This is a genomic window from Paraburkholderia fungorum, from assembly GCF_900099835.1.
Lineage (GTDB): Bacteria > Pseudomonadota > Gammaproteobacteria > Burkholderiales > Burkholderiaceae > Paraburkholderia > Paraburkholderia fungorum_A.
In genome coordinates, this window is record NZ_FNKP01000002.1 from 2,184,881 (window position 1) to 2,238,723 (window position 53,843).

Sequence of the window (53,843 nt, forward strand, 5' to 3'; positions counted from 1 at the left end):
GCTATCGACGAATTGAAATCGGCAGTTCGCGGCCAACTGCTGCTTCCCGACGACCCGAACTTCGCTGCCGCGCGCAGCATCTGGAACGCGATGATCGACCGACATCCGGCGATGATCCTGCGTTGCGCGGGTGCGGCGGACGTGCGCCGCGGCATCGCGTTCGCGCGCGACCACGATCTGCCGCTCGCGATTCGCGGCGGCGGTCACAACATCGGCGGCAGCGCGTTGTGCGACGACGGTCTCGTACTCGATCTGTCGTCGATGAAATCCGTGCGTATCGACCCGGCCGCGCGGCGCGCCTACGTCGAACCGGGCGCGACGCTCCACGACTTCGACCACGAAGCGCAGGCGTTCGGACTCGCCACCCCGCTCGGCATCAACTCGACGACAGGCGTCGCGGGCCTGACGCTCGGCGGCGGCTTCGGCTGGCTCAGCCGCAAATACGGCATGACGGTGGACAACCTGATCTCGGCCAACATCGTCACTGCCGACGGCGAATTGCTCCACGCCAGCGCCGATTCGCACGAAGACCTGTTCTGGGCGATTCGCGGCGGCGGCGGCAATTTCGGCGTCGTCACGCTATTCGAGTTCGGGCTGCATCCGGTGGGGCCGCTCGTTTATGGCGGCCTCGTCGTGCTGCCGATCGATCAGGCGAAGGACGCGCTCGTCAAATATCGCGCGGCGACCGCCGGCATGCCGGAAGAACTCAGCGTCTGGGCCGTGCTGAGACTCGCGCCGCCGCTGCCGTTCCTGCCGCCCGAGGTGCATGGCAAACCGGTGATCGTGTTCGCAACGTGCTATTGCGGCCCGGTCGAAAACGGGCCGTCGCTGCTGGAAGCCGTGCGTGGTTTCGGCACGCCGGTCGGCGAACATCTCGGGCCGATGCCGTATGTGATGTGGCAACAGGCGTTCGATCCGTTGCTCACGCCCGGCGCGCGCAATTACTGGAAATCGCACAATCTCGCCGCCATCGACGACGGCCTGATCGACGCGCTGCTTCACTCGATCGGCGAGTTGCCGTCCGCGCAATGCGAGATTTTTTTCGGCCAGATTGGCGGCCAGACGCAGCGCGTGCCGGTCGACGGGACCGCGTACCCGAGTCGCGACACGCAGTACGCGATGAACGTGCACGGCCGCTGGGACGACGCAGCCGACGACGAACGCTGCATCGCGTGGGCCCGCGCATTTTCCGACGCCGCCGCGCCATTCGCGCTGGGCAGCGTGTACGTGAACTTCATGACGCAGGAGGAAACCAGCCGGATCGCCGAAGCTTATGGGCCGAACTACGAACGGCTTGTCGCTGTAAAAAGCCGCTACGATCCGTACAACCTTTTCCGTCATAACCAGAACATTCGTCCGGCTGCGTAGTCCTATGCGACAGGGAAAATCGGTGCCGAAAGCCCGCAGGATCTTTGTGGGGACGGGTCTGGGTGCGCCGTCCCTGCTCGGGCGGTGGTGTCAGGCACGCTAAATGCTGAATCGTTTTCGCCGCCGGGCGCATTACCGTAACCGGCGTCGGGGCAAGTCAGCGTGCAGCTACGCAACCGCAACACCTTGCGGCGCGTGATTGGCAGGTAGACCACGAGCCGATAAGAGTCACGCAACAGGCTGGCAACGAACCCAGCCATCAAGCGAAAAAAGCAGCTTTCATAACGCAAAAGGAAAAGGAAAAACCATCATGCGCAGACGACAATTCATCATGACCGGCAGCGCTGCTTTGGCCACCGTGGGCCTGAGCCTCGCCGGTTGCACGACGACGTCGCCATCTTCGAGCGCCTCGCCTTCGGCCAACGCAGGCAAGCGCGACACGATCAACGCAGGGGTCGATTCGACGCTCGCGCGCCTCTATGAAAACGTCGGCGGATCGCGCGAACTGGTCGCCAAGGCACGCGGCGTTCTGGTGTTCCCGTCCGTGATCTCGGCAGGCTTCTGGGTCGGCGGCCAGTACGGCGAAGGCGCGCTGCGCGTGGGTGGCCACACGACCGGTTACTACAGCACCGTGGCCGGTTCGTTCGGCCTGCAGATCGGCGCGCAATCGAAGGCGCTGGTGTTCCTGTTCATGACCCAGGAAGCGCTCAACGGCTTCATGAGCAGCCAGGGCTGGGCGGCCGGCGCGGATGCGACCGTCGCCGTGCTGAAGGTCGGCGCGAACGGCGCCGTGGATACGTCCACCGCCACCAGCCCCGTCGAAGCATTCGTGCTGACGAACGGCGGCCTGATGGCCGGCGTGTCGCTGGAAGGCACGAAGGTCTCGCGGCTCGTCATCTAAAGAGCGCTCAAAGCTCAGTCGCATTGAACGTCACGTAGCCGCTCCGGCGGCTGCGTGGCGTTTTCACTTCGCCGTCACCCTGCCTCGTGGCCGGCTCGCCCGCGTCGCAGGTCTCGACGGGCACCCTGCTGTAAAATCCCCCTCTTTTGTCATCTTCCGGCCGTGCCGCCGAACCGTTATTTCTGGCCCGGCCGCTGGACTCATTCCGTGCGGACTCCGCACCCCGCGTCGCTCTCACCTTGCGCCCGCCCACGCCCCACTTGTCGAAGATGAACACCGCTAGTCCTTCCCACGCCTGGCTTGCCCGGCTGCCCGGCATCAAAAGCAATGTCCTCGCGGGGCTGACCTCGTCGTTTGCACTCGTGCCCGAATGCATCGCCTTCGCGCTGGTCGCCCACCTCAATCCGCTGATGGGCCTTTACGGCGCATTCTTCATCTGCACGATCACGGCCTTGTTCGGCGGACGCCCCGGCATGATTTCCGGCGCCGCCGGTTCGATGGCGGTGGTGATCGTCGCTCTCGTCGTGCAGCACGGCGCGCAGTATCTGCTCGCCACGGTGATCCTCAGCGGCATCCTGATGGTGCTGTTCGGCGCGTTGCGCCTGGGCAAACTGATCCGCATGGTCCCGCATCCGGTCATGCTGGGTTTCGTCAACGGACTCGCGATCGTGATCGCGACCGCGCAGCTGGCGCACTTCAAACAGAGCACGCCGCAAGGCGAACAATGGCTGCACGGCAGCGCGTTGCTGATGATGGGCGGCCTCGTCGCGCTGACCATGGCGATCGTCTATCTGCTGCCGCGGCTCACACGCGCCGCTCCGCCCGCGCTGGTCGCGATCGTCGGTGTAGGTGTGTTCACGCAACTGCTGCATCTGCCGACACGCACGCTCGGCGACATGGCGCACATCGCAGGCGGCCTGCCCGCGCCGAGCCTGCCCGCCGTGCCGCTGACGCTCGACACGCTGTATATCGTGCTGCCCTATGCAGTGCTGATGGCGATCGTCGGCCTGCTCGAAACGCTGCTCACCTTCAATCTGACCGACGAGATCACCGAGACGCGCGGTCAGCCGAATCGCGAGTGCCTCGCGCTGGGCGCGGCCAATATCGCGTCGGGCCTGTTCGGCGGAATGGGCGGTTGCGCGATGATCGGCCAGACCATGATCAACCTGAATTCGGGTGGCCGGTCGCGGCTGTCGGGCATTGTCAGCGGCGTGATGATCCTGATGTACATCCTGTTCCTGTCGCCGCTGATCGAGCGGATTCCGCTCGCCGCGCTGGTCGGCGTGATGTTCGTGGTCGCGCAGCAGACCTTCGCGTGGGGCTCGCTGCGCGTGCTGGGCAAGGTGCCGCGTAACGACGCGCTGGTGATCGTGGCGGTCACCGTCATCACGGTGTTTTCCGATCTGGCGATTGCGGTGATGTGCGGCATCGTGATTGCAGCGCTCAATTTTGCGTGGCAGCACGCGCGCGAAATTCACGCGCACGTCGAAGACCGCTCCGGCGACAAAACCTACGTGCCGCGCGGCACGCTGTTTTTTGCATCGACTACCCGGTTTCACGAACTGTTCGACCCGCTCGACGACCCCGAGCAGGTCACCGTCGATTGCAGTCATTTGCTGCTGGCGGATCATTCCGCGCTCGCGGCGTTGCAGGGTCTGGTCGAGCGCTACCGTAAAGCCGGCAAGCAGTTGCGGATGAAAAATCTGTCGGAGCGCAATCAGCGGCTGTTGAGCCGCGCCGGAATCGGGCTGGCCTGAGGGCGGGCAGCCTGCTTTTACGTCCGTGTGGTCGGCTGCCGTTTCAAACACGCCGCCAGAATTCCGCCCGCATGTAAGTAAAATTTGCGCACTTTATGCAAACATTGATCAAAGGTAAATCTTCCCTGTAACCATTCTTTTTGATTACATTAGATGTTCCGCGCGCATTTCCACTGGAGAACACCTGTGACAAGACGCGTATCCCTGGACGACGAAACCGAGTTCGCGATCTGGAAACGCCGCGCTTCACCCGCTGCGTCGCAATCGCGACGCATTCTGATCGGCCATCGCGACAAGGCGATTGGCGAATCGCTGGTGCTTCTGCTGTCGCTGAAGGGATACGACGCAATCTATGCCGCCGACCTGATCAAGGTGCAGTCTTTCCTGAAGTGGTGGAAGCCGCATGCGGTCCTGCTCGATACGCGGCTCGATTCCGTCGCGAACTATCAGTTCGCACGCGGCGTACGCGCGGAGCGATCCAACGCCGACATGCTGCTACTGGCCATGAGCAATATCTGGCCGCTCGACCAGATTGCTCATCTGCGGGAAGCCGGTTTTGACGGGCACTGCCGCCGACCCTGCTCACTCTGGCGGGTAGTGGACATTCTGGAAGGTTACTTCGCCCCGGCCTGAGCGGCGTAAAACTCATCGTTGCCGCTCGATAAGCCGATAAAGCGGCCGGTCGCGATCGACGCAAAACGCTCCGGCTGCTTCATCCGCGCCGATAGTTCGCGCCTGGTCTCACTGCGGCGGCAACGTCAGCGAGGCGACTTCGCAGCGCGGCCATTGCCGCAGCACATCCGGCGCGAGCAGCAGCTTGGCCGCCCGCACCCCCGCTCCCATGACGATCTGAGCCCGCTCCATCACAGCGGCATCGACGAGAATGCGCCAGTCGGCCGGCAAGCCGAACGCAGTGATGCCGCCGAATTCCATGCCGCTGAGTTCCACCGCCGCTTCCTTTTTCGCGAACGACAGCCGCTGCGCGCCGAGCGCCGCCTTCACCGCGCCGTTGATGTCGAGCCGCAACGAGCCCAATGAGACCAGCGCCGCGTAATGTTCGGCGCCCTCTTTCTTATAGCGGACCACGATCGTGTTCGCGCAGTCTTCCAGGCCGAAACCGTAACGTGCGCTGAATTCTGCGGTGTCCGATGCGTCGTCGGTGACGGCGAAAACCGTCACGCCCTCCGCCGGCAATTGCGCCACGACGTGCGCGGGCAAATGCGCGTTCAACTGATCTGCGGCGATGACGTCCAACTGCTTGACGAGTTCGTGCGAGTGCATAGTGTGCGAGTCAGGAAATGAGGTGAATGAGCAGGCCATCAGGCGGTTCTTCCGCATTCTAGCGGGACGCTTAACCTGATGCGTGCCGCGAACCAGGACGCTCACGCGACGCCATTTCGCCGCGCACCCGCCACGCGTTCGCCACGATTCCGCCACGCCCGCCAGCTTGTATAGTGACAGGCACAAGGTTTGCGAAAGCTGAAAGGGAGTGCAAAGCCTGGGCGGCTTCATCGGCCAACGGCATCGCCGAAGCTGACCGGCTTGCAGGTGACGGTTCGCAAACAGCCCATCCGCGGCAGCATCACATCGAGAAACACGATCATGGATATCGACACCCTTTCCGCCGAAAATCTCCAGCAGACCGCCCGCAATCAGGCCAACTGGGCGATGGGCGCATTCAGGCAGTTCGGCGAAAACCGCTGCGCGGCAATGGCCGCCAGCATCGCGTTCTATGCGGCGTTTTCGCTCGCGCCGACGCTCGTCATGGTGATCGCGGTGGCCGGCTGGTTCTTCGGCGCCGAAGCAGCGCGCGGCGAGTTGTACAGCCACATCAACGGCCTGCTCGGCGATCAGGCGGCTGCGGGCGTTCAGACCATCGTCGAAAACGCGCATCACAGCGGCAGCGCCGGCGGCATCGCGGCGATCATCTCGTTCTCGATGCTGGCGATAGGCGCGTCGGCCACGTTTTCGTCGCTCAACAGCGCGCTCAATCTGGTCTGGCCCAACACGGGTCCGCGTACGTCGAGCGTAATTGCACTGGTGCGGGTACGCCTGATCTCGTTCGGACTCGTGCTCGGCGTCGCGTTCCTGCTGATCGTGTCGCTGGTGCTCGATACCGCCATCACGTTCATCGGCAAATGGCTCTGGGGCAATTCGCCATATGTGGTGATCGGCAACCTGTTGCAACTGGGCGTCGGCTTGCTGGTACTGGCATTCGCGTTCGCCGGGCTGCTCAAGTTTCTGCCGGATGCCACGGTGCGCTGGCGCGATGCGCTGGTCGGCGGGATTGTCGCGGCCGTGCTGTTTTCAGCGGGCAAGAAACTGTTTGCGCTCTATCTCGCGCACGCCGGCATGGCCAGTTCGTTCGGTGCAGCCGGTTCGCTCGCGGTTCTGCTGATGTGGCTGTATTTCTCGGCGGCGGTGCTGCTGCTCGGCGCGGAATTTTCGGCGGCACGCGGACGTATGCACGATCCGCGCGGCGGCTGGGGTATGCAGGAAGAATCGCCGCCGGGAAGCCGGGCGATGCTGGCTTCGGTGCTGGCGGCGTCGACGGTATCAGCCGATGCTGTGTCAGACCGCGAGTCACGCGTAACGCATGAAGCGGCCTCCGGCTCCGGCTCGACTGCTGCGCCGTCTGCCCGCGCTGCGGCGGGCGGACTCGCGCGCACACTTTCCGCTGCCGCGCCAGCTACGTTTTTCCGCAAACAGGCCCGGAAGAATCTTGCGACACGCGCGACCGCGCTTAAGGTCGGCCGCAGTGTTCTGCTGGCGGAAGCGCAGGCCACCCGCATCGCCGCCGTTACCTTGCTTGAAACGAGCCGAAAGGCGGCAGCGGCCGATCGCTTCGTCAGGCGCAATCCATGGACCTCCGTGGCGCTTGCCGCTGCCGCTGGTCTGGCAGCCGCCACGTTTGCGCGTCGCAACATCGGTGAGGCCGACAGCACGCGAGATCAGTAAGCGCTCGGGCCACCAGTAAACAGAGGCTGCGGTGCGCAGCCCTGTGGGTCGCGCGTGCACACAAAGAGTCGAACATGTCTAGCTGGATAGTCGCGTAACACACCCACCGTTTTTACAATTCCGCTACGCAGCGAGACGCTCATTTAGACATCCCAACCATGTGAAGGACGTCGAGCGACGCGTCGAAGTCAAGGCGCCGACATCATCACTGTCAACAAAACAACAATAATGCCGCGTCAACGAATAAATATTGCTAAAACAGAAATAATCGTTAACACGCTTTAAATACAAGGCTTTGCGCTCGTTGTCTGTTTTTGGAGACAGTCTTTTTTTTCCTGTTCTTGCCGATCAGGTCGGTGCGCTATTCTCCTTTTCGCAACAACGAAACTAATCATCGCGTGGAGAAATGATGAAACGAATCGCACTGTCTACCGTCTCGCTGGCGCTTCTAGGCGTCACCGGCGTGGCCCATGCTCAAAGCAGCGTTACCCTGTATGGCTTGATCGACGAATCGGTCCAATACGTGAACAATGCCACCCCGCAAGGCGGCAGCGTGGTCAAGCTGTATCAAGGCAACCTGCAAGGTAGCCGTTGGGGCTTGAAAGGCACGGAAGACCTCGGCGGTGGCCTGAAGGCGATCTTCCAGTTGGAAAATGGCTTTGACGTCAATAACGGTTCGATGAACGGCGGCCTGCTGTTCGGTCGTCAAGCGTACGTCGGCCTCACGTCGGACTCGTTCGGTACGACAACGTTGGGTCGCCAGTACGACCCGATCGTCGACCTGGTTCAGCCGCTGACGGGCGACAACTACTTCGGCAGCACGTTCGCTACGCCGGGTGACGTCGACAACAACGACAACAGCTTCCGCGTCAACAACGCGATCAAATACGTTTCGCCGGTGTTCTCGGGCTTCCAGTTCGAAGGTATGTACGCACTGGGCGGCGCCGCAGGTTCGACGGGTTCGGGCCAGACGTGGGCAGGCGCAGCAACCTATGCAACGGGTCCGTTCAGCATCGCTGCCGGCTACCTCCGCGCAGACAACAACAACACGACAGCCCTCCGCGACGGCTGGACCAGCACGGCAGGCGGCACGTTCGACTCGTCGTTCGCGGCCAATGCAGGCATCAACGCAGCTTATGCGACCGCAAAGTCGATCGGCATCGCTTCGGCGGCTGTTCAGTACGTGGTCGGCCCGATCACGGGTAACCTGAGCTACAGCAACGCGCAATACAAGCCGGACGCAGCATCGACCTTCGGTTCGACGCAGAAGTTCAACGTCGGCCGCGCATACCTTGGCTATCAGGTAACGCCGGCAGCCTTGCTGGGCCTGGGCTACGCGTACACGAAGGGCACTGGCGACGCATCGGCGACGTATAACCAGGTGTCGCTGGGCGCGGACTACTCGCTGTCCAAGCGCACTGACTTCTACGCTGTTGGCGCATGGCAACATGCAAGCGGCGAACAGCGCGTGCCTGGCGTGGGCGGCGGTCTGGTTGGCGCAACGGCCTCGATCGGTTCGTACGGCAATCAGTCGTCCACCGACAACCAGATCATGGTTAGCGTCGGCATCCGTCACAAGTTCTAAATGGACTTGCTACGCAGCTGAAAAGCTCGCGTAGTAAAAAACCAGCCAGAGGCATTGCCGATGGCTGGTTTTTTTTCGTCCTGCGATTCTGCGTTATTGCCGACAGCCGCAAAAGAAAAAGGCCGCCTGCAAACCCGTTATCGGACTTGCAGGCGGCCTTGATCTGGAAGACGCAGGGTGCCCGGCACAACCCGCAGCACCCCAGACACCCCCTATCGCCGCTGCGACTTCCCTTTCTCCGCCTGCGCCAGTGTCTGCGCAGGCTTCACATCGTGCTCATGCTCGATGCCATCGGCGCCCACCGGCGCGCGATACAGCACCAGCGCCCGCTCTCTTTGCAACACCGGCACGCTCGGCGAATCCTGCCAGTCCGGGTCGGGAATCTCACCGAATACCTGACGCAGGCGCTCACCCCACGTGCGGTGAATCATTTCGAAGTACGCGTTGTCGTGATCGATCGACACGAAACGCGTGACGCGCAGGGTGTCTTTCTCGTACACCAGCAGATCGAGCGGCAAGCCGACCGACAGGTTCGAGCGCAGCGTCGAGTCCATCGAGATCAATGCGCATTTGGCGGCTTCGTCGAGCGGCGTGGACGGCGTCAATACCCGGTCGATGATCGGCTTGCCGTATTTGGCCTCGCCGATCTGGAAATACGGATTCACCGACGACGACTCGATGAAATTTCCCGCCGCGTAGATCATGAACAGGCGCGGCCGGTTGCCCGCAATCTGTCCGCCGAGAATGAAGCTGCAATTGAAGTCGACGCCGAACTCCTGCAACGCCTCCGCTTCCCGCTGATGCACGCAACGCACCGCGCGGCCGATCACCCGCGCCGCGTCGGCCATGGTGGGCGCGCTCCAGAGCGTGGGCTGGGACGGGTCGGCGGGCTCGGACAACTCGTGCAGCACGGCTTGCGTGAGCGACAGGTTGCCGGCGCCCATCAGCACCAGCATGCGCTCGCCCGGCAACTCGAACACCGACATCTTGCGCGCGGTGCTGATGTGATCGACGCCCGCATTGGTGCGGGTGTCCGACAGGAATACGAGCCCGTCGTCGACGGCCATGCCGACACAATATGTCATTTTCTCTACCTGGCTGTCTCCATGTGTCTCACATAGAGTCAAAATGTTATTTCAAATCAAGGCAATGAAACTCTGGGCGTCTCCTTGTGAATCCGCGCAGCGCACTATTTTATGGTAGCCCAGGTGGTAGCTAGCGACTCTATAATGGCTCATCCCCGAACCACCAGCTACCACCATGCCACGCATCTTCCATGCGCTAGATGACGTTCAGATCCGTCACTGGATTGCACAAAAAAATCCCGTCGCCAAAGCTGATGGCGACGGGTTGACGTTCACCCTTTCCGCTAATGGTACTGCAACTTGGGTGCTGCGCTATAGCAGAGGCGAGCGCAGACGCGAACTCACGCTCGGCAACTACCCCGACCTGACGCTAGCAGCAGCTCGGAAGCAGGCGCGCATGCATCGGGTGGCCATCGATAGTGGCGAAGACCCGGCGGCCGACAAGAAGACGGAGAAGGCGCGCACAGCTACCGCAATGACTGTCAGTCAATTATGCGACGAATTCGCCCAGAAGGTTCTTACGCCGCCGCTGGCAGCCGGAACTATCGAAGAACACACACGGAACATAGATACCTTCCTTCGACCCAAGCTGGGCTCGCTTGAGGTAAGGAGGGTGCGGCCATCCGATATCGTTTTCATGCTCGAGAACGCCGACCGATCCTGGCAGGTAACAAAAAAGCTGCTAACTACCACAAAGCAACTGTTTAGTCGTGGCGTCGGCAAGAGGCTGATTGACGTCAATCCAGCCTATGGAATCGAACTTGAAGCCATCCTGGGGAAAGCGCCAGCCGTCCGGAAACGCATCATGCTCGCAAAGAATGAACTCGGAACGATACTGCCGGACATCGACAGCAAGATCGGCCGGGAGAATGGCTTGATGTTGCGAATTCTTCTGGCGACTTGCGTGCGCACCAGCGAACTCGTCAAGGCGGAAAAGAGCCTTATCGATCGTGACCGAGGAATCTGGATAGTTCCAGACGAGAACACGAAGACCCGGATGGGATTTCTCGTCCCGTTGGCGCCTCCGGTCGTCGCATGGATTAATGAGCTATGGGCGCTATCCGGGGACTCGGATTGGCTGCTGCCGACCCGCCATGCCGGCCGCCGCGCCAAGCACGGCGACACTCACATTGGGCGAAAGACGTTACTGGACTCACTGAATAATGCATTCGAAGCGGGTCGCCTGAAAATACGTCGTTTCACGCCTCACGATACCCGCAGTACGGCCAAGGGGCACATGCGCAACATGGGCGTATCGCGCGAGATCAGTGAACTTGCCTTGAGCCACAAGATGCGAGGGATGGAGGGGATTTATGATGTGCGCGAGGACATTCCTGAGCGCCGTGAAGCGCTCAATATCTGGGCCCAATTCGTCTCTGAATGCTGCGAACGCGAACCCACTCCCCCCACCCTTGCGCATGTCTAATCCGCCTGATTAAGCTGCTTCAAGCAGGCGATCCATAAAATTCCTCACGCTGTCAGCGGTAATGCCGCTGGCCGTGCCGATCTTCACCAGTTTGAGATCGCCTCGCGAGACAAGCCGGTAGATGGTAGCTCGCGATACACTCAGTTTTTCCATGGTGACGCTGATTTTGTAGATGAGGGGATCGTTCTTCACTTTACGCTCCAAGATTCTCTCGTGGTCTCAATTACCCGTTGTACTGCCGCTTCCATCACTGCGCGTGCTCCCTCGCAATTTCAACCTCTGAAGCCTGCGCCTCAGCAATCACCATCCGTGACTCATCCACATAAGCGCCCCACCGGCTAACTATCTCGCGGGCGCGAGCGACGTCGCAGTCGAGGCATTTGCTTCCCCACGAGATACCGTGGCTGCATTGGTCGTTCATGTCACATCCTTATGCCGACTCGGCATGTTGTAGACACGCGCGGAGTAGTTACTAAGATCGATCTCTTCGCCGTGTTCGAATATGCCGCTGCGCTCGCACTCCCGAGCACACCACTTGTTCATGTAGTCAGGCCCGAACGGCTTACCATGACCGCCCTCCCAAACGCCCGGATTGCTCGGTGCTTCGCCAAGCTCATGGTCGGCAAGAAAGGCGTAGTCATCTGGCTCGTCTGGGTCGAAGTCGACCTTGGGTCGATTATTTATCCCCCATGCCTTATTGCACTGGCCGTCGCATGCCAACGTGACGCGTCGGTCGAACCATAGGATTTGCTTTTGGTGGATCATCACGCCCTCCTCGCTGCAGTCGGCTCTCTCACCACCCGAATCCCATCTGGCAACGCTACGGCCACTTTCCCCGCAGTGTCGTCGGCCATCATCTGCGCGAATGACGTGCATAGGCCGGCGATGAGTTGGGCTGTCGGTTGACGGGCTCGCGTGTAGGCGTAGGCCTGTTCCATAAAGGTGCGGCGGTTTAGGATGTGGTTCATGCGTGATCCTTCATTGCTTCGAGCGCCTTCGCAATCTTTGGGTGAATCTCGATCGTGTCGGCGTCTGGGTCAAGAAGTTCATTGCGCGGGTCAAGCACGACTGACATTCCGAAAACGACGCGAAACAGACTTGTCTGACTGGTCGCATCCAGCAACATGCCAACTACCTTCTGGCACTGCTCGGCGTCGTCGCGGTCGAAAAATTCAAGGTCTTCGCTATCATCGTTGGACGGCATATAGCGCTTGTCCAAATCTTCAAGGATGCGACATACGGTCAGCGCGGCTTCGATATCTGCATCTGATGCACGGGCCATTTTCATGCCGCCACCTCCTCAAACGCAAACTGCTCGTTATCCACCAACCACTGAATCGCCTCCCGATCCATATCGGTCGGAACATATCCGACGCGCGGCTTGATGAATCCGCCGGGCCAGCGGAAGTTGCCCTTGATCCAGTCGAGGGCGGATTCGAAGGTCCATGTGTTCATCTGATTCTCCGGTATTCGTTGTGCTGCTGCGGTCATGCTAGGATTCGGAAAAAATTTCACTCAGGGTTCTTATGCGTCGGATCACACCAGCTTGGGCAGCTATCTTTCTTGCGGCGATAGCGCTTTTCGTTGCCGCTTGGATGTGGAGATACTCTCCTTCGCCTCGCAACGAGTTCGCTGTATGGGATCGATGGAATCACGTCCTTTGTTCTGTCGGACCGGTCGCCGAAAATCATAGGCTCAGTTGCTCAACCGGCGACGGCCAGTAACGCGAATCACGCCTCCTGCGCCGGCTGATCACCTCCGCTTGCTGGCCGCTCGGCAGCTATATCCGCGGGCGTCGTCGGCGGTACCATCCAATGCGTGGGAGGTTGATGATGCACCGGGTGGACGCCACTCCAGCCCGCTACGCCTCGATGGCTATGCCGATGCGAAAAGTCGATGCCGCCATCGGAAAATGCGATCAGAACCAATTGACCATCTTTCGGAAGACCGTCTTCGACGCTGATCCAATTGGCCTGCGGGGATGCGTCGCGGTACTTCATCGCGAAACAGTTGCCGCAGATACCAGGATCGTGCGCAGTGATTCCATCGCCGCAGGCTTGGCAGTCTGGCGCCGTGGCTTGCGGGGATGCGGCGCGGGCTAGAGCTTGGTGAATGAGGCGCACAACGTAACGAAGCGTCGCGTCACTATCGCCGTTGCCCGCTCGCGCATCGCCGTAGACCCTCAGTGCGTAAGCGATGTCATCAGGAATGATCGCCCGCTCACCGTCCAGCACCACGGCGGATTGCTCGGGTTTGCCGATGAACGAGAGAAGGTGCTCGGCGCAGTTGCGCACGACCTGCGCGAAATCTTCGATGCCGTCGATACCGCTCAGGCTGTTGTGGCCGATGGTCAGAATGTCCTGAGCGTTCACATTGACCGTGACCGACCAGCCCTGAATGTCGTTCGGGTCAGGCCGCTCGCCAGCTTTCACCGGCTCGCGCGCCGTAGCCGCGACAGCTTTCCACTGGTCGGCCAATATCCGAATCTCTTGCGCGGCCAGATCGGCGGCGTATTGGGCGCGAGGCTCTTCGCTGAACCGTTCGGCAACTGCATCGCAAATCTTCGCCGCCTCATCGAGCGCAGCGAATGCAAACTGGTGTCGAGTTGGCGCGGGCTGGGTGGGTTGAGGGGCGGTGTAGACAATGCGGCGAAACGCGCCATCGGTTGCGTCATACAGGCTTCGCGGGCCATCGCTCCAGCCGCCTTCGATCGGGTCGAGTACCTGATAGATCGTCTCGCCCGATTGCGCTGGCGCGGCAATTTGCGGCGTCCGATAGAGCGGCACACTTCGAAATTGGCTCTGCGTTCGCTGAATTCCTGGCGTACGGTCTGGGCCGGCGGTTTCATCGTCGGGCAGCATGCTATCCAGTTCGAAGCCGTTCACGTACGCGGCAGGTTTGCTTGCAGATAGCAGGGCGATTTGCGCAACCATCCGCTCGATAGTGTCTGCGGCATCGTTATCGATATTGCCCCACCCGAAGTGGCCTTCTTTGGCGATTTGCGCGGCCTGCTTTCTTAGGGAATCGATAATATTTTTTGCGTCGGTCATCATCGCTCCGAGCTGGTTAGAGGTGGTCATGGGTTCAGTTCCTTCTCGGCCTGTGCAAGCGCTGCGTTCAATTCGGTCATGGTTTCGTGAGAACCGCCTTTGTCCGGATGGTGACGCGACGCCAGAACCCGGTAAGCGGCGCGGACCAGAGACATATCCCGAGCATCTGCAGCTACGCCGAGCACCTCGCGCCACGTACGCACCGTGGTCGGCGACGGCAGTGCCGTGAAGCCAGTAAATGCCGCTTTCATCATGTCGCCGGTGCCCCAGCGGGCGATGCCACGCAACGCATCGATGGTCTTTACGATGGCGTGCATGTTGTGCTCGACCCGATCCCACCGATCGCACGCAAAGCTCATTTGCTCGCCGTCGAGCGTGAAGTACACAGCGACACCCTCGTCGTCGATCTTGCGATAGCTGGCGTAGGGCAACCCGTCCTGGCGAAGTGGCACATTCGTCGAGATCACCAGATTTCGGCCGCCGAGCCGTTTGACTTCTGCCAGCAGGTTGTCGCGTGCCACTGCGAACGATGTGGTGAAGTTGGCACGCGCCCGGCGATGTGCAGCAGTTCTCGGGCGTCCAGCAGGCCACTGGAGCGGGTATGAGGTCGTCACGATTTTTTCTCCGCGTCCGATTGAGCGGTAGCGGCGAGAGCGCGGATGTCGTTCGCGCAGCCCGCAGCGGCGCAAGCCTGCCCGCGGCAATCGTCTTTCACATACCAGTCCTCACGCTCGTCACAGAGCTTTGCCGCCTCTTCCAGAATCGCGTTGCGGTCGGGAGTGGGAGCGACGGGTGCGGCGATAACAGCGCGCATCTTCGTGAGCAGACTAGCTGCCCGCTGCCGGTTCGCTGCGTCGGCGTATGCAAGCATTCGGATTATCGAATCGATGTCGCGCCAGTCGCTATCGTTTGCAAGCGGTGTCGGCGCTTGCGCTACATCGGAAGTAAGAGCGGCGCGGCGGTTCCATGCGGCAGCGAGCAATTCACATTGACCCGGCATTTGTGGCACGGTCGGCGCATGGCAATCGTCCATGATGCAATCGGAATCGTGATGTGCGACGATGCGCCACCAATCTCGAGCGACTTTGTGCATCGTTGCCGACGCGCCGCAAAACGGGCATGGCTTCAGCGTCACTGCTTCAGTATTAGATTCGGTCATGATTATTTGGGCGGTAAGGGGTTAGGCGGTTAGGACATGCATTCGCACGGCTTGGCGTCGAAGATCGGCCGTACCGCAATGATCTTTTTCGCTTGAGCCCAGAAACGCTGTGGCTGGATGTGTTCGGTCGCCGGAATGCCGGCCGCCTTCATGCGCGCGAAACGGTCTTCCATGTCTTCGAGATAGACGGCGCCAGTTTCGTCGTGGTGAATCGAATAGCCGATCTCGTCCTCGGCCCACTTTCCCTTCAGCCAGATGTCGGGCCGCGTGCAGTACACGACGTACCAGTGCTGCCATCCAGCCTTGAGGCACCCGACGCAGTTCGCGTGCTTGAATACGCCATATGTGTTCGGCAGGGAAACGCCGATTTCCATGGTACTGACGATCGTACGGTCCGCCCACAGGGCAACGGGATAGTCCGTCTTCCAGCCCATTGCGCCCATGATCGAAGAACGTCGCTGGATGCGTCCGGCTTCGTTGGAGTCGAACCCGTAGTAGCAGACCGTGTTTTCCGGGTTGGCGTTGGCCGCCATCCACTTCATGAACGGCTCAGTCTTCAGCACGCTGGTGCAGAACTCCTGACCGCCGTCCACCTTGAACGCCTTCTTCGCGACAGTCACGTCGAACTGGTCGAGCTGCGCGTTTGCGTAGCTTGCATACGTCACTGGCAGGCCGAGATGGTCAGCGACCTCTCGCTTGAACCGCTTGATGTCGGCGTCTTCAGTCCAGAACGGCAGATCGTGGTTCAGCAAGACGATCTCGTCGCCAGCGAACCGGCGAGCGACCTCGATCGCTACAAGCCCTGAACTGTGGCCGCCGGAATAGCAGACAACTCGTTTCATATCGTCTCTCTCAGTCAATCGCAGAAAAAGCGTTTATCTGTGGGGCGTCAGAACGGCAGATCATCGTCAGGATCGCCGGTCAGTCCGGGTTCGCTATCTGGTTCCGCATGCACCCGAGGGACCGCCTTCACGCGGATGCAGATCAGGTCTTTGCCTTCGAGGTCGTAGCAGTCGCTCAGATCAACGAAAGCCTTGTATCTGGCCTTGCTGCGCGTGCTGGCGCTCACAGTGAACACTGCCGGGCTATCCCAGTCATCCCACCTGTCGCGCGGCAGCAGACACTTCCATTCGCGCAGCGCGGGGGCGTCGATGATGTCGCCGTAGACGACCTTGTCGACGGGGTGATAACGGCGCTCTTCCTCGCTCTTGTCGCCGTCGATGACCACGCAGAGGTAATGACCATCTGCGCCCACGATCACACCGGTTTCGCCGTAACACGTGACCTGACGACCGCGCTCAGCGGGCACGCCGTAGTGTTTGCGGATGTAGTCGAAGCTCATATTCGTCTCGCGTTCAGGTTTATTTGTGATACAGATATCTGCCGTTTATTCGTCTGGCAGATATCACTTTCCACGGTATGTTTTGGTCAATGCCTTGTTGACTGCGTGGCCCCGTTGGCGGATAGCATTGGCCAACTGAGCGCGGTCGTGGTGGCTGCTCGGTGCTTGATTGAGCAAACCGAAATAGCTGTTTGATACCGCTAGGAAATCATCAGGTGACACTCGGCTCACACGGCGTACCGCCTCAGTAACCGTTCGTCGCCGAGTTGACCGCGACCACGGCTTGATGACGTGGCCAACAAAGTCAATTCCGCGATCGACTGGCTGCAGAATCGTTTTCTTCGGATTCAGGCGAACGCCGAGCCGAGTTGGAAGGAATTCGGTGACGTCCGCGAGGATCTCGTTGAGCCGCTTTGGCGACTCGTGCAGAAATATGAAATCGTCCACATAACGGATGTAGTACTTCGCTCCGAGGACGTGCTTGGCGCGCTGGTCGAGCACATCGAGGAAAACATTGGCGAAAAACTGGCTCGATAGATTGCCGATCGGCAAACCCCGATTCGCGGTCTGTTCCATCAAGCGCTTGTGAGGCGGAACCTTCGCCAGCAGCCTCTGATTCCCGCGGAACTCGAAGTCTTCCCGTGGATCGTGCATCAGCACGGTTTCTGTCAGCGATGCCCAGAATGGCTCTGATACCTTCGCCAGTAAGAGACCTCGCAGAATGTCCTTGTCTATCGAGACAAAGAAATTCGCCAGATCGCACTTCAGGTAAAACGCAGGGCGAGACCAGTTCTGCGTAATGCTCCTGATCTTCGATTCGAGACGTTTTGCTGCATACAGCGTCCCGCGACCGGTGATGCAGGCACATGAATCGGCAATGAATGATCTTTCGAACTGCGGGCCGATGTGGTTGTAGAGCAGGTGATGCACGATGCGATCGCGAAACTCTGCCGCCCATACTTCGCGCGGCTTCGGCCTCGTGATCACAAAGCATATGGAGCGCCCCGGCGCATAGCTTCCGTCGACAAGTTCGTCGTAGAGGCCACGAAGGTTGCGCTCGAGATGCACTTCGAACGCCAATGCACTGTTGCTGTTCCGTTTCGTGCGCCGACAGTCGAAATAGGCTTCGACCAACTCGGCGAATGAAAAGGGTTTTCGATCTGCGGACGACACGGGCACGACAGTGGTTGTTCTTGTCGTTGTTGTTCTGGTTGCCGTTGTTGAAGTTCTGATACCAGGCCCAGCCGCATGTGTCGTGCTATCTACGTTTTCCGTCCGATTGCTCGGCTGGGAAACTGCGCTGGACCTGTCCGCATGCTCGCGGCTGGTTTCCATGGTGCGCATGTCGGTGGCCTCGTGAGCCAGCGGCACGACCAGATTGAAATATCGCTCAGTCATGAAGGCCTTGACTTCCATGAAGCGGGCGACGTGCGGAATTGCGCCATCCGTTAGCCTGTTTGCCGATGCTGGTGGTTAGCTCGACCGCTGCTGCATACGCCTTCTTGGAGATCAACCGCTTGTCCATCGCCAGCCGGACGAGAAGGTTGATAACCTCAAGCCGCTCAAGCAACTCCATCAGATGTGGCGCCTTGTCCTGAGCGACGTTCGCTCTGAACACCAACACCGTTATCTCAATGCACTCGAGGTTGATCTTCTCGCCGATCGAACGCTTGAAATCGCGCTGCATGTTCTTGACCAGATCGGTGACCACATCCAGCAGGTCATACGCTACTTTGTAAATCGGCAAACTCGTATGGATGGCCATGAAATCTAATTATTAAATTATTCAATAACTAATCTGCGGACGACACGGGCACGACAGTGGAAGTCCTTGTCGCCGTGGCTCTGGTGGCCGTAGTTGAAGTCCTGATACCAGGCCCAGCCGCTATTCGTTTCGTGCTGCTGCCCCGACCAATACCAGGCCGATTGAAACTCGCCCTTCAGGTTGGCAAAGAGCAGAGACTGTTCGCGCCGGTTCGGTAATTCGCCGCCCTGCTCCGCGGCCCACTTTCCAGCGTCCGCCCAATCGACTGTCTCGGCCTCGCCGGGAAGAAGAATGACGTGATGGCCTGGTGATCCGTCCTCGCCAATAATCACGCCCGCGTATTTCTCGCCCGGCGCCAAGGAAATTTCAGCCGCCTCAATCTGGATGATCGACGTAGCTGCTTGTCGCTCGAATTCAGCGATCATTTTCGAAACCTTCATTTGTTCGGCCTTGATAGCCTCAAGCGTCACCGTCATGTCATGCGCTCCTGAAAATTACTGAATGATTAAATGGGCAATCTGCGGACGACACGGGCACGACAGTGGCCGACCTTGGCGTTGAGGATCTGGTAGCCGTTGCTGAAGTTCTGAAACCAGGCCCAGCCGCTCTCACGGTGGTGCGTCTCGTTGCTCCAGTACCAATCCTTCTGGAACAGATCGCGGAATCCGGCCCAAAGCATCGCCTGCTCTACCCGCGTCGGGAGACCGCCACCGATGCTTTTCGCCCACGCGAGCTGGTCATCGAACGTCGCATCGTCGCTATCGCCTGGCAGCAGAACTACGTGATAAAAATCACCGTTCTTGTCGCCGATCGCGCCGACGTACACTTCGCCCTCTGCGAGCGGCGGAATCTGAAGTTGTTGCATGATTTTCCTTGTCGAAAAAATGGCCCTCGTAGTAGAGGGCCGAACACACTCCAAGCGTAGGGACCAATTACGCCTGGGAGTTGATGCGAGGGGGCGCACCACTACACCGCGTATTCAGGGAGATTCACGCCTGGTTGGCTTCATCCCTTGCGGTGAGTGGTGCGTGAGGGTTAAGCGGCTTGCTGGCGAAGCTGCTTCTCGTACTGGGCAACAAGCATGGCGAATTGCCAGAGGTCTTTCTCCATCGCCTCGATAAAATTGTCGTCGCGCTGAACTTCGACCATCGTGAATTGCTTGCCGACTGGCGAAAGCGCCGGACAGTACAATCCGATATGCCACCACTTGCGACCGGTCAGCCAGAGACAGCCCTGCGCCTGCTCAAGCACCTCGGTGAAGTCGTTATCCAGCAGGATCGCGCGCAGTTTGTCAGGAGCGACGAAGCACTTGTATTCGCTGCCGCCATCTTCATTGATAAGCCCGTCTGCGCTCGCTCCAAACAGTCCGTCATCGGTCGTCACGAACCCCGCTCGCTTCACGAAAAGGCCAGTTTTCGCTTCATGTTCCATGCGAGCCTCGGGCTCCAGATCATGCCCCCGGCGCATACTCCAAGTCTCGAATCCCTCATCCAGTGGCTCGCCGCTGATGCGTTCAATCGCCAAACGGAACGCGTAATCCTTGGCTGCGTCTGAATAGTCCCCGACCTTTTCGCCGTTCAGCGCTCGGTTAATAATGTCCGACTTGGGCGTTACCTTGTATCCGGCGGCTTCGGCGGCAGCCTTCTCGGGCGTTCCCGCAAGTCGCAGCGCAACGAATTGCTTCTGGCGGTCGTCGAGATCTCCGACTTTCTTTCGAGCGGTTGCAAACATGCTCGCCGTGATGCAACCGGCTCTGCTTTGCAGCCATTCCCGCGATCCTTGCGCACATTCGATGATTTTCACGACTGGCCTCCTTCGGCTGCAAGTTGACGCTGAAACTCGGCTTCCATCTCCGCGTCGTCGACACCGGGTTCGCGCGGCGGCAGATCGGTCGGCTTTGCCGGGAGTGCCTTGCTCTTCGCCGCCATCGCTGTCTTGAACGCATCGGATGCTGCGGCGTCTTTGGCGGCGTTGATCTCTTTGACCGCCCGCTTCCAGAGCGTGTCGAACTGGTCTCGCGTTGTTACCGCGTTTGCCTCGGCCACCAACTTGATTCCCAGCGCGCTCAGCACCGGCTCACCTGGCTCGTCGTCGTGCCGGTACTCTTCTGGCAAGTCTTCGATGTCTTGCGTGAAGATGTCAGACGCAGCGGTGACGTTCAGCGTCATGGCAATCTTGGCGCGCTTACAGGCCATCTTGAGGATGGTGTTCGCCTGGTCGGCAGACTCGGTGCGAATCTGCTGTTTCTTCTCGACCTTGTTGTTCCACTTGGCGAACTTCAAACGGCGTAGGTTTTCGGGTGTGACTTCGAATTCCTCCGCGCAGATAGCGCCGCGCCACTTGTACTTTTCCTCGTGGGATGAGCACTCCCCCATCCCCTCACCTAGCACGACGCCAGTTACCTGATGGATGCCGACGCATCGCACTCGAAAGCGGGCCATACCGTCAACAGTCAGGTCTTCGATCTCGTACTTATCCGCGACGCGGAAGGTCACGCAGAGAACTTCTGCGCCCGGCTTGTACAGCGACGGCTTCTTCGTGCCGGGAATCACGCCGTAATGTGTTTCGCTCTTCATGATGGAGCGCATCACTTCCTGCACGAGATTCACGCGCTGGCGAATCTCCATCGCGGAAAACTGATGCACCTCACCTGCAACGATGCCGGCGCTCTCGCGCCGTGGCATTTCGATTACTTCGTTCATGCTGCTTTCTCCATCTGATCTGCGTATGCCATGTCGAACGTCGCAATCCAGCCCAACGCGACCTCTGGCGTGACCTTGAATTGCTCGGCCAATACGCGGATGATTTCCGACTCGCCCGGGCCGTTCAGTTCAAACTGAACGCGCTCGCGGCGCTTCTGTTCTGCGACGGCCGCATCCTTCTCAGCCTGAATCCGGGCCGCTTCGGCTGCTTGCTCGTCTGCAATGCGCTCCCGCTCGGCCAATTCGGCACGCTGCTGCTCAATCGCTTCACGTTCTGCGGCGATTCGTGCTTGTTCCGCCTCATGAGCCAATTGCGCAGTCAGCATCTCGCCCAGCTTCGTGACTGCGGCAAGCTTCGCCACCTCAGCCTCACCAGCGAATTCCTGGTGAGTCTCAAGCGTGATCTCGACCGCCTCCAGACTCTCGATTGCTGCGGCAATCGTCTCGGATGACTTGCCGACCAGCGTTGAGGGGATAGCTTGGGTTTCGGCGATGCGCTTGCGGATGGCGTCGACGCGGGCTTTTTCTGCTGCGGCTTTGGCCGCTTTCTCTGCGGCTTCGGCCTCGTCCCATGCATCCCTAAGCGTAATCAGGCGCTGCTCCTCTGGCTCGATAATCGCGACAAGAGCGTCCTCTTCAGAGATAACGGCCTTGCTGAACTTGGTGGCTTCGTCTCGGGCGTCCTTGCCGACCTTTCTAATGTCGGTGCGTCGAGTTCGCAGGGCCATTGCTGCAGCGTGGCATTGTTCCCGCGCAGCTTTGTTCTTAATCTCTGCGATAGTCGATGACTGCGCGACGAGTTCGCGGAGCTTGACCTTGTTTTCGACCGATCCGAGTGCGATTGCTGCGCGCTCCGGAATCGTCAGTTCTTTAGACTCGCTCACGCGGCCTCCTTGTATCTGGGTGCGCCCTTGTATTGGGGCTGAGGTTGCCGAAGCGGCGGCCGGATCGCATTCCCGAGAAGCACATTCCAGTGCTCGGCGATATTCCGGACGACCGGCCCGGCGTCGTTATCGATCTGCCCTCGCTCGGGCGCTTCGCTAAGCGGCTCGACAACTGAGCATGGAACAGCGACCGTGCTATGTCCGCTGTTGTAGTAGCCGAGGTCAGCTAGAACTGCAGCTTCTGAATACTTGCCAGACCAGGACAGCGGGTAGGAATAGCCGGCGTCGTTCGGGCGCCAGAATGTGATGTACAGATGCTCCCGCCGCGTGTGCTTCAGGCTAACGATGTAGAAGTCGGTCATGGTTCCATCCTTAGATATTCATTAGGGTTCGGAACCTCGCTCACCATTCTCAGAAACCGTTCCGCCTCCTGACTTGTGCGGAAGTAGTCTGAATCGCGCGAGCCGGGTCCAGTGAACCCATCTTCATCTGTGTGTAGCGTTCCGACGTAGTAGCCGGCCGCCGATCGCAAGACCCGAAGCTCGGTGTAGCTATCCTTGTCAGGCACGCAATCGAGATTCGTGACCATCGGCGATTTCATCGCGCACTCCCATACGGCACCGTCCGACGCTGAACGCGATTCGCCGGGTGCAGCAAGTACTTCGTTCCCAGTGCCTCAATCGCACGCTCGCGCCGCTCGTCCATACTGTCGACGTACTCGCTCATTTCCCGGAGCGTCTGCTTGCGTTGTGCTTCGTTGTAATCGGTCATGTCAGACTCCCAATGCCGCTTTAACAGTCAGCGCAGCAATACAAACCAGTGCGCCAGCGAGTGATGCAAATCTCACCTTGTCGTAGATAGGATCAAGGCGCTGCATTCGTTGTTCGTCGGCGAGGGCGGCGTAGGCAGCGTCGCTAATGCAAACCTTCGCGTCTTCGGTTTCGAAGTAGGTGGAACTCATGACATGTCCTTTGCTCTGGCGAAGTCGATGCACGCTCGCACTAAAATCGCTCGATCGCTTCCGATCAACACGCCGTCGCCCACTTCGTCCACGCCGAAGCTTTTGGTGACCCGGTAACGCGTTCCGCGCCACGAGAACTCGACAGAATCCTGCGAGATATCAAAATCCCGCATCTGATCTGGATATGGAATCGCGCGAATCAGCAATTCGACGATCTTGTTCATGACTGGCTCCCGGTGGCCTTCGCGATTGCGGCGTCGATGTCATCCATCACGCCGTAAATTGGGTCATCGCTCGGCACTGCATCGCACGGGACTAGGCCGACATAGCGGCGCGCTTTGATCAATAGATCGAGCAGTTCTGGCGCGGCTTGAAAGAGCATCGCGACGGCTTCCGCCTCCTTTGGAGAGCATCCCGGACCCGCCTGCACATTCGCATAGACACGGTTGCAGAACTGCTCCTCGCCTTTCCGCCATCCGTAATGCTGCAGAGCAAAGACGGTAGTTCCGACTCGCTCATACGGTCCTGCCGTGTGCTTGATCTCGCTCATCCCGCACTCCTCATCTCATCGAACAACCTCACGCGCACTGGCACAGCCCGGTCATCATCCCGGTTGTGCTTCCAGTCGCTGAATCCGGCCTCCCAGTCATCGTTGGGGTCGTATTCCGGTTCGTCGTCTTGCTCCGGTTCGGGGCGAAACAGTTCCCAAACCGCTTGATTTGCTCGTTTTCCCACGGCGATCTCCTGTAGGAGTGCGATTTAATATGGTTGGAACCCTGGCGGATTGCAGCGTCTCGCACTGGAATTCGTCAGAGCGGTCCGTCTCGTGGACCAGCCGGATGCATCACGCACTTCTTTACTAGCGACGAGGCACAGCCCTTATCTCACCGGAGGGAGCCACACCAAGCATTTTCTTGAAGCCAGGAGGGAGTTTCAGAAACGAGGCACCTGTAACGCTGCATCTGCCGATGTTTCAAGGCCACCTTCGGCTGGGCGCTGTGTTCATAGTCCGAATTCCACGGACCCCGGCGATAGAAAAAACTACAGCGGCCGTCGCTTAGTCATTCAATCCAACGGCCCAATCACCTTGGCGCGGAAGCGGAGCCACGCGAGCCAGTCGTCTTGCCGCTCTCGATCGCTAAGAACGCCATTGATCAGGTTGCCGAGGTACGCCCAATATTCACGATCATTGGTGGTGTATTCGCGCATGGCTGCTCCTAGTTGAACCGGATCGTCGCGCCCTTCATCCAGCCTGAGCAGACAACGCCCTCGGTGAATTGCCCTTTCGGGCCGCGCGCTTCGAATCCGGTTGAAAACGTATCGTGCTTGTCGCATCCGAAGAACGAATAGCCCGTCAGTTTGATGTCGGTGAAGCCCGACGCTTCCAGCGCTTTGCGAGCCGCTGTTTCGTCGGTGCAGCCGGCCATCGCGCAAAGCGCAAGAATTAGTGCGATCTTTTTCACTCCACCCCCAATTGTTTATCCGACTCACTTCCCCGATGCGTACAGCTCCATGCAATTGCCGCAGCACAGACTAGTGAGGCGGCTAGAATCCAGTAGAGGTGGGGGTTCATGTCATTCCTCGATCTCGATGGGGACAGCGACGACAAGTGACCGCTCGCCTTTTGCTGCTTCCTCGGCTTTTTCAGCCGTATTCCATGTTGTGTACGACCCAATGCGGGAAAGGCTTTCGTGCGGGTACAGGTTCACGAATACCGTGCGCTTCTTCGGGGCCATACGCAGGCGCTCTTCGACATTGCTAATGGCTCGCGCATCGCCATCGGGCCATTCAATGATTGGTCGACCCTTTTTCGTTTCTCCAATTACCCAAGCATCCGAATACCACGGACTTGATTTGTCGGATCGGATTAGGATCGGATCGCCAGCAAGGGCGCGTTGCAAATTGAATGGTTTCATCTTCAGCACCAGCAGATATCATCGAGACGCACTAGGTGGCTCTCAATCACCCTACCCGTCCGGGTTTTTGCTTCAGACCGGTAGACCCATCCTTGATGGGGCAATTTGGCAAGCGCCGCTATCAAGCGGTGGACTGCGCGTTGGGCGGGCATCACACGCTTGTACCTGCAATGAGTTGCTCGATCCGATCTGCCACATCTATTGCAGTTGTGAATTCCCCGTATGACGGATAACACTCGTCATAAAATAGATACTCAGCATCTTCTCGCCCCAGTCCGAAAAAGCCCCTAACTGCATCCCACGATTCCTCACCCTCAAATTCGGGAACTCGATCCATAGAATTCCAGCGCAGACCTTGATCTATCAGGGGCTGATAGAAACATGCATGGCCAACTGCACAGGCCGTTGTTCCGCAGTTCCACGTTCTCAGGTGAAACTTCGGTTCTGCGTCCACCGGCAGCCCGCGCAGCATCGTCACCATCTGCTCAAGTCGCTCTCGATGCATATCCCTCTCCAAATAAGTTGTACTGACGGCTTGTTAGGTGCCGATGCGGATGAAGACGTTGGTTACGTCGACGCGGTTAAAGAGCCAAACAAAGCGACGTAGTCGGTATAGCGCACGAAGTCGCCGCTATCGTGGTCGGGATAGACGCCGCCACCTTCACCGCTGCTTTCGCTGAAGCGCTCCACATAAGGCAGATCAACAGATTCGCGTGCCGCCCCTTGCGCCTTCACCAACGCCCGCGACAGCCAGCGAATTCGATCCTTGACCGCTGTCATCCAGACGATCGGCATGTGCTGGCCCGGCTTCGGATTCAGCATGTCGTCGATCGACAGCTTTGCGTCGTAGTTCATGAACGCGCCGTTGGCCAACTCGTCGTCGGTCAGGTTGCCGAGCGTCAGTGCAGCGCGCTCACAGTCGTAATGGCTGCCGTGGGGATCTGCTTCGCCATTCGTGCGCCACGCCGCGGCAGGTGTCGTCGCTGAAAGCAGCTCATGCGCAAACCGGATTTCCTGCTCGGTTGCTTCCGTGCCGTAGACCTTCACGGCGATCTCGCGAATCTTCTCTTCAGTCATCATCAATCCCCTAATGTGATCTAGATGTTTTAGGAATGGGGCTGGTACTGATCTCCAGCATCAAGAGGTTAGCTAGTCGCCACCGTTTCCGGCGCCCGTAGGCAGAGTGACAACCCCGGCGGTGCGCATCAGTCTGCGCATTCCCATCCCAAAAACATCCAGTGGTTTAGCTTTCATGGAATCGGGCCGGCGCTGATCTCCGGCACAACCTGTAGCAATGTCGTCGGGCGCCCTACTGTAGCGACGGCGCATCAGCCTGCGCATTCCGATTCCATCAAAGCTAGTTGGTTGGCTCGGGCTTCCACCGAGCCGCCAGCCTGGGATATCGCGGCTGTCTACCCCTCAGATCCGGCCTGGCGGTCGCGGCTTCGGGCGCTTTTGGTAGTGCGTCAGCACTCAAGAGAACGCACGTCGCTTTGTCAGGGAGTTTCCTACTGGTGTTTCCGGTCTCATTAAGCCGCGCCATTTCTAACAGGGCTCTCGGATCTGAATCTAGGCGCTATCAGGCGCTGTCTCACCGAGTCGACCGGCCTTACGCCGGATTACTTTGACAGGGAGCGAAATGCGTTCGCTTCAGTGCTGCTACACACGCCGGCCGCTGCAACACCCTTTTGATCGGCTCAGGGTCCGGCGTGTTTTGATCTTCTCGTGACATTCGCCGCTTCCTTCATCTGGTAGCCAACATCGGCCTAGCGCAGAGATTCTGGCGTCACGTAACGGTCGATTTGATCAGACCGTGCGGCTAGTCCCGAAGGAGGCCGCAGAATTCGATTGTTAAAGAGCTTTGCCTGACCAGGCGACGCTATGCGCCTGTGTTCCTCTACTGCGGTAAATCACGGTCTCGTCAGTGAGCGCGTTACGCTCAGACCGGCTGCGTTCTCCGCGACCGGTTTCGACCTTTATCTCTATCCAATTCCGTTTTCGGCGTCACTCCGATGTGCGTACCGGGTGACGCACCAGTTAGCCGTAATCCAACTTTGCCAACCGGCTTGGCGCTCGCTGCGAGCGAAGCGCCCTTACTTGGTTAAGCTGCCACTTTCGAAGTACGCACACTTCGATTAGAGGCAGCAGGAATAAAATCAGCATCCCTTCCCCTCTCCCGCTATGCGGTTGGTTTGAGATTTAGGCGGCAGCCTTGGCTTCTTCCGTCGACCCGCCACAGAACGGGCAGAAGTTGAAGAACATGCTGATTTCCTTCCCCTTCGCGCCTTTGAAGCCCGGCCTGTCGGCTTTGATTGCGTACGGCAGATACGGCCGTTCGCTCACGCCACTGCCAAACACGATCGCGACGTTTTTCGCCTCAACCTTCGCGGCAACGCCGAGCTGCTTCGAATAATGCTCAGCAAGTCGAGCCTCGTTGTCGCGTACGCAGTTGCAAGACATATCGCTCTCCAGTGAGTCTGTCGGTCTAAGATTTAGTGGCTGGCAACAAGCATCAAGCCAAAACGGTCAACCCCAAGTCGGTACAGCTCATCGTCCTGACCGTAGATCCGATCCGCGAAAACGCAAATGCCTTCGTGATCAAACGCCTCGATGCGAAACGCGTACTGCGTTACGCGCACTGCTGACGCCGGCAAGGTGCGGCCCGTATGCTTCAGAATCGCCGCCTTAACTCGATCAATCTTTTTTGCTTGTGCTGCCACGACCGCGGCATCGTCTGCCTCAAGAGCCTCGACCGCGCTGAACATGCCGAAGTTGTCCAACACGTAGCCGATCATGTCGCCGCCAGTCGGCAGCTCGGCTTTAAGCCAGGAGCCATCGAGGAACGTGATCTTGCAGATTTCGGTTTGCATAGCGCTCTCCAATGTGACGTTGTTGGTGCGGGGTGGTGCTGCTTGGTATGGACTCTATTAAACACCATGTTTAAACACGTGTCAAACACGATGTTTCATTTCGCTCAAGAAATTTGTAACAGAGGAGGGGTATGTGGACTAAGCTTGTAAACACGTGTTTAGGAGGCGGCCATGAAACCCTTCGACGTGATCACGATCTTCGAGCGCCTGAATGTGGAGGGTCGCGCGGGCATACCGATTGATGAGGCGTGCGCTGGCTTCGCCGGCTGGCTAGCCGATCGATGGGAGAGTTTTGAGGGTGACGACCTGGCGCTACTGACGTCAGTAGGCGCTACGCTGTGGCGGGAGGGGTTTGCGCAGAGGCAGAAATGAAAAAGCCCAGCTCGGGGCTGGGCTTCGTTGCTATTTGCTAAGAATCACCGCGTAGAAGTCTTTTTGTGAACATGACGGCCTCGGACCTCGAAGGCTCCAAACTCTCCAGCCCGCCCCCCCTTTTGCGTCTTGATCATGGTGTCTTGGACTTTCACCGCAGCATGGAAAGCGCCTACGAGAGGTGCGAAGTATAGGCGCGGCGTTTCCCTTGCCGCATCAACAAATACCTTCAATGCATCTTTCATTCCGACATCTCCCTATATGCAACTTTGAACGCACTGAACAAAAAGAACAGGAGTGAAATCACGTCAAAGCCAAAAAGTACATACTCTAAAGCACTGAGACCTATCACCAAGTTCGGGTCCAAACCCCATTCCGCAAGCAGATGAACGAACCTTCCCAACAGAAAAGCTACAAGGCCGATGATTACGAACAGTGCCGCAGCTGCAGTTGCGTGTCCGGCAAATGCCAAGACCGCCTTATACAATGGTGTTTTCCCGGACATTGGTGTGCGCTACTGCGCCTTCAATTTGTTTGACGTATCCGGCCGCCCAAGCTTGGCCAAACCGTTATTAACATGTGTGAATTGTACACACATACAAGGTATTCGGCTGTTAAGTTCGACAACCTATTCGGCGTGGGAGTTCGGCAACGAACCAAGGAAAGATTCGGAAGTAACTTCCCACAATGATTGGACGAATCAACCGGCCGTCTATGGATGGACTAAAGCAAGCTATCGGTCCAGACGATAGACCGACATTCATTTGGACAGCCTGCCCTCGCGTACGCGGACATCCAGCACGGTCTTGTTGTCCTGCCCGAGGTCACACTCATATATGACTGGCGTGTAAGCGCCAAATCCGTTCTGAAACTCGGCTTTGTCGCCCACATAGGTGATGATCCCGTCCTTCTTGTTCGACCAGCGGAAGCGGCTGAACTTGGTTTCGAAGGTGCCATCAGTCCACTTCACGCTATGTTTCGCCAGCCGCTCAATGTCGTCCTGGCAGTACACGCCGGCTGCGACAACGCCTTTGTCGCCCAAGCATTGAAGGTCGTCGGCATTGCATTTTTCGGCGGCGACCGGTGTTGGGCTCTCAGCGGCTTTGGGAGCATCACCTTTGCCGCTACTCATCAGGCTCGAAGCCACCCAGAGCATCAGTCCTACAACTACGATGCCAGCCACCAGCTCGGCCGGCTTCGATGTCTTTTTGACTGGCGCGCCGCACTTGACGCACGCCTTCGACTTATTGCTTATCTCCGTGCCGCATTCTCGGCACTTGAAGAGAGCCATGATCTAACCCCGTTTTTTGTATTTTTTCAACTGACAACCTGCTTCAGTTACCGCCCGCCAACCCCGATCCTGATCGGTAGATAACTTCTCCAGCGATATGAAGTCCCTCGAGCTGGCTGGCGAGAATTATCTTGTCTGGATATTCCGGGTTGTACGAATGGAGCCGCAAAGCCCCCTCCGGCTCCTTGAAGATCTGTTTAACCAATGGCTCATCCTCAAAGGTGACAGCATAAATCAGGCCATCTTTCACCCGAGTTTTCGCCGTACAAATCATCATCATGTCTCGATTGAACAAATAGGGCTCCATGCTCCGGCCATGAACCTGAGCCAATTTGCAATCTTGCGGACGGACGCCCAGCGCTTTGAAAAACCCAATATCAAAAGGCAGCGCTTTCTTTTGTCGTACTTCCCATTGAATCAAACCGTTCCCCGCTGAGTAACGATAGTCATAACGGTCGATCCAAACCCGATCTGCGTCGGGCTCGAGGTCTTCCGGCTTCTCCCATGTGACTAAGTTACCGCTGCCCGCAGGCAGCAATTTATCGATTACACGCTGCGTTTGCTCGCTGATCGACTCATCCTGTTTGCCAGAAACATGCAAACGAGATGCATCGATCATCTCCCCCTCGCCGGTCTGTAGCCAAACCGCGCTACATCCTATTAGTCGCTGGGCATCCAGCATTCCCTCTTTGGAAACCCCGCGCGACAGCCAGTTCGTGATTTTTTGAGGCGAGACGCCGAGCAGGCGTGCGACATCAGAAGGGCCGACCGCACCCTTCAAAACCCTGGCGGCCTCCAGCAGCCGCTCTCCGCTCGCTTGCTTCGATTTATCTTTCATGCGCCGAATCTTTGCATAAGTAAACAAAATGTTGTTACACGTAGCGTTTGACAACGGGATAAACATGGTGTTTAATTGATACACCATGATTAAACACACCGAACTCCACCCCGACAGCAAGATCATTGACGATCTTGGCGGCCCCTCCAAGCTCGCTGAGCTGTTGGGTTACGACAAAACATCGGGCGGTGTGCAGCGCATCCAGAACTGGAAGCGACGTGGCATACCTTCCAGCGTCAAGATCGCCCGTCCCGATCTTTTCATGACTGATCTGATCGACCGCATCAAGTCCATAGACGATGCCCAGAACAACCCGGGCGGACGGCGGGCAAAACGTAATACGCAGAAGTAGGTAGTTAGGTTTCAAATTTTCCTCAAGGGGGCTTCGGTCCCCTCTATTTGGCACTTATAGCCTCTCGTAACGCGTCACGTAACCACATCGTATTTTTAAAAGGGAGCTTCAAATGCAAACGCACTACTTGCCTCATGAGGAAACAAATCAAGCCTTAGCGGCCGAGCCGCGCGGGTTCACTCCTTCGCCCGCGCGATTCCTTCCGAAGGAGGAAGTCGCCGCCTGCGTAACTTATCGTGATGCCGTTCGCCTCTGCTGGAAACATCGGAACCCGCGCGGCATGACGCAAAGAACGTTGGCCGAGCATCTGGATATCCCGGCGTCCCACTTGTCGAGCATGTTGAACGAAGAGCCAGTCGACGAGAACGGGAAGGCCCGCCAGGATCTTCCGGCGCGACTGATCGACGAGACGCAGCGCGTTGCAGGGAACCGGGGCATTTCGCAATGGCTGATGCGCCAAGCCCGGTTAACGATTATGGAAGAAGTAATCAACTCACAGGGGAATCTATGACATGACAGAAGACGAGGCGCTCCAGATTAGCCGAAAGGCTGCACAGGACGCCCGGAAGCGGGTGGGGGTTGACGATAGGGAGGCACTCGATAAGGAGTTCGAGTCGAAACAGGAGTCTGATCCGAGGGTAGCCGAAGCTCTATTGGCTACAGGACTGCTGGGTCTGCAGTCAAAGCAGGAAACGAAACACTGAAGTACGCGCCGGTCTCAGGGCCGGCGCCACCCCTAGCCCATTAGTTGTACTGAATCCTTGTGAGGTTAAACATGAAAGCATTGATTGTCGGAGGCACGGTTGTTCTGCTGTTCGCAGTTGTTCTGTGCAGCGTCGGCACGTTGATTCTGGCGCACTGACCATGAACGCGCCGACGCCTATCCACTCGGACCCGCTTCTGGCGGAGGTATTCGAGCTGCTGCATCCCATGGAACTTTGCCAGAGCCGCGAGCCGTTTCAGTGGATGGCGAGCGACGCATTGCGCAAGTTGAGCGCCTATGAGGCCCAAAGCCGCGCCAAGACGCTTGATCGACTGATGAAGGGTAACTAATGGATTGGTTCCGCTGGTGGCATGGCACGGTAACAGACCCGAAATTTCAATGGGTCTCGCGCCGTTGCGGGCAAGACGTCGCCACGGTGATTGCAGTCTGGGCCTGTCTGCTTGAATGCGCGAGTAATGCAACGCAATGCAACGCAGATGCAACGCGAGGCAACGTTGCATCGTTTGACTGCAACGATTACGACGTTTTGTTGGGTCTTGACGATGGTGTTGTGAAGAAAGTTTGTGAAGCGATGGTCGAGAAAAAGCTGGTCGTTGACGGTCGAATTGCGGGTTGGGATGGACGTCAGCCAAAGCGCGAAGATTCCGGCAATCCCAATACTGGCGCGCTTAGCAGTACTGAGCGCAGTCGTTTGCATCGTGAAAAATTGAAACGTGAAGCAACGACTGGGGACGAAATGCAACGCGATGCAACGCAAGGCAACGACAGAGAAGATAAGAGTAGAGAAGAAACAAACCAATCATCTACTGACGTAGATGAAGCGATCGACGATGTCGGATCGCCCTCTGGCGACAGGATTGCAAATTGTCCTCACCAGAAGCTGATCGAGTTGTATGCAAAGCATTTGCCTGAGTTGCCCTACCCGGCAATTTGGGAGGGAAAGAAAGCGCAGGCAATGCGAGCGAGATGGCGGTGGGTTCTGACAGCCGAGAAACGAGACGGCAGTCGGCACGCCACGGATGAGGCGAGTGCCGTCGCCTGGTTTGAGAGGTTCTTCTCCTACGTCGCCAAAAGCGATTTCCTGACGGGGCGGAACGACAAGTTTATGAACTGCGACCTGGGTTGGCTGATGAAGGCCGACAACTTCAACAAGGTCATGCAAGGGAACTACGAGAACAAGGCTCCGAAATGAATGCACCGGACAAATTCATCGAAGCGGCGCGTGAAGTGCCGGCATCCGTCGAAGCAGAGCAATCCGTGCTTGGCGCGCTGATGGTCGACAACGATTCGATCGACCGCATTGGCGACCTGAAGGAATCGCACTTCTATCGCTACGACCATCGGATGATTTTCGAGCACATCTCGAAGCTGATCGTCGCCGGCCGTACCGCCGACATGATCACGGTATTCGAGGCCCTGGGTAACTCCGGGAAGGCTGACCAAGTTGGCGGCCTTGCTTACCTCAACACGTTGGTGCAAAACACGCCTGGCAGCGCAGGGATCGCCCGGTGGGCAGACATCGTGATCGATCGATGGAAGTTGCGCGGCTTGCTGTCGGCCTCGGATGAAGTCGCTGAAATGGTCTTCAACCGCGCTGGCAAGTCGGTTTCAGAAATCATCAGCGAGGCTCAGGCCAAGTTCGAGCCGCTGGCGGAAGCCAAGTCGTTCGAGCCGAAAATGCCGGGGCCGATCCTGACGGAAATCGTGACGGAGATTGACGAGCGCTACCACGGCGCCCCGCTCTCGGTCACTTCGACAGGCTTCGCGGATATGGACGCCAAGCTCGGCGGCGGCCTGCGCGGTTCCGAACTGGTCATCGTCGCCGGTCGACCATCGATGGGCAAGACTGCCTTCTCCATGAACATCGCCGGGAACGTTGCGCAGGACGGCGGCACGGTGCTGGTGTTCTCGCTCGAAATGTCGGGCAAGGCGCTGCACCAACGGAACATCGCCCGCATCGGTGGCATCCCTCTTGGACACGTTCTGGACGGCAAGAAAATCACTGAGAGCGACTGGCCGCGCCTTACTCACGCCGTATCAGTCATGTCGGAAATGATGCTGCTGGTAGACGACACGTCTGGCCTGTCCATGGCGGAAATCGCGAGTCGCAGCCGTACCGTGAAGCGCCGCTATGGTCTGAAGATGATCGTCGTTGACTACATCGGTCTGATGACGGGCGGCACCGAAGAGCGGCAAGACTTGAAGATCGGCGGCTATTCCGCTGGCCTCAAAGGTCTGGCAAAGCAGCTCGACATCCCAGTGGTTGCCCTCGCCCAGCTGAACCGTGGCGTCGAACAACGCCCGAACAAGCGACCGACCATGGGCGATCTACGCGACTCTGGGGCTATCGAGCAAGACGCCGACATCATCCTGATGCTCTACCGCGACGAGGTCTACAACCCGGACTCTCCCGATCGCGGCACAGCGGAAATCATTGTTGGTAAGCAGCGAAACGGAGAGACAGGCCCAGTCCGTCTCGCATTCATTGGCGAACACCAAAAGTTCGCAGACATGGCACCGGGATACGTGTCCGCACCGCGCACGACGCCCGAAAAAACTCGCCGGGGGTTCGAATGAGTCGCAGTCAAAAGCCAAGAAAGAAATACAACCCGACGCGCTTTATCGAGCGTATCGCTGCTAACGCCGAAAAGCGTCGTGACGCTAATCCGCTGACCGATGACCAGCAGCGCGATCTGGGCCTCGCCTACCACATCGCTTTCGAAAACATGCTTAAGCGTGGCAACGAAGAAGATTGGTACATCCTCGCGTCGACCATGAATGTTGCGCTGGTGTTGGCAGAAAAGGGATATGGCGAAGAGTTCATTCCTGAAGTCAAGGCCGCGATGGAAGCAATGATGGACGCGAAATACCGTGCTGATCGGACTGGCCGCTGGGCGTTCGATGGCGCAGGTATCCAGGCGATGCGTGTTGCTCTCGAGTTGCACGACCAGCAGTGCGCAATGGCCACGCGTGCGGAAATCAAGGTCGTACTGCAGGCGATTATCAAGCGGGCCAACGAAGGCCACATGTATGCCGCTGAGCAATGTCACCTGGAGGCAGCATGAAGACCTGGACCGACGAACAGAACGAGCTGCTGCGCCGTTTGTGGCCGACAGGCAAAAGTCTGAAGCCTTATCTGGATCAATTCGGCGATAGGCCCTACAACACCGTGATTTCGCACGCTCATAAGGTTCTCGGCTTGGGTTCCCGTCCGAAATCCGCGCGCGGTGTGCCTGGTTACGCGTGGGAAATGATCAAGGCTGAACTCAAGAAATCCGATGGGACGGCGCCTGAATTGATCCAGCGCACAGGACTTACAACGGCTCCTGTATGCGCCCTGATCAAGAAGGCAAACCCAGGGCCAAAAGGCGAAATCCACATCATTGACTGGCGTAAGCGGCTTCGAACTGGTGGATCGCCGGTCGCTATTTATACCCTCGGCCCCGGAAATAACGCTCCAAAGCCAGAGCCGTACACGACATCGGAAAAGTGGCAACGGAAGGTTCGTCGACGCAAAGCGAAGGCCGATCCGTTTGCCGCCGCAGCAGGGCTCGTTCAAGCGCCTGTGATGCCGAAAGGACGTATCTATCACCACCTTTGGGACGACCACGAACGGGAGGCCGCATGACCACTCCATGGAAAAGCTGTGCAGAGCCGCCAGAGAAAGACGGTTACTACGAGGTCGAACGGCTATTCAAAGACGGTGGCCAGCTCTGGCCGCCAGAGCCGATCAGGTGGTCTGGTCAATGGGAAGTGAATAAGGGCAGCGACATCATGCCGTACGACAGGTACAGGCCTATTGGAGTGGGAGACGGGGAATGAAAAACGCATTCGTACATCGCTATACACAGAACACCGCCGGGCGTGACTTCGCTGTCGGCGACATCCACGGCATGTTCCGGCTGCTGCAAATCGAGCTAGACAACATGGGCTTCGATGCCTCGCGCGATCGACTGTTCAGCGTCGGTGATCTGGTCGACCGCGGCCCTGATTCCGAGTTGTGCCTCGAATGGATCTCGAAACCGTGGTTTCACGCGGTGCAGGGCAACCACGAGGATATGGCAATTCGCTATGTGAATCCAGGCCACCGTGACGCCGCTCACTACGCAATGAATGGAGGTGCTTGGCTGATCGGCAAGACGCCGGCAGAACAGGCGGAATTCGCGCTCGAACTGGCTGCCCTTCCCTACGCGATCGAAGTTGAGACGGCAGACGGAATGATCGGCATCGTCCATGCTGACGTCGCTGGCGAAACGTGGGCTGAGATGGTCGACAAGTTCGCGGCCGTCACCAGCAACAACAAGCTGAAGGCAGTCACGAATCACTGCCTGTGGGATCGGATGCGCGTTACGTCCGAGGATCAATCCGGCATTCCTGACGTTCGTGCCGTGATCGTAGGTCACACGCCTCTGAAACGCCCCGCTGCACTGGGCAACGTCTACCACATCGATACCGGAGCAGTATTCCGCGAAGGCTATTTCACCTTCATCGATCTAGCGACGCTCGAGACGATTCCGGCGATGCCGAAGAAACTTGAATGGGAGGCAGCATGACCTCGACAGAGAAAGCAACCATTTGCGCACAACTCATTCGCTGCGGCACATACCGCAACCGATACCGCTACTGGCGTCACGTAGAAGGCTGCGATGTCATCGCGTCGGCTTTCGTGGCTTTCGTGACGTGGATCATTTACGGAGTCTGACATGCCCACCCTACACGCCCCAACCCAGTTAGTCACCGGCATGACCCACCGCGAGATGGTCGACATCATGGCTGGCGCAGACATCTTCTGCAGCGTCGACAAGTTCGCGCGCATCCTGCAGGACGCTCAGCGTCGCGCTCTCGCCCACACGGCTAATCAGGAAGAGAAGGAGGAAGGTCAGTGATGGAGGTCCGCTATATCAATGGCGCATTCGTGGCCCTCACCGAATGGTATCCGCCGGAAATTAAGCCCAAGCACGTCGGAGTCTACGAAAGCCAGATTTTCGACTGCGGATTCATCTATGACTGGTTTGTGAACTGGGACGGGAGTGTGTGGCGAGACAAGAGCGGTTGCAGCCTTCTCGACCAAAACATCACATGGCGCGGGATTTTGGAGAAAAGCGAATGAGTTCAGCAGAACACGTAGTCGCAGTCGGGCAAATCGCCCGCAAGATCGAGGAAGCAAGCGCCAAGGGTTTCCGCAATAAGCCCGCAATGGAACTCCTCTACTCGCTGGAATCGGCGCTTGACGATCTGCTCGTCGCAGCAACGCGGGAGTATCTGGCTAGTGAGGTGGGAGCGTGAGCGACAAGCGAGTCACCATTAGCAAAGTCCTGTTCCACCAGAAGCAGAACGATTTGCTTCTGCGCTGGTGTGAGTTGGCCGCATCGAACGGAGGGTCGTTCAGCATCGGACAAGAGTGGTCCGACCGCAACTGGTACACGACCTACACCATTCAGTGGCCAGATGGCATGAAGACGCCGGAGGGGATATGAGCGACAAGCAAGTCTTCCGCCTCGTCCATGCCACCGCCCGTCAGATGGCAAGCCGAGCTGTCGTCAATGCGCCGGATGGATTTATCTGTGAAATCAAGCCGCGCACAAGGTCTTTGGATCAAAACGCAAAGATGTGGGCGATGCTGGCCGACGTGTCACGCCAAGTCGAATGGTACGGCCAGAACCTGACGTCGGAAGAATGGAAAGACGTTCTCACGGCGGCGCTCAAAAAGCAAAAGGCGGTTCCGGGGATCGACGGCGGCTTTGTTGTGATCGGGGCTCGTACCCGGAACATGACGATCCGGGAAATGGCTGATCTGGTCGAGTTGATGTACGCGTTCGGCGCCGAGCAAAACGTGCAATGGAGCGAGCCGGCGCAACAGGGCTATGACGGCATTCGAGGTGCCGCATGAAGAACAGCCAACTATTCGCGATCCTGTTCGCAATCATGTGCTCGCCGCGCATGTCGACGCCGTTCGCGCTTGGCAGCGCCGGGGTTTATCTGGTGATGATGTTCGTGGCGATGTGGAGGGAAGCTTGATCCGAGCGTCACTCAAGCCCCGCAAATGTGCCCACTGCAAGGATGTCTTCACGCCGGCCCGCTCGATGCAGAAAGTCTGCGGCCCTCTCTGTGCGGCCGGATGGGCCAAGGCCGTCGCGGAGAAGAAAGCCGCCCGCGCCAAGAAGGACGAACGGAAGTCACTGGCCGAGCGCAAAGCCAAACTCAAGACTCGACGCGAGTGGATTGCTGAATGCCAGGCGGTCGTCAACAAGGTGGCGCGGCTGCGGGACATTTTAGCGGGGCACGGCTGCATCTCGTGCGGTTCAAGGCCTGATGCACGGTTCGGCGGAGCAATGGATGCCGGCCATTTTCGTTCTGTTGGAAGCGCTGCACATATGCGCTTCTTTCTGCCGCAAATCAGATTGCAATGCGTTAAGTGCAATAGGTATCTCGGATCGAATGCCGTCGAATATAGGAAAGGACTGATCGAACGCATCGGAATCGACCGCGTAGAAGAAATCGAGTCAATGCAGTGGACGGCGAAATGGTCTGTTGAGTATTTGCAGCGACTGAAAAAGGTGATGAACAAGAAAGCCCGCAGGCTGGAGCGGCGGATTGAACAACAGAAAGAATTGGAGGTCGCTTGAATGAGCTGGCATTGTTCGCAGGCGCTGGTGGCGGAATTCTCGGCGGCCACATGCTTGGATGGCGTACCGTCTGTGCTGTCGAATACAACGCCTACGCCCGTAGCGTATTACTGGCCCGACAAAACGACGGAACACTCTCGCCTTTCCCGGTTTGGGATGACGTCAGAACCTTTGACGGAAGACCGTGGCGCGGAATTGTTGACGTGGTTTCGGGAGGTTTTCCTTGCCAAGACATCAGTGCAGCTGGCAGGGGCGACGGTCTCGATGGCGAGCGAAGTGGGCTATGGGCGGAAATGGCTAGGATTGTTGGCGAGGTTCGACCGCGATACGTCTACGTGGAGAACTCCCCAGTCCTCACTTCTAGAGGGCTCGGACGAGTTCTTGGAGATCTGGCCTCGCTGGGGTTCGATGCGCAATGGGGAGTCGTGGGAGCGGCAGACGTGGGCGCCCAGCATCAGCGCGACCGAATCTGGATTGTGGCCCACTCCCAACTGCATCGGGTATCGGAGCGACGGGGAACTGCTTCTGTTGTCTCGCAAACTGAAATCTCGCGAGGAGTATCTGGCGATGTCGGACCGGGCATGCAACAGCAAGCGGGAGAGATTCTGGCCCACTCCGACAGCATGCATGAGCAAAGGAAGCTCGGAGGCAGCTCTGACCAGAAAGGATGGCAGAAGTCGCGAGAACGACCGATTGGACCATGCGGTTATGGCTTCGACCGGTGGCCGACTGAACCCGGAATGGGTCGAGTGGTTGATGGGATGGCCCATAGGGTGGACCGACTTAAAGCCATTGGAAACGGGCAGGTATCAAGAGTGGCTGCAGCAGCATTCACCCTACTACAAAGAGACTAAGGAGGCCGCATGACCTGCCAACGATACGGCACAAGCTGCGCCCCATGCGAGAACGGCTGTTTCGTAAAGTTCAGCGACTACGAGAAGGTTGTAGCGGAACGGGATGCGGCGATTGAAATGGCAAATCGCAACGCCCTTGACGCTTCGCGGTGGCAGCACATCTACCATGGGAAATATGTAATCGCCGAGGTAATGCCTGACGGGCGACTCCGAAATCTCGGAGGGGGCTACGTTGGAAAATACGCAATCGACGACTGCATGAAGGAGAAACCATGATCAACATCGGCGTCCTTCTCGTCGGCTTTGTACTCGGTGTATTCGCTCTCGGCCTACTCGTGTTTCTGGTGGTTCTCCATAAGCCGCGCCCTGCTGCGCCTACGCTGCGTAGGAGGAAAGATAAGCCGGTTCAGATTGTGCCGGATGCGGAAGTGAGCGGAATCAACTATCAATGGCTGGGCGTTACGGGGAGTGAGCAGGAATGAAAGTACTTATTGTCCGCAGGAAATTTCTTTGGCTTATCCCCTACAGCTTTGAGGTAGAGCGGCCACATATCAAACGGTGCAGCCCGTCCGGAAAATTATCGCCCCGATACGCGCATGTGAAGCGCTGCTATTCCTGTGAAGGCGCTGGTCAAATTGGATTCGGAGTTACGCCCATGGAGGCATGGAACGACTGGGCGAACTGGGCGCTTACTTGATCCGCAAAATAGGTGATTGACAACACCTAATAATTGTAGGTGTACTGATTTTTTGGTAGAATTACACAACCAGTTGTGCTCTCTTTGGTGGTTCCAACTACATATCGCGGCGGGGTTCAAATGGATGTGGTCAACGAAGGCAAAGTCATTGCGCAAAGCGAAGACCAGCGCATCAATGAATTCTGCGAGAAATGGTCATCATGGCACCGGTCGCGCAAGCTGTTTGCGCCTCCAGTTCCGAAGAATCTATTGGTGCGCCTCCAGAATTTGCCGGGCGGAGAAGTGCCAGATGCTGAATTGAGCGCAAGCGCGAGCTACTTCAATCTCGCACTCCTGGCGATGCCCGAAGGTCGACCGAAGCAGGCGTTCTACCTGTACTACCTCGCGCGCGTGCGTCCGGTGAAATTGTTGGCGGACGAATTCGACATCACGACCCAAGCGTTCTACAAGATGCTCAAGACGTTTCGGACTGAAACACATCGTGCCTATCACCGTATGTTGACCGGAAACCTTTAAGGTTTCCAACGTAGTGGTTTCCACTTTTGCCCATTTTCACTATGATTCCTGAAAGGCTGAATTACTGCGTTTAGCCGAAAACAAGCCCCGACAGTGAAAACTGCGGGGCTCTATTTTTCTCCGCCATGCGCTCAACTGCCCTTCCCTCTAATTGCTACGGCAATCCTGAGAACGTCTATGCAGCCAAGCAGGCGCGCGAGAAACGGCACGTCCAGCAAGAGGCCAAGCGCCCGATTCTGACGCTCAAGCGAAAGTCCAGTGAAGACTGGAGCGAAGCGAGGAAGCGGGCCGAAGAACTATTTACCCTGCCGCGGCCCGTTCGTGAGCCGTAACCCGCCCGCAGCCATGCAATGTGGCTCTTGCCGGGAGACCGGCCAGAATTCTATGAATAACGCACAGAATCTAATAGACAGCATCGAACAGGATTTGCAGCGCATGCGGATTGATGAGGCGCTGAAGGCGAGTCTAGTTTCGCGCCTGGATGAATTGAGGGCGCTGACGAAGTGAATCCGCTCCTGGAAACACTCACCTTTGGGCCACTGCTCGCGCTGAATTGACATTTGGCCTGCGCGCAAGTTCTGACCGCCTGGTGCGACATGCTGCTTGGAGAATCGGAATGACCGCTGATGAAGCAAGGGACAAGATCGATGGCGCTATCGAGCATATCGCCAAGGACATCGCGGACGGCCGGACGGTATCTCTGGAAGCCACTGGCGACCAGATTCGCGTGACGATCGATCCTCCAGTTATCTTGGCGTCAAGCGTGGATTGATCCCCTGCTTCCGCCGTCAGCCGATTGGCTCGGCAGCATGACACGGGCGACGGAAGCTTCTTCGATATCGCTATTTCGATATCGATCTTGTATCTCAAGGGCATCACTAGTTGGCGTAATGCCGGATTCGGTAGCCCTAGAGCATCTTCACGCATGGCGGCTCCGCGTATGCCAGTACGCGTCGCTGGCACGAGCCCACCTTAAAGGGTTGAGCCGCCAGTCGTGAGGGTGAATGCGCAGGCTGATGCGCTGTGATAGATGCGGTATGGCTTCAAGGCGTCGGGTGTATCCCAGGTCTTGGTTCTCATGGGCTCGAAAGAAACAAACCAAGCCGCTCAAAGCCTAATGCCGGGGATCAGCGCCGGCCGCCCTCTACTCTGTGACACCCCGCTAGCTTTGCGGAAGCACTGGAGCGGCTGAAATGGTTGGGCCGTTCGCGTCACTGGGGCGGACACGACGCCGAAGTAATAATCGGCCGCGTGACTGGCGTAACCAGTCCTCTCAATGGAAGGCGCAGTACGGAATTGGATTGGGTGGCGCCTACCCTCATGCCAGTTCCTTCCATTGAGGGTGAAACAGAGTCGGTCGCGCGTTCCGATAGGAAGCCATGGCGCTATGCGGGCCGAGCGCGGTAATCCTCGCCACTCCCCCTACTTGGCCCTTCGTCAAGTTTTAGCCGTCTCGCGCGGCTATTTTTATTGGTGCGACCGATGCCTAGAAAGAAGACTGAGGTAGTCGTCGAGCGCACGGAGATTTGCAAGAACTGCCGGGCAGTTGAGTCGACACGCGCTGAAGGATTGCGCTGCCACTTGATGCCACCGAATTTCGTGTATGACCCGGCAACAGGCCTGAGCAAGGTCGAGTGGCCAGAAGTGCCGCCAGATGGCTGGTGCATTCAATTCAAAGCACAATTAAGTTCGTAAGGGGAAACCGTGGCACGACAACCTGATCCGCGATTGCGTGAATTTGCCGATGCCCGGGAGAAAGAATTCCTCGAAGCAATCGAGAAGTACGGAAGCGCAGCGAAAGCCGCTCCGCACCTCGGCCTGCACAAGAGCAATGTGAGCCGCGCGATTCAGTCGCTGGAAAGGCGAGCGGCGAAGATGGGCTATTCGCCGCGGCACGACATGACGCATACGGTGCCCGATGGGTTCCGCGTCAAGGGCGTGTCGACGGCCTACACTGAAGACGGCATTGCCATTCAGTGGGTAAAGACAGAGCGTGACGGCAATCGGGCTGAGGAAATCGCCCGCGAAACGATTGCTGTGTTGTCGGAATCGGTTCAGGGAATGGCTCCGCTTACTGCGGCACCGGCCTACTCGCAGCCGGACATTCTTGCCGTGTACCCGTTCGGCGACCCTCATGTTGGCCTTTACACGTGGGCTAAGGAATGTGGCAACGATTTTGATCTGGAAATCGGTCGCAAGCTGACGCTCGGCGCAGTTGATCGCCTGGTAGCGTCTGCGCCGCCAGCAGAGACAGCGATCCTGCTGCTTCTTGGCGACGTGTACCACATGAACGATCAAACCAACCAGACGCCGGCGCATCGGCATCAACTCGACGTCGACTCGCGCTTCGTCAAAGTGTTGCAGGTCGGTATCGAGACATACCGCCACGCAATCCTTCGCGCGCTGCAGAAGCACACTCGCGTGATCGTGAAAGCCATTCCTGGCAATCACGATCCGCAAGCCATCTGGGCGCTAGCCTTCACGCTGGCGGCTTACTTCTCGAGCGAACCGCGCGTTGAGGTCGATCTAGGCCCGTCCAAGTTCTGGTATTTCAAGTTCGGCAAGGTGCTGCTCGGCTCAACGCACGGCGACACAGCCAAGCACGAACAGCTCGGCGGCATCATGGCATGCGATCGTGCTGAAGACTGGGGCGCTACAAAGCATCGCTACTGGTACACCGGCCATGTCCACTCCAAGGGCGTGAAGGAACTGCCTGGTGTCGTCTGTGAGTCGTTCCGGACGCTCGCCGCACAGGATGCCTACGCCGCAGGCCACGGATACCGCGCTGGCCGTGATATGTGCTGCATCGTCCACCACAAGGATCACGGCGAAATCGAGCGGCATCGGTGCGATGTGGGGATGTTGGAGGCGGCATGACCTGCGGGACTGTCGCCGCCCACATCAACTGTTAATCGATTCCAGACCGTCGCACCTTAACGTTGATTGCTCGCTTACCCGTTGCGTCAACGGATGTTGTCGGGCGATCAAACTTGACCGTGCGCGGGCGATCCTGATTCAGCGTCTCCGCAGCTTGCGCGAGACACTCCAGCGCGAATTGCTCTGGATACGTGATCTTGACATCGGTTTCCTTGCCTTCAACCTCGCGCGATCCAGCGATGAGATAGCGCAACCGACGTTCGCTAATGCCTATCGTCGTCGCAATCCAGAATTGCGATTTGCCGATACGGTCGACAAGGGCGCGGACGGCTTCAGGAGTCGGGTCGTAGTTGTCTGAGTTAGGTGTCATTTAAAGATGATCTCGTTGATGTCAGAAATAGCTTTCGCGCTTTGCTTGGCGTGTTCAATTGCCTGAGCTGCGACGCGGTCAGCGTGAACCCACGAATCGGCGATCAACTCGCGGGCTTCGAGAGGGGAAATCTTTTCGATGCCATTGTGCGGGACGAACTTGTAAAGCTGCGTGGCCGCATTGTTGATAAGAATGTATGCGTCGGGCTTGAAGTCGCCCGGCGTGGCAATCGCTGCTTTCACTTCGAGGGTCAGGAAGCCGACCTTCACCATGCTGCCGACTGACCAGTCTTGTTGAGTGCGCTTGATCATGGCTTCGCTCCGATTAATAGCCAAGCCATTCACGAACAGCAGACATGGTCGGCTCGACCACGGTCCAGTAAGGGCCGTAGAGTTCGCAGGCTGCATCCGGGAAGCCTTCGCCAGCATATTGCTCTTCAGCGAGAATCAGCCCAGTCGGCAGAATGCGCGCATTGACTTCGTGCTTTTCCATCGCGCTGACAAGTTTCACGGTTTGCAGATTGATGAACTCGCCGCAGCTAAACACTTCGCCAGTAGCCTCAAGCAGGTCACCACATGCGCGATTTAGGATGCGAATGTTGTGAGAGTTGCGGTCAACCTTGATAGCGGCTGCCATGCTGAGGATGCTGTCTTTGAGTGCTGCGACTTGAGCTGCGTTCATGATGACTCTCCGGGGTTCGCCTTCTGCAAGTGCAGCGGCATGACTGAATAATATGCGGCACAATGTGCCTCGTCAAGAGTTATTTAGGATATTTGTGCCTCATTTACCCTGAGTCGATACGGCACAGGTTTCCAATAAGCGGACAACTATGGCGCTGACAGACAAGCAGCGCCGCTTCGTAGACGAGTACCTCATTGACTTGAACGCTACGCAGGCGGCGATTCGAGCGGGGTACAGCGAGCGCACTGCGCGTTCGATCGCCCAAGAGAACCTGACAAAACCTGACATCGTTGCTCATTTGGCAGAGCGCCGGAAGGAGTTGGCAAGCAATACGGCAATCTCGCCCGAAGCTGTGCTGCAGCGTTGGTGGGATCTGGCAAACGTCGATGTCAACGAGATTGTCGAGTATCGTCGCCAGAACTGCCGTCATTGCTGGGGCATTGAGTTTGGATACCAGTGGACGCACGGCGAGTTCGAGAAGGCGCAGCGCGAGACCGAGGATGACGGCAAACCGTTGCCTAGCTGCGAAGGTGGCTTCGGCTTCGATCACAAGCGGGAGCCCAATCCACTCTGCCCTGAATGCGGCGGCGATGGTCACGGCAAGATCCATGTGCATGACACGCGTCGGCTAACAGGCGCCGCACGGCGACTCTATGCCGGCGTCCATCAGGGCAAAGATGGCCTGAAAGTTCTGACAGACGATCGCTTGAGAGCCCTGGATAACGTTTCGCGCATTCTCGGCGTCTACAACGACAAGCGCGATGACGACGGGAAGGCGCTGGCTGCCGAGAAACTGCGGCTTGAGAACGATCGGCTGCGCAAGAGTCTCGACGAAGAGATCAAAGCTCTGGAGATCGCGCGGCGGAAGGCCGAACTGGCTGCGATTGAGAAAGGCGGCGGCAACTCCAATGCTCAATTGCTGGCTGAACTGATATCGAAGCTCCCGTCATGACCACCGGCAATCTGATGCTGGACCGGCAGTTGGCGCGCTGGTATCCGCTCAAGGATCACCCCGTGCAGTTGGCGCTGCTTGACGCAGTTCCGAGCGGAATTCGTTTCCCGTTAGTGCCCGCGGGCCGCCGTAGCGGAAAGACCGAGCGCTTCAAGCGGTTCCTGATGAAGCAGGCTTACGCCTATGCCGGCATGTATTTCGCCGCGGCGCCGACCCATGCACAGGCAAAGAAGATTTTCTGGGACGATCTGAAGGCGTTCGCCCTGTGCTGCATGCACAGCCGGCGCCCGTCTGAGTCCGATCTGATCATCTATCTGGACAACGGCAGCGAGATTCATGTTATCGGGCTGGATAAGCCGCAACGGATCGAAGGTATTCCGTGGACCGGTGGCGGCATTGACGAATTCGCCGACATCAAGCCCGATGCGTGGGAAGCCAACATTCTTCCAGCGCTGAACACAGTCAATCCGACGATGCCTGACTATCGGGCCTGGTGCTGGTTGCTGGGCGTGCCGGATGGTCTGAATCACTACTACGACCTGTGCGCTCAAGCAGAGAGCGGTGACGATCCGAATTTCAAGGTATTTCACTGGAAGTCTGCCGAGATACTTCCGCTCGACGTCATTACCGCGATGAAGCGCGCGATGTCGGCCAAGCAGTTCAAACAGGAATTTGAGGCTTCGTTCGAAACCGCAACTGGCCGGATTTACGAAGACTACGACAAGCGCAACCACACTGGTGAGTCCATCAAGCCGCATGAGCAGCTGCTTTGGATGCACGACCAGAACTTTACGCCGCTATCGTCGGCGATCGGTGTGCGGCGCGACAACGGGCTTTATCTGCTCGACGAAATTGTCCTGACCAGCGCCATATCGAAGCAGTCGGCAACAGAGTTTGTTGAGAAATTCGCCAAACACGAGAACAAGAATGTGTTGATCTATGGCGATCCGGCCGGACGTGCTGGCGAAAAACATGGTCACGCGTCTGACTATACCGATATTGAAGGCGTGCTACGGGCGAACGGCTGGAGCTTTACGCGCAAGGTCAAAGCGGCGGCGCCGGCCATCAAGGATCGACAGAACGCAGTGCGCGCCAAGATTTGCACGGCTGAGGGCGCGCGCAGCCTGTTCGTCAATCCGACCACAGCCAAATGGTGCGATAAGGGACTTGCAACGGTCCAGTTGCAGGAAGGTTCAACGTTTCAGGAAGACCAGAAGAACAAGTACCAGCACATCACGACCGCAATTGGTTACTGCGTTGATGTCGAATGGCCGAGCATCAAGGGCACTGCAACACAAGTTGTCCATCTCCCACACATGAATCGCTGATATGTTCAAAACCCTCCAGAAAGATTTTCCGCGGGACAAGGACTTTCCCGACCGGACATTCCGCCTGCAGGTGCTTCAGCGCGTGCTGGATGGAACGATTTACGACGAACTGAAGCATGCGTTTGATGAGGAGCAGAACGACGCGCAGGAGTACATCCCCTTGCGTAAGCGCCGCCCGTGCGTGCGTTCTAATCTTTGCCGCACGGTAGTCGACGATTCCGTATCCCTGCTGTTCTCTGAAGGACATTTCCCTTCGGTCGAGCTAAAGGACGAGGAGCAGAAGCTCGCCCTGCATCGCCTCATCAAAGAGAGCAAGCTCAACGAGCTGATGATCGACGCCACCAGCAAGGGTAGCGTCGGCAGCGTGGCGATTCTGTTTAGGGTGCTGGAAAAGCGTGTGTTCTTTGAGGTAATGGGAACAGACTACCTGACGCCGAGATGGAATCCGAGGGCGCCAGACACGTTGCTGGACGTGACTGAGAAGTACAAGGTAAGCGGATCGGCGCTTGTAGCTCAAGGATATGAGATCAATGCACAGGATCTAGGCGCGACGTTCTGGTTTCAGCGCGTCTGGAGTGACGGGGCGGAATCATGGTTTGTGCCGTGGAAGGTGTCCGACGAAAATCAGGTGCCAGCGCTCGACAAAGACAAAACGGTCAAACACGAACTCGGATTCGTGCCTGTCGTGTGGGTAAAGAACCTGCCTGGCGGCGATGCCATTGACGGTAAGCCGACGTTCCCCAATGAAGCGATCGACACGCAGATCGAGATCGATTATCAACTCTCGCAGGCTGGTCGCGGGCTGAAATACACGTCTGATCCGACATTGCTTATCAAGGAGCCCGCATACGGCGAGAACGGCCCGGCAGTCAAGGGTGCCGCCAATGCGATCAAGGTCGGCGCTGAGGGTGACGCCAAGCTGCTCGAGATCAACGGCACGGGCGCTGCTGCCGTCCTCGAATACGTCAAGCATCTGCGAGAGATCGCTCTCGAAACGATGCACGGCAATCAGACAAGCCCCGAAAAGATGTCATCGGCGCAGTCCGGTCGCGCGATGGAGCTCATGCAACAAGCGTTGGTGAATCTGGCTGACCGGTTGCGAATCAGCTATGGCGAAGGCGCATTGGGAGAACTACTTTGCATGATTGCGAAGGCCTCGCAACTGTTCAAGCTGACGTTCAAGGACGGTGATCCGGTTGGCAAGATCGATCACAAGAGCGGCATTACGTTGCGCTGGCCGGCATGGTTCGCGCCGACGATGTCCGACATGATGAATCGCGCCACTACGCTGCATACGCTGTGCAATTCCGCACTCCTCAGTCGAGAAACCGCGATCAAGATACTGGCGGCCGAGTACGACATCGAAGATGTTAAGGCAGAAAAACTGTTGGCCGATGCCGACATGGCGCTGCGCAACGCTGCTGCTCAGGTGCAGGCAAAGATCAACGAATAACCGAATTACCCCGGCTTGATGCCGGATATCAACCATGGCCGCTCGATGCGGCCTTTTTCTTTTGTGAGGGCTAGATGCCTAATCTGCTTCGCCAGTTGATGTTGCAAACCCGCCTGATGTCGCCTGAAGGTGACGATCCAGCCGGCGGCGGTGGAACTCCACCGGTTGTGGCTCCTGTTCAGGGCAAGGAAGTGTTTTCGCGCGAATACGTGCAGGAGTTGCGGCAGGAAAACGCCAGCTACCGCACGCGCGCCAACGATGCCGAGAGGAAGGCTCAGGAAGCCGAAACCAAGGCGTTGAAGGCACAGGAAGAAGCTGACGCCAAGGCTGCGAAAGCTGCCAGCGATGCCGACGCCAAGGTCCAGGAAACGCATACAGCGGCCGATCAACGCATCATCCGCGCAGAACTCAAAGCCGAAGCCATCAAGGCTGGCATGGTCGACCTTGACGGTCTGAAACTCGCCGATCTGTCGGCAGTGAAGATCGACGAAAAAGGCGATGTCGTCGGCGCTGAGGACATGCTGAAGGCGCTGAAAGAAGCGAAGCCGTACCTGTTCAAGGAAGCAACCAGTTCCAGCAACCCCGGCACTCCGCCCGCAAAAGAAAAACCGAAGCCGTTTGACGCACGCACTGCTACGCCCGAAGAGCGCAAGGCAGAAGCGAAGCGTCTTGGTATCAGCATCAAAGAGCATTAAGTCGCGCCAGTAACGGCGCAACCCCGTGAGTCCTGACGACGAGGGGAAAGCAATCAATTCCCTTCTTTTCATCAGGACTTACACACCATGCCGTTGAATAACCTCCCGACCGCTCTGCAAAGCGCGATTCAGACCGGCTTTCTTGAGCATCAGTTCAAACTGCCGCTCAAGGCGAAGCTTGGCTTCCGTGACATCGCCGACCGCGAAGCGTTCACCGCGAACATCGGTGAAACGATCACCAAAACCCGTACCGGGCTGCTGCCGGCCGTTACGACCGCGATGTCGCCGGCTGCCAACAGCGACATCACCAGCGGCCTGACTCCGCAAAACTACTCGATCGAGCAGTACATTTTGTCGATCGCGCAATACGCGGCCAACATGCAATTGAACGTGGTGACGCAGCGCGTTGCCATCGCCGACTTCTTCCTGCGCAACGCCTACGCGCTGGGTGAGCAGGCGTTCCGCTCGGTCGATACGCTGGCCCAGCAGGCCCTGTACAACACTTACCTCGGTGGCAATACCCGCGTCCGCACGACGCTGGGCTCGGCCGGCACGACGATCTCTGTCGACGACATCCGCGGCTTCCAGACCACGTTCAATAGTGCCGGCCAGATGGTCACGGTGTCGGGTTCGAATCCGGTCAATGTGACTGTCGGTGGCGATGTCTACTCGCTCACCGGCTTTGCCGCTGACGGCTCGAACGTCTCGACCACGCCGGGTGGCGTCTCTGGCACATTGACGTTCTCCACCAGCGTGACGGTGGCAGACGGCACCGCAGCGCAGCCGGTCGTGTCGGCCGTTGCTCCGTACGTTCTGCGACCGAGCACGACGTCCGCCAATGTGATGGCCGCCACCACGGCTGCAATCTCATCGGCCAACGACATCAACAACGGCAAGTTGACGATGAACATGATCCTGAACGCCAAGGCGACGATGTCGGCCAACGGCGTTCCGGTCAGCAACAGCTCGGGTATGTACAACCTGTACATCGACCCGATCCAGGCAACGGGCCTGTACAGCGATCCGGCGTTCCAGCAGTTCTTCCGCGGTCAGGTGACGACCGAGGAATATCGCCGCGGCATCATCGCCGAAATGCTCGGTGTTCGCTTGCAGGAAACGAACCTCAACCCGGTTCAGACGCTGGCCGGTGTGGGCACGGTTCGCCGCGCACTGCTATGCGGTCAGGGCGCGCTGGTCGAGGGCGAATTCACTGCCGATGCGTACAACGCGGCGATGGAATCCGACGATGGCGACATGATTGCCGTGGTCGAAGGCATTGCCCACGTGACGCGTGAGCCGCTTGACGCGCTCAAGCAGGTTGTGACGCAGACGTGGTCGTACATCGGCGGCTTCGTTGTGCCGAGCGACATCACGACCACCGCCGCAACGATCCCGACCGCTTCTTCGTCGGCGTTCAAGCGCGGCATCATGCTCGAATCTCTGTAATCGAGTCAGGGACCGGGAGTAATCCCGGCTCCTTTTCAAGCCGCTGTTCGCGCGGCGGCTTCATAAAGGAGATTGATATGCCAAGACCCAAGCAGGAACCGGTTGTTGCTGAGAGCGGCGAACCCAAGGCCGAGCGTTTTGTGCTGAAAAAGAATCATGGCCTGCTGCTGCAGGGCCGATCAAGCCAGCACTTTTCCGCCGGCACAGAGTTCGATCCCATCAAGGATCGAGAACTCGTCTCTCAGTTGTTTCAATCCGGCGCTATCTTCGAGTAATTTATGGCCTTCGTCCCCTACACCTTCACAGATGCGCAACTGGTCGACGTCCGGCGCTTTTGTGGGTATCCGGCGTATGGCGACGGCGCTGTAGTATTCCCGATGCCGTGGATCATGCGCCAATATTTGGCGCTCGAATACCGGTTGCAACACATCAGCGAGAACGAAGGTGCGGTAGTCGTCAACACGTACCTCACGAACCTGACTACGCTGGAAAATGCGATCCCCGGCACGAGCGCAAACCTCGATACAGACGTCGCAGCGGTATGGACTCACAACAAAAACGAGTTACGCGACCGCGATGCCCTGTTCGATTCGTGGCGTCGACGTCTTTGCAACTTTCTGGGCATTCCTCCTGGACCGAATTTCGGCGGATGCTCTAACGCGTTGGTGGTCTGATGGACGCCGCCACCCTCCAGCAAAAGATCTACTCGGGCTATGGCAAAGCAGCATTGCGTATCGGCCCGGCCTACGATCTTTTCCGCCCGACATCGGCCATATCACCAACAGCGCAGCCGAACCAGATTGCCACTTTGAATGCGAGCTTCAACTCGCAGGACATGACGTACAGCAAGCCGAATGTGTATGGTAAGCCGCTCTGGTATGCCTTAGTCGACGGAACGCAGACGCAGGTTGGCGACTACCTGATTGGCGACGGTCAGACGTTTTTTATCGCCGCCATGCAAACAACGCTGCCGATACTGGCGGTGCAATGCACGAACACGCTGAACATTTTCCGGCCGCAACAACAGACGGCCGCGGGCGAGAATCCGTATGGCGGAACGGTCGACGAGAACCAGACCGAACTAATGACCGCGTGGCCTGCTTCTGTGCTCCAGGGCACCAAGGGAGAAAAGGACGGCGCGGTACTCCCGGGCGACGTGCGATTGCCGTGGTGGGCGATCCTATTACCCGCATGGCCGGGCGTGATCTTACGTAGCGCCGACATTATTACCGACGACATTAATCGCCGTTTCATCATATCGAGCGCTGAAATTACCGATCTGGGCTGGCGAATCACGGCGATGCAGGCGCAGACATGAGTGATATTTCCGATGTACTCAACGTCCTGACGACGCAATGCGCCTCGTTTGTGTATCCAAATGGCACCGGTCAACCATCCGTCTGCGGCAAAACCGTTCGCGTTTATCCCGGCTGGCCAACGTCATCGTCTCTCGATCAGGATCTGCAACTTGGCAACGTCAACGTCAGCATTTTTCCTGCCGGACCCGAAAAGAACGTCACGCGCTATCGACCAAAGCAGCAGGTTATGTCGATTGTGGAGGCGACGCTTTCGCTGACCGCTTCGGGCAATGTCGTGACAGTCGGCGGGGCGATGCCATCGCCATTCACGGCGCACAATCTGGCGCTGCTGGTGAACTCGATGCCGTTCATCTACTCGGCGCAGGCGACTGACACGCTGACGTCGATCGCCACAGGGCTTGCGACATTACTTGCGGCGGTGTATCCGGGCACCACATCCAGCGGCCCAGTTATCACTTTGCCGCCAAACGTCCTGCCCCTTGTTGCGCGCGTGGGCACATCCGGTCTGGTGACAACTGAGTGGGAGCGCCAGCAGCAGCGAGCACAAATAACCGTCTGGGCGCCAGAGCCTACATCCCGCAACCTGGTTTCTGCCGCGATCAAACAGGCGTTCTCTCAGATTGCCTTCGTCACGATGCCGGATGGTTATGGTGCGCGCGTGCAAGCTGCGGGCGGCTCGTTTTCAGATTCGCTGGAAAAAGCAAAAACATACCGTCGAGACCTGTTTTACGAGGTCGAATACGCGACGACCGTCAGCGAGAAGATCGCCACTGTCGTTGCCACGCAAGTCACCTTCGAGACGCAAGACGGCGTTCCGATCATCACACGCACTTATTAGGAGCCGACATGGCTGACGAGAAGCAAGCGCCGGTTGTGCCGGCAAATCCTGATTTCTACCTGGTCGTTGTCCATCCGTTTGGCGATTATCGCCGCGGCGACCCGATCGCCGATGCCAACGAAATCACCTCTGTTCTGGACGGCGACAACAAGCATCACGTCCACAAAGTTTTTCCGCAGTAATCCCCTCTTTCTCGCACTGCAGAGTCACCTTCGGGTGGCTTTTTTCATTTCTGGAGCACGCTAAATGCCCATCTATCAGAGTGGCCAGCTCAATTTGGCCGGCCAGCTTCCGCCTGGCGCATACGTCCAGGTTGTTGCGCCGCCGCCTGTTGTGCAGGGCATTGCGACCAATGGCCTCGGCCAAGTCGGCGTCGCCTCCTGGGGTCCGGTCAATAGCGCCTATGGCGTTGGTTCCCCGCAGATTGCTGGCCTGTCGCTTGGCCCGGTGACGAACCGCAAATACGACCTCGCGACAGCAATGGCCGTTGCGTTCAGTCTCGGCCAAAGCAGCAACGTCGCTGTTCGCGTGACCGATGGCACTGATACTGCGGCCACATCAGCGCTGAAGGACGGCTCAGCCACGACGGGCGCGACACTCACTGGTTTCTATACCGGTGTTGTCGGCAACACGCTGACCGCCACAATGGCGAACGGCACCAAGCCGAACACTTTCAAGTGCACGGTCGCGCTTCCCGGCTATCTGTCGGAGATTTACGACAACCTCGGCGTCGGCGTGATTCCCGGCACCACCACTCCCGGCACGGGCTATACCTCGGTGCCAGCACTGTCGATCAGCGCTCCCGCAGCCGGCGGCACGCAGGCAATCGCTCAGGCAACCCTCAAGGTGCTGTCGGCGAACATCACTGGCAGCGGTGGCACGGGCGGTACCGGTTACGTCACTGGCGACACGATCACGCTCGCTAACGGCGTTGTCCTGACCGCGACTGCTACCTCTGGCGTCATCACGGCACTGGCTGTCACGAATGCAGGCTCACTCGGCGGCGGAGCTGCTCCGGTCTCGGGTAATGCGCAGATCCAGACGTCTGGTGCTGGCACGGGCGCAATCATCAACCTCGTGTGGGGTCTGGGTTCGCCGAGCGTGATCGTTCCGGGACTCGGCTACACCACCGCAACGGCTACGCTCACAGGCGGCGGCGCTGGTACTCCCGGCACGTACACCTTCGGTGTCGGTTGCTGGACGAACCTCGTCAACGCGATCAATCAGGGGCAGTCTGGTGTGCGTGGCGCATCACAACTGGTGATTGCCACGGTCGGCACGTCGGCTGCGGCTCCGGCACTCGCCACCTACACGTTCTCGGGCGGCACAGACGGCGCTGCTGGCGTAACCGATGCAACGCTGGTCGGAACGAATTCGACACCTCCCACGGGCATGTACGCGCTGCAGAACGCAGGCGTGCTGACGATGAACCTGATCGACCATTCGACGTCCACCCAGTGGAACACGATGGCGCAGTTCGGGATTCTGTACGGCATCTTCGGTGCAGGCCAGGCCCCGGTTGGCACCAACGTTGCCAGCACCGCGTCCTTGCTCGCCTCGGCCGGCGTCGACAACTACAGCTTCAAGGATCTGGTCGGTGACTGGGTGTACTGGCAGGACACGGTCAATAACGTCCAGCGCCTACTGGGGCCGGCCACCTTCTGGGCGCCGATGCGCGCGAACCTCGCACCGAATCAGTCGACGCTGAACAAGCCGGTCAACGGAATTATCGGCACGCAGCGATCGACACAGAACCTGCTGTATGCGGATTCGGAAGCACTCGCCGCAGTACAAGGCCGTCTTGACTACCTCGCCAATCCGGCGCCGGGCGGAAACTACTTTGCCTTCCAGACGGATATGAATTGCTCGACGTACGCCGCGACTA

73 protein-coding genes and 1 pseudogene (2 of these 74 running past the window's edge) are annotated in these 53,843 nt (G+C 58.2%); 38 read left to right on the plus strand and 36 right to left on the minus strand.

The features are described 5' to 3' along the window. From BLS41_RS25490 to BLS41_RS25510, 4 genes are all read left to right on the plus strand, one after another. On the plus strand, positions 1-1,368 hold the 3' portion of the coding sequence (locus tag BLS41_RS25490) for an FAD-binding oxidoreductase (RefSeq protein WP_074769877.1). The gene continues 21 nt to the left of window position 1, outside the view; only the last 1,368 of its 1,389 coding nucleotides appear in the window; its start codon lies beyond the left edge, outside the window; its stop codon occupies positions 1,366-1,368. 310 nt (positions 1,369-1,678) lie between these two features. After that, positions 1,679-2,269 (plus strand): BPSL1445 family SYLF domain-containing lipoprotein, encoded by a 591-nt coding sequence (locus BLS41_RS25495; protein ID WP_074769879.1) that lies wholly within the window; start codon positions 1,679-1,681, stop codon positions 2,267-2,269. A gap of 269 nt (positions 2,270-2,538) precedes the next feature. Beyond that, positions 2,539-4,026: a SulP family inorganic anion transporter gene (locus BLS41_RS25505; RefSeq protein WP_074769883.1), complete on the plus strand. Its 1,488-nt coding sequence runs from the start codon at positions 2,539-2,541 to the stop codon at positions 4,024-4,026. 186 nt (positions 4,027-4,212) lie between these two features. Then, entirely contained in the window at positions 4,213-4,659 is a 447-nt protein-coding gene (locus BLS41_RS25510) for a response regulator (RefSeq protein ID WP_074769885.1), read from the plus strand. Positions 4,660-4,767: 108 nt separating this feature from the next. Here the strand turns inward: BLS41_RS25510 and BLS41_RS25515 are convergent, their stop codons facing one another. Beyond that, positions 4,768-5,307: a YbaK/EbsC family protein gene (locus BLS41_RS25515; RefSeq protein WP_074769886.1), complete on the minus strand. Its 540-nt coding sequence runs from the start codon at positions 5,305-5,307 to the stop codon at positions 4,768-4,770. Positions 5,308-5,628: 321 nt separating this feature from the next. On the opposite strand from BLS41_RS25515, the gene BLS41_RS25520 reads away from it, so the two are divergent. Next, positions 5,629-6,984, plus strand: a complete 1,356-nt coding sequence (locus tag BLS41_RS25520) for a YihY/virulence factor BrkB family protein (protein ID WP_074769888.1) — start codon at positions 5,629-5,631, stop codon at positions 6,982-6,984. A gap of 409 nt (positions 6,985-7,393) precedes the next feature. Beyond that, positions 7,394-8,569 (plus strand): porin, encoded by a 1,176-nt coding sequence (locus BLS41_RS25525; RefSeq protein ID WP_074769890.1) that lies wholly within the window; start codon positions 7,394-7,396, stop codon positions 8,567-8,569. Between the two features lie 212 nt (positions 8,570-8,781). On the opposite strand, the gene BLS41_RS25530 is transcribed toward BLS41_RS25525, so the two are convergent. Then, the gene (locus BLS41_RS25530) at positions 8,782-9,654 is read right to left on the minus strand and encodes a proteasome-type protease (protein WP_074769892.1); all 873 of its coding nucleotides are present in this window, start codon (positions 9,652-9,654) and stop codon (positions 8,782-8,784) included. Between the two features lie 175 nt (positions 9,655-9,829). Here BLS41_RS25530 and BLS41_RS25535 point away from each other — a divergent pair, with 175 nt between their 5' ends. After that, entirely contained in the window at positions 9,830-11,080 is a 1,251-nt protein-coding gene (locus tag BLS41_RS25535) for a tyrosine-type recombinase/integrase (protein WP_074769894.1), read from the plus strand. 9 nt (positions 11,081-11,089) lie between these two features. On the opposite strand, the gene BLS41_RS25540 is transcribed toward BLS41_RS25535, so the two are convergent. The 28 genes and pseudogenes from BLS41_RS25540 to BLS41_RS25670 form a co-directional block, all read right to left on the minus strand. Further along, positions 11,090-11,272: a helix-turn-helix transcriptional regulator gene (locus BLS41_RS25540; protein ID WP_171910304.1), complete on the minus strand. Its 183-nt coding sequence runs from the start codon at positions 11,270-11,272 to the stop codon at positions 11,090-11,092. A gap of 225 nt (positions 11,273-11,497) precedes the next feature. Further along, the gene (locus tag BLS41_RS25545; RefSeq protein ID WP_074769896.1) at positions 11,498-11,845 is read right to left on the minus strand and encodes a hypothetical protein; all 348 of its coding nucleotides are present in this window, start codon (positions 11,843-11,845) and stop codon (positions 11,498-11,500) included. A 199-nt stretch (positions 11,846-12,044) separates the two neighbouring features. Beyond that, on the minus strand, positions 12,045-12,368 hold the full coding sequence (locus BLS41_RS25555; RefSeq protein WP_074769900.1) for a hypothetical protein: 324 nt from the start codon (positions 12,366-12,368) through the stop codon (positions 12,045-12,047). Then, positions 12,365-12,535: a hypothetical protein gene (locus tag BLS41_RS39135; RefSeq protein WP_171910305.1), complete on the minus strand. Its 171-nt coding sequence runs from the start codon at positions 12,533-12,535 to the stop codon at positions 12,365-12,367. Before BLS41_RS39135 ends, BLS41_RS25555 begins: the two co-directional genes overlap by 4 nt. Before the next feature lie 275 nt (positions 12,536-12,810). Further along, entirely contained in the window at positions 12,811-14,160 is a 1,350-nt protein-coding gene (locus BLS41_RS25560; RefSeq protein WP_074769902.1) for a DUF551 domain-containing protein, read from the minus strand. After that, entirely contained in the window at positions 14,157-14,744 is a 588-nt protein-coding gene (locus tag BLS41_RS25565; RefSeq protein ID WP_074766807.1) for a J domain-containing protein, read from the minus strand. Before BLS41_RS25565 ends, BLS41_RS25560 begins: the two co-directional genes overlap by 4 nt. Continuing rightward, positions 14,741-15,001 carry a hypothetical protein gene (locus tag BLS41_RS39685; protein WP_253189687.1) on the minus strand — a complete coding sequence of 87 codons (261 nt, stop codon included), beginning with the start codon at positions 14,999-15,001 and terminating at the stop codon, positions 14,741-14,743. Before BLS41_RS39685 ends, BLS41_RS25565 begins: the two co-directional genes overlap by 4 nt. 93 nt (positions 15,002-15,094) lie before the next feature. Beyond that, positions 15,095-15,289: pseudogene (locus BLS41_RS40135) on the minus strand (hypothetical protein); the annotation flags it as partial. A gap of 29 nt (positions 15,290-15,318) precedes the next feature. After that, the gene (locus BLS41_RS25575) at positions 15,319-16,131 is read right to left on the minus strand and encodes an adenine nucleotide alpha hydrolase family protein (RefSeq protein ID WP_074766811.1); all 813 of its coding nucleotides are present in this window, start codon (positions 16,129-16,131) and stop codon (positions 15,319-15,321) included. 47 nt (positions 16,132-16,178) lie between these two features. Continuing rightward, positions 16,179-16,631: a hypothetical protein gene (locus BLS41_RS25580; protein WP_074766812.1), complete on the minus strand. Its 453-nt coding sequence runs from the start codon at positions 16,629-16,631 to the stop codon at positions 16,179-16,181. 63 nt (positions 16,632-16,694) lie between these two features. Beyond that, entirely contained in the window at positions 16,695-17,699 is a 1,005-nt protein-coding gene (locus BLS41_RS25585) for an RNA-directed DNA polymerase (RefSeq protein ID WP_074771180.1), read from the minus strand. A gap of 322 nt (positions 17,700-18,021) precedes the next feature. Beyond that, complete coding sequence (locus BLS41_RS25590) at positions 18,022-18,396, minus strand: four helix bundle protein (protein ID WP_074769904.1); 375 nt, start codon at positions 18,394-18,396, stop codon at positions 18,022-18,024. Positions 18,397-18,413: 17 nt separating this feature from the next. Beyond that, on the minus strand, positions 18,414-18,872 hold the full coding sequence (locus BLS41_RS25595) for an Lcl C-terminal domain-containing protein (RefSeq protein WP_074769906.1): 459 nt from the start codon (positions 18,870-18,872) through the stop codon (positions 18,414-18,416). A gap of 29 nt (positions 18,873-18,901) precedes the next feature. Next, positions 18,902-19,261 carry an Lcl C-terminal domain-containing protein gene (locus BLS41_RS25600; RefSeq protein ID WP_074769908.1) on the minus strand — a complete coding sequence of 120 codons (360 nt, stop codon included), beginning with the start codon at positions 19,259-19,261 and terminating at the stop codon, positions 18,902-18,904. 170 nt (positions 19,262-19,431) lie between these two features. Further along, a complete protein-coding gene (locus BLS41_RS25605) occupies positions 19,432-20,199 on the minus strand; it encodes a lambda exonuclease family protein (RefSeq protein WP_074769910.1) in 768 nt (255 codons plus the stop codon). After that, positions 20,196-21,098 carry a hypothetical protein gene (locus BLS41_RS39390; RefSeq protein ID WP_074769912.1) on the minus strand — a complete coding sequence of 301 codons (903 nt, stop codon included), beginning with the start codon at positions 21,096-21,098 and terminating at the stop codon, positions 20,196-20,198. Before BLS41_RS39390 ends, BLS41_RS25605 begins: the two co-directional genes overlap by 4 nt. Beyond that, positions 21,095-21,982, minus strand: a complete 888-nt coding sequence (locus BLS41_RS25615; RefSeq protein ID WP_074769914.1) for a coiled-coil domain-containing protein — start codon at positions 21,980-21,982, stop codon at positions 21,095-21,097. The genes BLS41_RS39390 and BLS41_RS25615 overlap by 4 nt, the downstream gene beginning before the upstream one ends. Continuing rightward, entirely contained in the window at positions 21,979-22,344 is a 366-nt protein-coding gene (locus BLS41_RS25620) for a hypothetical protein (RefSeq protein WP_074769916.1), read from the minus strand. The genes BLS41_RS25615 and BLS41_RS25620 overlap by 4 nt, the downstream gene beginning before the upstream one ends. A gap of 235 nt (positions 22,345-22,579) precedes the next feature. Further along, positions 22,580-22,753, minus strand: coding sequence for a hypothetical protein (locus BLS41_RS39140; RefSeq protein ID WP_171910306.1), 174 nt, complete (start codon positions 22,751-22,753; stop codon positions 22,580-22,582). 1 nt (position 22,754) lies between these two features. Then, positions 22,755-22,943: a hypothetical protein gene (locus BLS41_RS25630; protein WP_074769920.1), complete on the minus strand. Its 189-nt coding sequence runs from the start codon at positions 22,941-22,943 to the stop codon at positions 22,755-22,757. After that, complete coding sequence (locus BLS41_RS25635; protein WP_074769922.1) at positions 22,940-23,167, minus strand: hypothetical protein; 228 nt, start codon at positions 23,165-23,167, stop codon at positions 22,940-22,942. The genes BLS41_RS25630 and BLS41_RS25635 overlap by 4 nt, the downstream gene beginning before the upstream one ends. Continuing rightward, a complete protein-coding gene (locus tag BLS41_RS25640) occupies positions 23,164-23,493 on the minus strand; it encodes a hypothetical protein (protein ID WP_074769924.1) in 330 nt (109 codons plus the stop codon). Before BLS41_RS25640 ends, BLS41_RS25635 begins: the two co-directional genes overlap by 4 nt. Before the next feature lie 515 nt (positions 23,494-24,008). Continuing rightward, on the minus strand, positions 24,009-24,152 hold the full coding sequence (locus tag BLS41_RS39145; RefSeq protein ID WP_171910307.1) for a hypothetical protein: 144 nt from the start codon (positions 24,150-24,152) through the stop codon (positions 24,009-24,011). Positions 24,153-24,160: 8 nt separating this feature from the next. Continuing rightward, positions 24,161-24,406, minus strand: a complete 246-nt coding sequence (locus tag BLS41_RS25650; protein WP_074769928.1) for a hypothetical protein — start codon at positions 24,404-24,406, stop codon at positions 24,161-24,163. A 111-nt stretch (positions 24,407-24,517) separates the two neighbouring features. Next, positions 24,518-24,859, minus strand: a complete 342-nt coding sequence (locus BLS41_RS38605) for a hypothetical protein (protein ID WP_143026360.1) — start codon at positions 24,857-24,859, stop codon at positions 24,518-24,520. Between the two features lie 567 nt (positions 24,860-25,426). Next, positions 25,427-25,936, minus strand: a complete 510-nt coding sequence (locus tag BLS41_RS25660; RefSeq protein ID WP_074769933.1) for a hypothetical protein — start codon at positions 25,934-25,936, stop codon at positions 25,427-25,429. A gap of 1,122 nt (positions 25,937-27,058) precedes the next feature. Further along, positions 27,059-27,319 (minus strand): hypothetical protein, encoded by a 261-nt coding sequence (locus tag BLS41_RS25665; protein ID WP_074769935.1) that lies wholly within the window; start codon positions 27,317-27,319, stop codon positions 27,059-27,061. A gap of 32 nt (positions 27,320-27,351) precedes the next feature. Continuing rightward, positions 27,352-27,729 (minus strand): hypothetical protein, encoded by a 378-nt coding sequence (locus BLS41_RS25670; RefSeq protein WP_074769937.1) that lies wholly within the window; start codon positions 27,727-27,729, stop codon positions 27,352-27,354. 171 nt (positions 27,730-27,900) lie between these two features. Here BLS41_RS25670 and BLS41_RS25675 point away from each other — a divergent pair, with 171 nt between their 5' ends. Then, positions 27,901-28,101 (plus strand): hypothetical protein, encoded by a 201-nt coding sequence (locus tag BLS41_RS25675; protein ID WP_074769939.1) that lies wholly within the window; start codon positions 27,901-27,903, stop codon positions 28,099-28,101. A gap of 241 nt (positions 28,102-28,342) precedes the next feature. Here the strand turns inward: BLS41_RS25675 and BLS41_RS39150 are convergent, their stop codons facing one another. The 3 genes from BLS41_RS39150 to BLS41_RS25695 all read right to left on the minus strand — a co-directional run bounded on the left by BLS41_RS39150 (position 28,343) and on the right by BLS41_RS25695 (position 30,230). Then, the gene (locus tag BLS41_RS39150) at positions 28,343-28,606 is read right to left on the minus strand and encodes a hypothetical protein (RefSeq protein ID WP_171910308.1); all 264 of its coding nucleotides are present in this window, start codon (positions 28,604-28,606) and stop codon (positions 28,343-28,345) included. 255 nt (positions 28,607-28,861) lie between these two features. After that, complete coding sequence (locus BLS41_RS25690) at positions 28,862-29,392, minus strand: zinc-ribbon domain-containing protein (protein ID WP_074769945.1); 531 nt, start codon at positions 29,390-29,392, stop codon at positions 28,862-28,864. Positions 29,393-29,435: 43 nt separating this feature from the next. Continuing rightward, a complete protein-coding gene (locus BLS41_RS25695) occupies positions 29,436-30,230 on the minus strand; it encodes a S24 family peptidase (RefSeq protein ID WP_074771181.1) in 795 nt (264 codons plus the stop codon). Positions 30,231-30,315: 85 nt separating this feature from the next. Between BLS41_RS25695 and BLS41_RS25700 the strand changes: the two genes are divergently transcribed. The 19 genes from BLS41_RS25700 to BLS41_RS25800 all read left to right on the plus strand — a co-directional run bounded on the left by BLS41_RS25700 (position 30,316) and on the right by BLS41_RS25800 (position 42,876). Continuing rightward, complete coding sequence (locus BLS41_RS25700; protein ID WP_074769947.1) at positions 30,316-30,582, plus strand: hypothetical protein; 267 nt, start codon at positions 30,316-30,318, stop codon at positions 30,580-30,582. 112 nt (positions 30,583-30,694) lie between these two features. Next, positions 30,695-31,093, plus strand: coding sequence for a hypothetical protein (locus tag BLS41_RS25705; RefSeq protein ID WP_074769949.1), 399 nt, complete (start codon positions 30,695-30,697; stop codon positions 31,091-31,093). A gap of 353 nt (positions 31,094-31,446) precedes the next feature. Continuing rightward, positions 31,447-31,635 (plus strand): hypothetical protein, encoded by a 189-nt coding sequence (locus BLS41_RS25715; protein ID WP_074769953.1) that lies wholly within the window; start codon positions 31,447-31,449, stop codon positions 31,633-31,635. Next, on the plus strand, positions 31,635-32,498 hold the full coding sequence (locus BLS41_RS25720; RefSeq protein WP_074769955.1) for a hypothetical protein: 864 nt from the start codon (positions 31,635-31,637) through the stop codon (positions 32,496-32,498). The genes BLS41_RS25715 and BLS41_RS25720 overlap by 1 nt, the downstream gene beginning before the upstream one ends. Continuing rightward, a complete protein-coding gene (dnaB, locus tag BLS41_RS25725; RefSeq protein ID WP_074769957.1) occupies positions 32,495-33,883 on the plus strand; it encodes a replicative DNA helicase in 1,389 nt (462 codons plus the stop codon). Before BLS41_RS25720 ends, dnaB begins: the two co-directional genes overlap by 4 nt. After that, positions 33,880-34,371, plus strand: coding sequence for a hypothetical protein (locus BLS41_RS25730; protein ID WP_074769959.1), 492 nt, complete (start codon positions 33,880-33,882; stop codon positions 34,369-34,371). Before dnaB ends, BLS41_RS25730 begins: the two co-directional genes overlap by 4 nt. Further along, the gene (locus BLS41_RS25735; RefSeq protein ID WP_074769961.1) at positions 34,368-34,934 is read left to right on the plus strand and encodes a hypothetical protein; all 567 of its coding nucleotides are present in this window, start codon (positions 34,368-34,370) and stop codon (positions 34,932-34,934) included. The genes BLS41_RS25730 and BLS41_RS25735 overlap by 4 nt, the downstream gene beginning before the upstream one ends. 190 nt (positions 34,935-35,124) lie before the next feature. Then, the gene (locus BLS41_RS25745; protein ID WP_074769965.1) at positions 35,125-35,859 is read left to right on the plus strand and encodes a metallophosphoesterase; all 735 of its coding nucleotides are present in this window, start codon (positions 35,125-35,127) and stop codon (positions 35,857-35,859) included. A gap of 150 nt (positions 35,860-36,009) precedes the next feature. Further along, complete coding sequence (locus tag BLS41_RS25750) at positions 36,010-36,192, plus strand: hypothetical protein (protein WP_074769967.1); 183 nt, start codon at positions 36,010-36,012, stop codon at positions 36,190-36,192. Next, on the plus strand, positions 36,189-36,416 hold the full coding sequence (locus BLS41_RS25755) for a hypothetical protein (protein WP_143026361.1): 228 nt from the start codon (positions 36,189-36,191) through the stop codon (positions 36,414-36,416). The genes BLS41_RS25750 and BLS41_RS25755 overlap by 4 nt, the downstream gene beginning before the upstream one ends. Then, on the plus strand, positions 36,413-36,592 hold the full coding sequence (locus tag BLS41_RS25760) for a hypothetical protein (protein ID WP_074769971.1): 180 nt from the start codon (positions 36,413-36,415) through the stop codon (positions 36,590-36,592). The genes BLS41_RS25755 and BLS41_RS25760 overlap by 4 nt, the downstream gene beginning before the upstream one ends. Further along, on the plus strand, positions 36,589-36,783 hold the full coding sequence (locus BLS41_RS25765) for a hypothetical protein (protein WP_074769973.1): 195 nt from the start codon (positions 36,589-36,591) through the stop codon (positions 36,781-36,783). Before BLS41_RS25760 ends, BLS41_RS25765 begins: the two co-directional genes overlap by 4 nt. Continuing rightward, positions 36,780-37,196, plus strand: a complete 417-nt coding sequence (locus BLS41_RS25770; protein WP_074769975.1) for a recombination protein NinB — start codon at positions 36,780-36,782, stop codon at positions 37,194-37,196. Before BLS41_RS25765 ends, BLS41_RS25770 begins: the two co-directional genes overlap by 4 nt. Next, entirely contained in the window at positions 37,171-37,932 is a 762-nt protein-coding gene (locus BLS41_RS25775; RefSeq protein WP_083380081.1) for a recombination protein NinG, read from the plus strand. The genes BLS41_RS25770 and BLS41_RS25775 overlap by 26 nt, the downstream gene beginning before the upstream one ends. A gap of 11 nt (positions 37,933-37,943) precedes the next feature. Next, positions 37,944-38,786 (plus strand): DNA cytosine methyltransferase, encoded by an 843-nt coding sequence (locus BLS41_RS40140; RefSeq protein WP_366486889.1) that lies wholly within the window; start codon positions 37,944-37,946, stop codon positions 38,784-38,786. 272 nt (positions 38,787-39,058) lie between these two features. Then, positions 39,059-39,268, plus strand: a complete 210-nt coding sequence (locus BLS41_RS25790) for a hypothetical protein (RefSeq protein WP_074769981.1) — start codon at positions 39,059-39,061, stop codon at positions 39,266-39,268. Positions 39,269-39,603: 335 nt separating this feature from the next. After that, positions 39,604-39,999, plus strand: coding sequence for a hypothetical protein (locus tag BLS41_RS25795; RefSeq protein ID WP_074769983.1), 396 nt, complete (start codon positions 39,604-39,606; stop codon positions 39,997-39,999). Positions 40,000-40,615: 616 nt separating this feature from the next. Continuing rightward, positions 40,616-40,771: a hypothetical protein gene (locus BLS41_RS39155; protein WP_171910309.1), complete on the plus strand. Its 156-nt coding sequence runs from the start codon at positions 40,616-40,618 to the stop codon at positions 40,769-40,771. 932 nt (positions 40,772-41,703) lie between these two features. Further along, complete coding sequence (locus BLS41_RS25800) at positions 41,704-42,876, plus strand: helix-turn-helix domain-containing protein (protein ID WP_143026362.1); 1,173 nt, start codon at positions 41,704-41,706, stop codon at positions 42,874-42,876. A 31-nt stretch (positions 42,877-42,907) separates the two neighbouring features. Here BLS41_RS25800 and BLS41_RS25805 read toward each other — a convergent pair whose 3' ends face one another. From BLS41_RS25805 to BLS41_RS25815, 3 genes are read right to left on the minus strand one after another with little or no spacing between them, the layout of a single operon-like run. Then, complete coding sequence (locus BLS41_RS25805; RefSeq protein ID WP_074769987.1) at positions 42,908-43,246, minus strand: hypothetical protein; 339 nt, start codon at positions 43,244-43,246, stop codon at positions 42,908-42,910. Beyond that, positions 43,243-43,557, minus strand: coding sequence for a hypothetical protein (locus BLS41_RS25810; RefSeq protein ID WP_074769990.1), 315 nt, complete (start codon positions 43,555-43,557; stop codon positions 43,243-43,245). Before BLS41_RS25810 ends, BLS41_RS25805 begins: the two co-directional genes overlap by 4 nt. Positions 43,558-43,570: 13 nt before the next feature. Continuing rightward, a complete protein-coding gene (locus tag BLS41_RS25815; protein ID WP_074769992.1) occupies positions 43,571-43,927 on the minus strand; it encodes a hypothetical protein in 357 nt (118 codons plus the stop codon). A gap of 148 nt (positions 43,928-44,075) precedes the next feature. On the opposite strand from BLS41_RS25815, the gene BLS41_RS25820 reads away from it, so the two are divergent. The 11 genes from BLS41_RS25820 to BLS41_RS25865 form a co-directional block, all read left to right on the plus strand. Then, positions 44,076-44,879, plus strand: a complete 804-nt coding sequence (locus BLS41_RS25820; protein ID WP_074769994.1) for a terminase small subunit — start codon at positions 44,076-44,078, stop codon at positions 44,877-44,879. Continuing rightward, the gene (locus tag BLS41_RS25825) at positions 44,876-46,207 is read left to right on the plus strand and encodes a terminase large subunit domain-containing protein (RefSeq protein WP_074769996.1); all 1,332 of its coding nucleotides are present in this window, start codon (positions 44,876-44,878) and stop codon (positions 46,205-46,207) included. The genes BLS41_RS25820 and BLS41_RS25825 overlap by 4 nt, the downstream gene beginning before the upstream one ends. A gap of 1 nt (position 46,208) precedes the next feature. Next, a complete protein-coding gene (locus BLS41_RS25830) occupies positions 46,209-47,660 on the plus strand; it encodes a phage portal protein (protein ID WP_074769998.1) in 1,452 nt (483 codons plus the stop codon). Between the two features lie 74 nt (positions 47,661-47,734). Beyond that, positions 47,735-48,355 carry a phage scaffolding protein gene (locus BLS41_RS25835; protein WP_143026363.1) on the plus strand — a complete coding sequence of 207 codons (621 nt, stop codon included), beginning with the start codon at positions 47,735-47,737 and terminating at the stop codon, positions 48,353-48,355. 87 nt (positions 48,356-48,442) lie between these two features. Beyond that, positions 48,443-49,801: a hypothetical protein gene (locus BLS41_RS25840; RefSeq protein WP_074770002.1), complete on the plus strand. Its 1,359-nt coding sequence runs from the start codon at positions 48,443-48,445 to the stop codon at positions 49,799-49,801. Positions 49,802-49,878: 77 nt separating this feature from the next. Then, a complete protein-coding gene (locus tag BLS41_RS25845; protein WP_074770004.1) occupies positions 49,879-50,076 on the plus strand; it encodes a hypothetical protein in 198 nt (65 codons plus the stop codon). Positions 50,077-50,079: 3 nt separating this feature from the next. Continuing rightward, positions 50,080-50,475, plus strand: a complete 396-nt coding sequence (locus tag BLS41_RS25850) for a hypothetical protein (RefSeq protein WP_074770006.1) — start codon at positions 50,080-50,082, stop codon at positions 50,473-50,475. Then, a complete protein-coding gene (locus BLS41_RS25855; protein ID WP_074770008.1) occupies positions 50,475-51,119 on the plus strand; it encodes a hypothetical protein in 645 nt (214 codons plus the stop codon). The genes BLS41_RS25850 and BLS41_RS25855 overlap by 1 nt, the downstream gene beginning before the upstream one ends. Further along, positions 51,116-51,958, plus strand: a complete 843-nt coding sequence (locus BLS41_RS25860) for a hypothetical protein (RefSeq protein ID WP_074770010.1) — start codon at positions 51,116-51,118, stop codon at positions 51,956-51,958. The genes BLS41_RS25855 and BLS41_RS25860 overlap by 4 nt, the downstream gene beginning before the upstream one ends. 8 nt (positions 51,959-51,966) lie before the next feature. Then, complete coding sequence (locus BLS41_RS39160; RefSeq protein ID WP_171910310.1) at positions 51,967-52,140, plus strand: hypothetical protein; 174 nt, start codon at positions 51,967-51,969, stop codon at positions 52,138-52,140. Positions 52,141-52,204: 64 nt separating this feature from the next. Further along, a protein-coding gene (locus BLS41_RS25865) for a hypothetical protein (protein WP_074770012.1) crosses the window boundary here: on the plus strand, positions 52,205-53,843 show its 5' portion. 350 nt of this gene lie beyond the right edge of the window; 1,639 of the gene's 1,989 nt are visible here — the first part of the coding sequence; it begins with the start codon at positions 52,205-52,207; its stop codon lies off the right edge, out of view.

Coding starts and splice junctions, on each gene's coding strand:
- BLS41_RS25495 (WP_074769879.1), top strand. CDS start 1,679: ATGCGCAGACGACAATTCATCATGACCGGCAGCGCTGCTTTGGCCACC.
- BLS41_RS25505 (WP_074769883.1), top strand. CDS start 2,539: ATGAACACCGCTAGTCCTTCCCACGCCTGGCTTGCCCGGCTGCCCGGC.
- BLS41_RS25515 (WP_074769886.1), bottom strand. CDS start 5,307: ATGCACTCGCACGAACTCGTCAAGCAGTTGGACGTCATCGCCGCAGAT.
- BLS41_RS25520 (WP_074769888.1), top strand. CDS start 5,629: ATGGATATCGACACCCTTTCCGCCGAAAATCTCCAGCAGACCGCCCGC.
- BLS41_RS25525 (WP_074769890.1), top strand. CDS start 7,394: ATGAAACGAATCGCACTGTCTACCGTCTCGCTGGCGCTTCTAGGCGTC.
- BLS41_RS25530 (WP_074769892.1), bottom strand. CDS start 9,654: ATGACATATTGTGTCGGCATGGCCGTCGACGACGGGCTCGTATTCCTG.
- BLS41_RS25535 (WP_074769894.1), top strand. CDS start 9,830: ATGCCACGCATCTTCCATGCGCTAGATGACGTTCAGATCCGTCACTGG.
- BLS41_RS25545 (WP_074769896.1), bottom strand. CDS start 11,845: ATGATCCACCAAAAGCAAATCCTATGGTTCGACCGACGCGTCACGTTG.
- BLS41_RS25555 (WP_074769900.1), bottom strand. CDS start 12,368: ATGAAAATGGCCCGTGCATCAGATGCAGATATCGAAGCCGCGCTGACC.
- BLS41_RS39135 (WP_171910305.1), bottom strand. CDS start 12,535: ATGAACACATGGACCTTCGAATCCGCCCTCGACTGGATCAAGGGCAAC.
- BLS41_RS25560 (WP_074769902.1), bottom strand. CDS start 14,160: ATGACCACCTCTAACCAGCTCGGAGCGATGATGACCGACGCAAAAAAT.
- BLS41_RS39685 (WP_253189687.1), bottom strand. CDS start 15,001: ATGCTTGCATACGCCGACGCAGCGAACCGGCAGCGGGCAGCTAGTCTG.
- BLS41_RS25575 (WP_074766811.1), bottom strand. CDS start 16,131: ATGAAACGAGTTGTCTGCTATTCCGGCGGCCACAGTTCAGGGCTTGTA.
- BLS41_RS25580 (WP_074766812.1), bottom strand. CDS start 16,631: ATGAGCTTCGACTACATCCGCAAACACTACGGCGTGCCCGCTGAGCGC.
- BLS41_RS25590 (WP_074769904.1), bottom strand. CDS start 18,396: ATGGCCATCCATACGAGTTTGCCGATTTACAAAGTAGCGTATGACCTG.
- BLS41_RS25595 (WP_074769906.1), bottom strand. CDS start 18,872: ATGACGGTGACGCTTGAGGCTATCAAGGCCGAACAAATGAAGGTTTCG.
- BLS41_RS25600 (WP_074769908.1), bottom strand. CDS start 19,261: ATGCAACAACTTCAGATTCCGCCGCTCGCAGAGGGCGAAGTGTACGTC.
- BLS41_RS39390 (WP_074769912.1), bottom strand. CDS start 21,098: ATGAACGAAGTAATCGAAATGCCACGGCGCGAGAGCGCCGGCATCGTT.
- BLS41_RS25620 (WP_074769916.1), bottom strand. CDS start 22,344: ATGACCGACTTCTACATCGTTAGCCTGAAGCACACGCGGCGGGAGCAT.
- BLS41_RS39140 (WP_171910306.1), bottom strand. CDS start 22,753: ATGACCGATTACAACGAAGCACAACGCAAGCAGACGCTCCGGGAAATG.
- BLS41_RS25630 (WP_074769920.1), bottom strand. CDS start 22,943: ATGAGTTCCACCTACTTCGAAACCGAAGACGCGAAGGTTTGCATTAGC.
- BLS41_RS25635 (WP_074769922.1), bottom strand. CDS start 23,167: ATGAACAAGATCGTCGAATTGCTGATTCGCGCGATTCCATATCCAGAT.
- BLS41_RS25640 (WP_074769924.1), bottom strand. CDS start 23,493: ATGAGCGAGATCAAGCACACGGCAGGACCGTATGAGCGAGTCGGAACT.
- BLS41_RS39145 (WP_171910307.1), bottom strand. CDS start 24,152: ATGCGCGAATACACCACCAATGATCGTGAATATTGGGCGTACCTCGGC.
- BLS41_RS38605 (WP_143026360.1), bottom strand. CDS start 24,859: ATGAAACCATTCAATTTGCAACGCGCCCTTGCTGGCGATCCGATCCTA.
- BLS41_RS25660 (WP_074769933.1), bottom strand. CDS start 25,936: ATGACTGAAGAGAAGATTCGCGAGATCGCCGTGAAGGTCTACGGCACG.
- BLS41_RS25665 (WP_074769935.1), bottom strand. CDS start 27,319: ATGTCTTGCAACTGCGTACGCGACAACGAGGCTCGACTTGCTGAGCAT.
- BLS41_RS25670 (WP_074769937.1), bottom strand. CDS start 27,729: ATGCAAACCGAAATCTGCAAGATCACGTTCCTCGATGGCTCCTGGCTT.
- BLS41_RS25675 (WP_074769939.1), top strand. CDS start 27,901: ATGAAACCCTTCGACGTGATCACGATCTTCGAGCGCCTGAATGTGGAG.
- BLS41_RS39150 (WP_171910308.1), bottom strand. CDS start 28,606: ATGTCCGGGAAAACACCATTGTATAAGGCGGTCTTGGCATTTGCCGGA.
- BLS41_RS25690 (WP_074769945.1), bottom strand. CDS start 29,392: ATGGCTCTCTTCAAGTGCCGAGAATGCGGCACGGAGATAAGCAATAAG.
- BLS41_RS25695 (WP_074771181.1), bottom strand. CDS start 30,230: ATGAAAGATAAATCGAAGCAAGCGAGCGGAGAGCGGCTGCTGGAGGCC.
- BLS41_RS25700 (WP_074769947.1), top strand. CDS start 30,316: ATGATTAAACACACCGAACTCCACCCCGACAGCAAGATCATTGACGAT.
- BLS41_RS25705 (WP_074769949.1), top strand. CDS start 30,695: ATGCAAACGCACTACTTGCCTCATGAGGAAACAAATCAAGCCTTAGCG.
- BLS41_RS25715 (WP_074769953.1), top strand. CDS start 31,447: ATGAACGCGCCGACGCCTATCCACTCGGACCCGCTTCTGGCGGAGGTA.
- BLS41_RS25720 (WP_074769955.1), top strand. CDS start 31,635: ATGGATTGGTTCCGCTGGTGGCATGGCACGGTAACAGACCCGAAATTT.
- dnaB (WP_074769957.1), top strand. CDS start 32,495: ATGAATGCACCGGACAAATTCATCGAAGCGGCGCGTGAAGTGCCGGCA.
- BLS41_RS25730 (WP_074769959.1), top strand. CDS start 33,880: ATGAGTCGCAGTCAAAAGCCAAGAAAGAAATACAACCCGACGCGCTTT.
- BLS41_RS25735 (WP_074769961.1), top strand. CDS start 34,368: ATGAAGACCTGGACCGACGAACAGAACGAGCTGCTGCGCCGTTTGTGG.
- BLS41_RS25745 (WP_074769965.1), top strand. CDS start 35,125: ATGAAAAACGCATTCGTACATCGCTATACACAGAACACCGCCGGGCGT.
- BLS41_RS25750 (WP_074769967.1), top strand. CDS start 36,010: ATGCCCACCCTACACGCCCCAACCCAGTTAGTCACCGGCATGACCCAC.
- BLS41_RS25760 (WP_074769971.1), top strand. CDS start 36,413: ATGAGTTCAGCAGAACACGTAGTCGCAGTCGGGCAAATCGCCCGCAAG.
- BLS41_RS25770 (WP_074769975.1), top strand. CDS start 36,780: ATGAGCGACAAGCAAGTCTTCCGCCTCGTCCATGCCACCGCCCGTCAG.
- BLS41_RS25775 (WP_083380081.1), top strand. CDS start 37,171: ATGACGGCATTCGAGGTGCCGCATGAAGAACAGCCAACTATTCGCGAT.
- BLS41_RS25790 (WP_074769981.1), top strand. CDS start 39,059: ATGATCAACATCGGCGTCCTTCTCGTCGGCTTTGTACTCGGTGTATTC.
- BLS41_RS25795 (WP_074769983.1), top strand. CDS start 39,604: ATGGATGTGGTCAACGAAGGCAAAGTCATTGCGCAAAGCGAAGACCAG.
- BLS41_RS39155 (WP_171910309.1), top strand. CDS start 40,616: ATGACCGCTGATGAAGCAAGGGACAAGATCGATGGCGCTATCGAGCAT.
- BLS41_RS25805 (WP_074769987.1), bottom strand. CDS start 43,246: ATGACACCTAACTCAGACAACTACGACCCGACTCCTGAAGCCGTCCGC.
- BLS41_RS25810 (WP_074769990.1), bottom strand. CDS start 43,557: ATGATCAAGCGCACTCAACAAGACTGGTCAGTCGGCAGCATGGTGAAG.
- BLS41_RS25815 (WP_074769992.1), bottom strand. CDS start 43,927: ATGAACGCAGCTCAAGTCGCAGCACTCAAAGACAGCATCCTCAGCATG.
- BLS41_RS25820 (WP_074769994.1), top strand. CDS start 44,076: ATGGCGCTGACAGACAAGCAGCGCCGCTTCGTAGACGAGTACCTCATT.
- BLS41_RS25825 (WP_074769996.1), top strand. CDS start 44,876: ATGACCACCGGCAATCTGATGCTGGACCGGCAGTTGGCGCGCTGGTAT.
- BLS41_RS25830 (WP_074769998.1), top strand. CDS start 46,209: ATGTTCAAAACCCTCCAGAAAGATTTTCCGCGGGACAAGGACTTTCCC.
- BLS41_RS25835 (WP_143026363.1), top strand. CDS start 47,735: ATGCCTAATCTGCTTCGCCAGTTGATGTTGCAAACCCGCCTGATGTCG.
- BLS41_RS25840 (WP_074770002.1), top strand. CDS start 48,443: ATGCCGTTGAATAACCTCCCGACCGCTCTGCAAAGCGCGATTCAGACC.
- BLS41_RS25845 (WP_074770004.1), top strand. CDS start 49,879: ATGCCAAGACCCAAGCAGGAACCGGTTGTTGCTGAGAGCGGCGAACCC.
- BLS41_RS25850 (WP_074770006.1), top strand. CDS start 50,080: ATGGCCTTCGTCCCCTACACCTTCACAGATGCGCAACTGGTCGACGTC.
- BLS41_RS25855 (WP_074770008.1), top strand. CDS start 50,475: ATGGACGCCGCCACCCTCCAGCAAAAGATCTACTCGGGCTATGGCAAA.
- BLS41_RS25860 (WP_074770010.1), top strand. CDS start 51,116: ATGAGTGATATTTCCGATGTACTCAACGTCCTGACGACGCAATGCGCC.
- BLS41_RS39160 (WP_171910310.1), top strand. CDS start 51,967: ATGGCTGACGAGAAGCAAGCGCCGGTTGTGCCGGCAAATCCTGATTTC.